The sequence below is a fragment of the Algoriphagus pacificus genome (genome assembly GCF_017254845.1).
Classification (GTDB): Bacteria; Bacteroidota; Bacteroidia; order Cytophagales; family Cyclobacteriaceae; genus Algoriphagus; species Algoriphagus pacificus.
Window position 1 is genome coordinate 402,866 of record NZ_JAFKCU010000003.1, and the last position, 57,671, is coordinate 460,536.

Consider the following 57,671-nt stretch of genomic DNA (forward strand, 5'->3'; position numbering starts at 1 on the left):
AAAGCAAAATCAAAATGATTGAACCTGCTGCTCCATAAGTTGATCCTGGGTTAGTAGCGCCGAAGTAAAGTCCAAGTAAAAACTTACCAAATACAAATAGCAAGGCCGTTAAGAAAGCTCCAATCCAAACTGTTTTCCATCTGATTTTGGCATCTGGAAGATATCTGAAAATCAGACCAAAAAGGAGTGTAATGACTGAAAGAGACAATACCCAATCCATTAAAAAGGCCAGATAAAGAAAAACATCCGGGAGCTTTTGGGTGATGTATTCACTTAGAATAGAAAGTGTTGCGGTCAATACAAAACTGACCAATAACAAGAAACCCAAGACAAGCACAAAACCAAAACTGATCAATCGGTCTTTGGCCAACTTATACCATGATATTTGCTCAGTTAGTTTTAATTCCCAAATCTGGTTTAAGGAAAGCTTTAGGTGATAAAAAACTCCCGTTGCACCAAATAGAAGGGTTCCCACGCCGATTATTGTTGCTATAGTGGACTTCCCGCTGAATTGGGTATTGCTTATCATGTCTTTGATAATAGAAGCCGTATCGGCTCCTAAAATCCCCTGAATTTGAGTTGAAAGTCTTCCTGCTACAATATCTACTCCCCAAATGGCTCCAACTGTGTTGACAACAATGACCAGTAGGGCAGGAAGGGATAGAACAGCATAATAAGCGACTACAGCACTAAGTCTTGCAGGATCTGAAGCATTCCAGCGCTTGAAAGCCAAAACTATCAAATTTGGAAGGTGCCGCAGCTTGAATTTGCTAGGAGAAATTAAATCTTCTTTCGGATGCTCTTCCATGATTAGTTACTTACTTCTTCCTGACTCGTCCATTTCAATCCCTGGAATTCTTCTCGCATGGCTACACCACCTTTGATTCCAAAGTCCAATGTTCTGATTGGGAATGGGATAGTGATTCCTTTTTCATCAAACGCCTTTTTCAAAGCTAAAATGGCCTCGTTCCTTGCTGGGATAAAGTTTATTTCATTTTGAGTGAATGAAACCCAAACGTTTAAAGTGAAATTGATTGAGCTATCTCCAAAGCCAGTCCAAAAAATACTTGGCTCCTCAGATTTCAATCGACTGGGTAAATCCTGCATCGCTGCAAGAGCCACTTTCTGTACTTCTTCCAAATTCTCACCATAGCTGACTCCACAATCTATTTGCACACGTCGCTTTCCTGCTTCGGTGAAATTGATAAAATATTCCTGAAAAAGCATTCGGTTAGGTACATGAACAATCGGACCGTTATATGTCTTGATTTTTGTAACTCTTAAGTTGACATCAATAACAGTTCCTTCATGACCATCTTTGGTTTGGATGATATCTCCAATTTTATAAGGTTGATTAAAGGTGATAAACACACCTGACATAAAGTTGGCGGCGGTATCCTGAAATGCAAAACCCAATGCCAAACCCATAATCCCCAGACCAGCTAGAATAGAAGAAACTGTTTTACTCAATTCGAGTGCTGATAAGGAAAGCATTACTCCCAATACTAAAATTCCTAAGAACAGAATTTGACTTAAAAATCTACTGATAGTAGGGTTGATGTTGATTCGATTGAGGTATTTGTGCGAGTATTTTTTGACGGCCTTGCCTAAAAATACGGTAGAGAACATAATGATGATTGCCAAAGCTAAGTTTGGCAAACTACTTACGGCTGCTTCTCCCCATGCCTGAAGTTTTTCTGTGATTTTATCAAAAATTTGCTCTGTGTCGTATCCTAGTATCTCTGCTAATCTCATATTTATTCTTTTTTTCTATGGATTAGAGGTGAAAGGATCATGCCATGGATCTTTCTGTTCTAAAGGAAAGTAGCTTTAATTTCTTAAGGCCAATAATATCAAAGGTCTATTTGTAAAAACCCTTGTAAAAACCAGAAATACAGGGTTTTATGAATTAAAAGTTAAATTAGCTATTTGGTAAAATATATAGGACTAAAACAATTAACAAAGGCTTTTTCTAAGGTTGTTTCTTGAAAATTACCCAGATTGGGGAAAAGCTTTCTTGTAAGATTATTATATAGCTGTTGGGTTTTCTTGGAGTTTTTCAAGGATTAAATTTGAATTGACTCCTAATTGCCGCATCACTTTTTGCACATCTTTTTGGGAAAGATTTGTCTCTTTTACTTTAGACTTTTCAAAAATTATCACATTCCCTTCCCAGGTATTTGGAGCTCCAGGAACAAATACCACAAATTCCCCCGTACTCAACTCATCTACTTTAAAAGCTAGCATCCAACCATCAATTGGAACCAAGACCACTGGAAAATTCTTTTCAGAATCCAAACCAGCCGAATTCTGAAGGGTATTTTTCATGAGTTGATAACCAGGAAAAAGTGTCAAAATATGATCTTCTATCCATAGCACCATTTTTTTTCCAACTCCCTGATTAGCGATGTATCCTGCCAAAAGGCAAAATAGAATCAGAAATAAGAGGGTTAGGAAATAAGGAGTTTCAAATATTCCTGAATCCAAACCCAATTTTTCTCCAAATGCAGCTGAAATAGGTTGCAGCAAATGCATGGCTTTTTCAAAAAATACAATCACAAGAATGATCGGAAAAAGGAAGAAAATTCCGCCTTTAATGGTTTGAGAAATAATCGCTAAAAGCTTTTTCATAGATAAATAAATAATAAAAAATTTAGGGCTTTTTAGGGATTAAAAAAATTTGGAGGGGTATAGAATAAAAAGGCCGACTGATGTCGGCCTCTCTTTATAAATTTCCTCTTAATTCCTGTTCGCGTTCAATTGCTTCGAAAAGTGCTTTGAAATTCCCTTTTCCAAAGGATTTAGCTCCTTTTCTTTGGATGATTTCAAAGAATAAAGTTGGCCTATCCTGAACAGGTTTAGTGAATATCTGAAGCAGATATCCTTCCTCATCTCTATCCACGAGGATGTTCAAATCCTTTAAAGGCTGTAAATCCTCATCTATTTTGCCTACACGGTCCAATAAATCATCATAATAGGATTGAGGAACTTCAAGAAACTCAACACCTCGGTTGCGGAGTTCAGAGACTGTATGTATGATATCATCCGTTGCGATCGCCATATGTTGCACTCCTGGACCCTTGTAGAAATCAAGATATTCTTCAATCTGTGATTTCTTTTTGCCTTCTGCAGGCTCATTGATCGGGAATTTGATATATCCATTGCCATTAGAAACGACTTTGGACATCAAGGCTGAATACTCCGTGGAAATATCCTTGTCATCAAATGTGATAAGCAATTTGAACCCCATCGCATCTTCATAAAAACTAACCCAGCGATTCATCTCACCTAGCTCCACATTGCCCACACAATGGTCGATGTATTTTAGTCCGATGGATTCTGATTTATACTTGCTGGTTCTCGGCACATAGCCTGGAAGGAAAACTCCATTGTAATTTTTTCTTTCAACAAAAGTATGGATGGTGTCTCCATAAGTTTTGATAGAGGCCATTTTTACCTCTCCAAACTGATCTGAAAGGGTTTTTGGCTCTGCTGCAGATTCAGCTCCTCTTGAGGTAGTTTCATAATAGGATTTATCTACATCATCCACCCAAAGGGCCAATACTTTGACGCCATCACCATGCTTCATCACGTGAGAAGTAATCGGGCTATCAGGAGAAAGGGCAGAAGTAAGAACTAGTCTGATTTTATCCTGTTTCAAAACATAGGAAGCCCTGTCTTTTAATCCCGTTTCAGGGCCAGCATAGGCAATCAGTTCAAATCCAAAGGCATATTGATAAAAAAGTGAAGACTGTTTGGCATTGCCAACATATAGCTCCACATAATCAGTCCCATTGATGGGTAGGAAATCTTCAGTCATGGTTTAGTTATTTTTGGGTTTTACTACTTCCCAAAGTTAAAAAATAAACCAAAGAATATTTGGTTTCACTCCATTTATTCCTGAGGATTTTTATTTCCCCAAAGCGATATCACTGCCATAATCAAAAATGCTAAAGCCCAAGAACCCAATCCGGTCCCTAAAGCCAGCATAAGCAACACTAGATAATAAAGTGGCCCTAATGCAAAACCAATCAAAAACTTAATCGTCGAGTCAAAAACTTTGTCCTTAATCTTCGGAGCTCTCCAAAGCCAAATCAAATACAAGGGGAAATGAAAGATTTTCATCAGCTTGTTTTTAAGACCTGAAAAGGAATCTATTGGGTTATCTACTGTTCCAGTCTGAAGATATTTTTCTACCGCTTCTTTGTCTGTTAGATCTACTCCATGATCTATTAAAGCCTTTAGATTCTCCTCATAATTTTCATTCGGAATCTCAACTACCAATTGATGGAGGGCTTTTTCAACTGCTTTTGTCAGCTTCCCAGACTGAGAGTTGGGCATATCCACTTCAATAGTTTTTCCAAAATTTATTTCAACTCTACTTCCTGATTTTCTATGGGAAGAATAGTTAATTCCTACGGGTAAAATAACAGGCTCTGTATGCGGGTATTTTTCTTTTAGCCCAAAAGCCATTCGGGTAAAACCTTTGCTCAAAGTCCTCAGGTTCCTCGCATTGCTATGACTGCCTTCCGCAAAAATGATAACAGTCCCATTCTTTTTTAGAATTTCATAGGTCTTGTCAAAGATCTGCTGGTTTTGCTGTATCGTAGAAAAACCATCTCTCACACGATAGACAGGTAGCATTCTGATGAAATCCAACAATTTTGCTGCAATTGGATTTTTAAAAACCGATGCCCGGGTCAAGAAAAATGGGTTCAATCGGGTATGAGTAGCCAATAAAAGTGGATCAATCAATGCATTTTGATGATTAGCTACTAAGATGACTGGCCTGTTTGCAGGAATATTTGACTTTCCTTGGACTTTAATCTTTTTGAAATAGAGATGAAGGCAGGCTTTTACCATCAGGCGAAGCCAAAAATTTACGAAGTCTTTCATTCTTTATTTTTCCATAGCGAGGCAACTGTCATTCCTGAAACTAAATGCCATATTCCCCAAAAGGCTGTAATAATAGCCATACCGCCTAAACCATTAAAATAGGTAAAAATTAAAACCAGTCCCAGACCCGAATTTTGAATACCTGTCTCAATAGTCAATGTTTTCACATCAGCTAAGGGAAGGCGAAATACTTTTCCAGTGATAAATCCAGCCCCCAAAGCAATAAAATTGTGAGCTAAAACCCATAAAAATATGATAGAAATATATTCTAAAAACAGGTCGAAATTCCCTAAAAAGGCCACCACGATAAATGCTCCAAAGATCAATAAGCTTAGAGGTTTTAAGATTTTGGAAGCTTTTATGGCAAATTCAGGAGCTTTTTGATGAGTCAGAATACCAAAGATCAAAGGGATTCCTAAGATCATTGAAACAGTGATAAAGGCATCTGTATAATCCAATTCAATTTCTTTCAACAATACCGAAGTGGGTCCATAAAGACTTGCCCAAATCGCGAAATTCAATGGTGTAGTGATTATTGAAACCAAACTGGAAAAGCCTGTGAGACTGACAGATAAAGCTGTATTTCCTTTCGCAAGATTACTTAAGAAATTAGAAACATTCCCACCTGGACAAGCTGCTACCAAGAACATTCCCAATGCCACACTAGGAGGAGGATTTATAAATAAAACCAATACCCAGGTTAAAAAAGGTAATAGGATAAACTGGGAGAAAACACCTAAAAAGAACCCTTTAGGATTTTTGGCCAGATACTTAAAATCCTCAAATCTTAGATCTAATGCCACTCCATACATGATCAGCGCTAAGGCTAAATTTAAAAGCAATAAATCTTCAGGAGAGAAATTCAGGTGGATTGAATCCAGGTCGGTGGTTGGGTTCATTGTATCGAAAATCTACCGAATTACTGAAAAATCAAAGTCTATTTTTTTTAAAAAGGTCTTTTTTCAATTATCAGGGGATAAAATCAATAGCTTGAATTAAATCCGAAAACGTTTCCGCATCTTTTGATACAGTATAAATAATTCATATTGAATGCTATGTGGAGAATCTTTAGATTGAAAAAGATCATAGGATGAATGCTTAATTTTCTTTTTTTGATTGAAATAAAAATTGACTTTAACCCAAAAACCCTAATCAAATGACCAAAAGGCGGGAGTTTATAAAGAAATCCGTGCTGGGAACAGCGGGTATTGCAATGGCTGGAATGAGTATGTCAGCCAAGTCATATGCTTCCATCATAGGAGCAAATGAACGAATAAATGTAGCTGTAATCGGTATTCGAGGTCAGGGAAGTAATCACATAGATCAATGGTGTGCGCTCAAAGACAATAGGAATGTCAGGCTAAAAACCCTTTGCGATGTCGATGAGCAATATTATCCCGAAAAATCAAAAATTGTAATTGAAAAAACCGGAGTCACTCCCTTGACAGAATGGGATATGAGAAAGGTTTTTGATGATCAGGAAATAGATGCTGTCTCCTTTGCAGTTCCTAACCATTGGCATGCATTAGGCACAATTTGGGCCTGTCAAGCAGGAAAGCATGTTTATGTGGAAAAGCCGGCTAGCCATAATGTTTTCGAAGGAAGAAAAATGGTTGAGGCTGCCAGAAAATACAATAGAAGGGTTCAGGTTGGTTTTCAAAACCGTTCTATAGCCAATGTCATGGAAGCTATTGCTTTTCTACATCAAGGAGGAATTGGTGATGTTTACATGGCCAGAGGACTTTGCTACAAACCAAGAAATTCGTTTGGAATAGCTCCTGATGGCACGGCACCAGCTTCTTTGCATTATGATCAATGGCTAGGCCCTGCAGCATACCAACCTTACAATGAAAAGAAAGTACACTATAACTGGCACTGGCATTGGGCTACTGGCAATGGTGATACGGGAAACCAAGGCCCACACCAATTTGATATTGCTAGATGGGGTCTCAATAAGAATGAACACCCTGTGACGGTTTATTCATCCGGTGGAATTTATGGGATTTCCCCAACTGAATGTTCACAAGAAACTCCAAACACCCAGACTTCAATTTTTAAATATGCCGATGGCAAAACGCTGGAATTTGAAACCAGAGGCAGATATACCAATGGAGAATCAAGTCTTGGCGTAGAAATAGGAAATATATTTTATGGAACAGAGGGATATTTGGAATTGAACGGGAGCACTTGGAGAGCCTATAAACAAAATGAAAAAGAGCCTTTTGCAATGAGCAAAAAAAGAGAAGAGGCAGCTCCGAGTAATCAGGTTTTAGCAGCGCCAGGTGGGGCAGAGCATTATGCGAATTTCCTTGATGCAATTCGTTCAGAAAACAATGAAACCTTACATTGTGATATTGAAGAGGGTTTTAAATCATCGGTACTTCCTCTTATTGCCAATGTTTCTTACCTAACTCAAAGACAGCTTCATTTCGATGGCAAGACTGAGAAATTTGTCAAAGACAAAGCCGCAGATAAATTATTAACCAGAGATTATAGAGCAGGATTTGTAGTCCCTAATCAAGTCTAAAAACTTTTTATTCCAATAAAACTATGTTTGAATCAAATTCAAGAAGGGAATTCCTTCTGAAAAGTTTAACCGCAGGTCTGGCTTTATCAGCTGGAAATTTACCCTTCAGCGCTTTTGCCAATTCCCAAGCTTCGGGAATGAAGTTTGGCTTGGTGACTTACCAATGGGGACGAGACTGGGATTTGCCAACTCTGATAAGTAATTGCGAAGAAGCTGGCGTGCTAGGTGTAGAGCTTAGAACCCAGCATGCTCATGGAGTGGAAACCAGTCTTTCAGCTCAGGAAAGAGAAGCTGTTAAAAAGAGATTTGCGGATAGCCCTGTTACTTGTTTGGGGTATGGAAGTAATTTCGAGTATCATAGTCCAGATCTTAAAGTGCTTCAAGAGAATATTAATCAGACCAAAGAATACATCAAATTATGCAATGACATCGGGGCTACAGGGATCAAAGTGAAGCCTAATACTCTGCCAGCTGATGTTCCCAAAGAAAAGACAATTGCCCAAATAGCAGCTTCTTTCAATGAAGTCGGAAAATTTGCAGGAGATTATGGTCAATTGGTTCGAGTTGAGGTGCATGGTCATTTGACCCAAGAGCTACCAAATATGAAAGCAATATTTGATCAGGTAACAGATCCCAATGTTAAAATCTGCTGGAATTGTAATCAGGAAGATTTGTTGCCTCCTGGACTGGAAGCCAATTTCAATTCTGTAAAAAAATGGTTTGGAGATACGGTGCATGTGCGTGAATTCAACGAGGGAGACTATCCTTATCCCGAACTGTTTAAACTCTTTGCTGGGATGAATTATGAGGGCTGGATTTTAATGGAAGCCAGAACAGAGCCTGCTGACAGAGTTGCAGCTTTAAAGGAGCAATTGGCTTTGTTTAATTCTTTGAAAGCCAATGCACTTGGTATTGTTTAATTCATTTAAATTCTAATTGATTTTATTTCTAAAAGCTATGCAATTCTATAAAACAAAGAAGTTGTTAATGGGTCTAACTGCTGCCGCAATTATGGCAGCCTGTAGCTCTGGATCAACTGATACTACCGAAACTTCAGAAGAAATGGAGACAAGCTCCCCGAAAGTAGAACTTATTCAAAACGAAGCAGAAAAGAAGGTAGACGTGATGGTGGATGGGAAACTCTTTACCTCGTTTATTTATCCGGATACATTGGATAAGCCTGTACTTTTCCCAATCAATACTGCAGCCGGAACAACCATTACAAGAGGCTGGCCTTTGGCACCAAGACCGGGAGAGCGTTTTGATCATCCACATCATATCGGCTTATGGTTCAATTACGGCGATGTAAATGGACTTGATTTTTGGAATAATTCCTATGCGATCCCTGCGGAGAAAAAACCGGATTATGGACATATTGTATTGAAAGAAATCAAGGATATTTCTTCTGGTTTGGAAGGAAAAATGACAGTTGTGCAAGAATGGAAAAATGAAGCCGGTGAAACATTATTAGAAGAGGAAACAACTTTTGTTTTCAAAGCAGATGGGATGGATCGTTCAATTGAAAGAACTGCAACTTTGACCGCAGTGAATGGACCTGTTTCTTTCACAGACAATAAAGAAGGAATGCTGGCGCTACGTGTAGCGAGGGAATTGGAGCATCCGTCCACGAAGCCTGAATTATTTACAGATGCATCTGGAAAAATCACCGATGTGCCTACCATGAACAATGAAGGAATTACAGGAATGTATACCAGCAGCAATGGTAAGAAAGGCGATGATGTCTGGGGAACAAGAGGGGACTGGGTAGAGCTTGCCGGAAAAATCGGTGAGGAGCCAATTTCCGTGATAATATATGATAATCCTCAAAATGTAGGCTATCCAACCTATTGGCATGCAAGAGGCTACGGACTATTTGCAGCAAATCCACTTGGCCAAAAAGCCATGAGCGAGGGAAAAGAAGAATTGAATTATAAGTTGGATGGAGGAGAATCTATGACTTTCAAATTTAAAGTTGACGTCTTATCAGGTAAGACTCCAAGTCCTGAGGAAATCAATCAAATGTATAATTCCTGGAAATCCAATTAAGTTTTTATTTCAGGTTAATCAGAGAAGCACAGCCATCAGGTTTGTGCTTCTTTTTTTAGGGTCAAATAGCTTTTCAGAAAAGGTTTTTCAGTTCTAGACTAAGAATTAATTAATTCGGAGAAAGTATTGTCTTTGAGGATATTCATGATTTATTTTTTAAATTTTAGGAACTGTTCTTCAATATTTAAATTACTTTATTCAGCACCGCCCAAATAGCCAAAGTCATTTTTAATTATTGAATTTGACAAAGCCCTTTTCCGATTTAAACTCAACCTATGTCTATTAAAGTTGCTGTAAGGCATTTTACCCGATACGATTACGATCGTCATATTTCTTTGAGTCCTCAAGTGATCCGCTTGAGACCTGCACCCCATTCCAGAACCTTCATTAAGGGTTATTCACTCAATGTAAAGCCAGAAAACCATTTCATCAATTGGCAGCAAGATCCCTTTGGAAACTACCTCGCAAGGATAGTTTTTCCTGAAAAGGTTAAGTTCTTTGAAATCGATGTGGAAGTCATTGCGGATATGGTGGTGATAAATCCATTTGATTTTTTTGTTGAAGACTATGCACATGAATTTCCCTTTCAATACGAGGAAAGCCTGAATGCCCAGTTGGTTCCTTATCTGGAGAAAAAAGAAAACGGGCCCTTGTTGATGAAATTGGTAGGTAAGGTGAAAGCTTTGTTACAGAAAAATATGATTACTGTGGATTACCTGGTTGCAATCAATCAATTAATCCATCAGGAATTGAAATATCATGTCCGTATGGAGCCGGGGGTGCAATCCTGTGAGGAGACGCTGACTTTGGGTTCTGGATCTTGTAGGGATTTTGCTTGGTTGATGGTCGTTGTCTTACGCTACTTGGGTTTGGCTTCGCGCTTTGCTTCGGGTTATTTGATTCAGCTTAAATCAGATGAGAAGTCTTTGGATGGTCCGTCAGGTCCTGAAGAGGATTTTACGGATTTGCATGCTTGGACTGAGGTGTTTGTACCTGGTGCAGGCTGGATTGGGTTGGATTCTACCTCTGGCTTATTCGCAGGAGAAGGTCATATTCCATTGGCTTGTACTCCAAGTCCTCAGGATGCTGCCCCAATATCAGGGATGGCTGAACCAGCCGAAACCACTTTTCACTTCGTCAATGAGGTAACAAGAATCGAGGAAACTCCACGGGTAACCAAACCTTATTCTGATGAAACCTGGGAAAAAATAAAGAAAGTAGGGGATATCGTAGACCTTGATCTAGAAGCGAATGATGTCAGGCTGACGATGGGAGGTGAGCCAACTTTTGTGTCAGTTGACAATCAAGATGCTCCGGAATGGAATACTGCTGCAGACGGAGAACACAAACGAAGTTTATCCAATATTTTATTTCATAAGCTCAAAGGACAATTTGGAAAGGGTGCCCTCATGCAATATGGGCAAGGAAAATGGTATCCTGGTGAACCTTTGCCTAGATGGAAATTAGCCTGTTTCTGGAGGAAAGATGGGCAGGCAATCTGGCATGATGATTCTTTGATGGCAGATTTATCAAAAGATTACAAACTCAATAGCCGACATGCCAAGAGCTTCATGAACAACTTGGTTCAGCAATTGAATGTAGACAAGCAAAATATTTCTCCGCTTTATGAAGATCCATTTTATTTCATTTGGCAAGAGGGAAAAGTTCCAGTCAATATCAACCCAAAGAAATTTAATCTAAAATCCTCTTTGGAAAGACAAAAGCTTGCAGAACTGCTTAACAAAGGCTTGGGGAAACCTGTTGGCTTTTCTGTCCCTTTGGAATGGGAGTTTAAAGAAGAAAGATGGCAGAGTTGCAAATGGAAATTCAGAAGAGATGATTTATATCTAGTTCCAGGAAATTCTCCGGCAGGCTTGAGATTGCCTTTGGACTCTATAGAGCAACCAGCAACCAAAGATGAAATTGTCCTACCAGAAAGAGATTTATTTGAGCCAGTCAAAAAGCTCCCTAAATCATCCAAAAGGTTTAAGGGTAAAAAGCCTCCAATCAATTCCAAAAGGATCTTTAAAACAACTTTGGTAGTAGAAGTTAGAGAAGGTAAATTATTTATTTTCTTCCCTCCAACGACTCATTTAGACCATTACCTGGATTTGGTAAGTGCAGTAGAGAGAACTGCCAAAAAATTAAAGATTCCAATTCTGATCGAAGGATATGATCCTCCTTCTGATATTAGAATAGAGAAAATGATGATTACTCCTGATCCCGGAGTGATTGAAGTAAATATTCAGCCAGCCAAAACCTGGAAGGAAATCCTGAACAATTATGGCATTCTCTATGAAAAAGCCAGGGAATCCCGGTTGATAAGTGAAAAGTTTAACGTTGATGGAAAACATACCGGAACAGGTGGTGGAAACCACATCACTTTAGGCGGAACGACACCTGAAAACAGCCCTTTACTGAGAAGACCTGACGTACTTCGCAGTTTTATTACTTATTGGCAGCATCATCCGGCTTTATCCTATCTCTTTTCCACTCAATTCATAGGTCCAACTAGTCAGGCACCAAGAGTCGATGAAGGAAGAGATGACATGTTATATGAACTGGAATTGGCTTTCCAACAGGTTCCTGATGGTCAGGAAAACGAAATCCCTTATTGGATGGTAGATCGGATTTTCAGAAATCTCTTGGTAGATATCACTGGAAATACCCACAGGGCAGAGTTCTGTATTGATAAGTTGTATTCCCCGGATTCTAGCAGCGGAAGATTAGGGATTTTGGAATTTAGAGGCTTTGATATGCCTCCCCATTACCGCATGAGCATGGTTCAACTTTTACTGATCCGAGCGCTGATGAGTTGGTTTTGGAAGGAACCATACAATCATAAACTAGTGCGTTGGGGTACTTCCTTGCATGATAAATTCCTTCTTCCGCATTATTGTCAGAAAGACATGGCTGAAGTAGTCGAAGATTTGAAAAGGGCGGGTTATGATTTTGATGTGTCTTGGTTTGATCCGTTTTTCAGCTTTAGATTTCCTTTTATCGGTGAATTACATGCAGAAGAAATCCATATTCAACTGAATATGGCCATAGAACCTTGGCATGTTTTGGGAGAGGAGATTTCTAGTTCGGGTACAGCGCGATATGTTGATTCGTCTTTAGAGAGATTGCAGGTAAAGATTTCAGGATTGACTGACTCTAGGTATTATTTGCTTTGCAATGGCTTTAAAATCCCCTTGAAAAATACTGGGGTGCAAGGAGAATACGTAGCCGGAATCAGATATAGAGCTTGGCAACCCTTTTCTGCCTTACATCCAACCATAGGAATTGATACTCCATTGATAATAGATCTCTACGATTCTTGGACCAAAAAATCAGTTGCCGCTTGCCAATATCATGTAGTCCATCCTGGTGGAAGAAGCTACGATACTTTCCCAATCAATAGTAATGAAGCGGAAGCACGAAGAATTTCCAGGTTTTTTGACTTTGGGCATACAATTACCGCTGAGAAACCTGTTAATTTGACGGTGAAAGATGAATTGAACACTGGTAGGTATATCACCAAGGTAGACAGTCAGGCTTATTACGATGTGGAAACAGAAATCGTCAGCCCTGAATTCCCTTACACCATGGATCTTCGTCGCTACAAGAAAAGGTGAGAGTTAATAAAGGAAATTGAAATTACTTCAATTAGGAGAAATGATTGAATCATATCTTATAGAAAAGATGTTCAATAATGCGCCATTTCTTGATGAAATGGCCACCGATCAAGGAAAAATACATTCCCATTGGGAGCGAATAGCTAAATATTACGAACAGATTGGATCGGAGAAAATGCGGCAGTTCCAGGAGGAAGTCAGCCGTCAGCTTCGTGAAAATGGGGTTACATATAATGTCTATGGGGATCCAGACGGGATGAACCGTCCCTGGATCTTGGATCCTGTTCCCATGGTTTTCAATTCGGAAGAATGGGAGGGCATCGAGAAAGGTTTGATTCAAAGAACTGAATTACTTAACCTGATCCTAAATGATCTCTATGGACCTCAAAAACTTATCAAAGATGGGCTTTTGCCTTTTGAGCTGATTTACAACCATAGAGGCTTTCTGAGACAAGTTCAGGACATCAAATTGGATGGTGACCAGCAATTGATCCAATATTCATCTGATTTGGCTAGAGGCCCAAATGGTAAAATGTGGGTTCTTCATGACCGAACAGATGCTCCTTCTGGGGCAGGATATACCTTTGAAAATCGTGCTGCAATGACTCGTGTTTTTCCAGAACTAATCCGGGAAAATCATGTCAGAAAAATCACCTCATACTATCAGACTTTTAAAAACACCTTATCTCACCTTACAAATAATAAGGAAAATCCCCGTGTAGTATTGCTTTCTCCAGGTCCAACCAACGAGACCTTTTTTGAGCATGCTTACATTTCTTCGTTTATGGGCTTTACGCTTGCCTTTGGAGAAGATCTCACAGTTAGTGGTGGCTATGTTTGGCTTAAAACTATAAAGGGACTTGAAAAGGTAGATGTAATTATCCGCCGTGTAGATGATGTGTTTTGTGATCCTTTGGAATTCAAAAATGACTCCCACTTAGGCGTAGTCGGTCTGATGGAAGCTGTTAGACAAAAGAAAGTTTTAGTGATCAATCCATTGGGATGCAGAGTTCTTGAAAATCCAGGCATTATGGCATTCCTTCCAAAAATCTCAAAAGAATTACTTGGACAGGATTTGATTTTGCCTTCTGTTGCGACTTGGTGGTGCGGACAGCCTAAGGAATTGAAGTATGTTTTCGATCATATTGATTCACTAGTGATTCGAAATATCTATAGAGGAACGAACCATAAATCTGTTTTTGGAGGTGATCTTACTAAAGAACAGTTGAGTACTCTAAAAAAAGAAATTGAAAGAAATCCATACATGTATGTGGGCCAGGAGATGGTGGATTTTTCAACTTCTCCTTCATGGATCAACAATAAACTTGAGGCAAGAAATGCTGTTTTCAGAAGTTATGTAGTTGCCGACTCTGAGAATAAAAGCTATAAAGTGATGTCAGGTGGGCTTTCTAGAAGTTCTCCGGAAAAAGGGGCTTTCTTGGTTTCCAATCAAACCGGTGGCATAAGTAAGGACACTTGGGTACTTGGAAAGTCTAAAGATGTGGTTACGACTTTGACCAAGCCGATTAAAGCACAACCTCTGATCCGAAATGTTTTGCCAAGTAGGACAGGGGAGCGCCTTTTCTGGTTGGGAAGGTATTTGGAGAGATCAGCTTATGCTGTACGACTAATGCGTATGACATTGCTTTCTTACAATGAAGCCGATGAGGATATTCATATTCATGAAACTCCGGTTTTAAGCTCTTTACTGAGAACACTTACTATAATGACCGGAACAGTTCCGGGATTTTTGGAAAAAGCCCATTTGATGAACCCCGAGCCAGAATTATTGGATTTGGTTCATAATGTAGACAAACCAGGAAGCATCGCTTATTCCATCCAATCATTTTTGACAAATGCATACGCTGTCCGAGACCGTTTGAGTTTAGATACTTGGAGGATTTTGGATAGTATATCAGAAGAATTGGCAAAAATGCGTCAGTCTGAAAATTCATTGACTAAAGCCTACCAAAGTCTTGACAACATGGTGGTCAAATTGATGGCATTCTACGGTTTGAACATTGATAATATGACCCGGGAGCCAACTTGGCACCTTTTGAATATTGGTCGATTCATTGAATCAGCCGCAAATAACTGTACCATTCTACGCGGAATGCTCAGCAAATCCTTTGATGTTGAATCCAATAAAGAATTGATGGAGGATACCTTGAGATGTAATGAAAGCTTGGTAACCTACAGATACCGTTACAGATCCAATCTGGAGATGCATGGGGTGCTGAGCTTGCTAATTTTGCATGAGGACAACCCGAGATCTTTGATTTTCCAATTGCTTGAAATCGACTCTCATCTTAAAGCGCTTCCTAACCATGAAGACCATGAGATGTTTGGTTTCGAAAGGAAAAAGCTTTTGGAAGCAATTACTAAAATCAGACTTTGTGATGTCGATTTCTTATCTACTTCCAATCCGACAACGCATGAATTTGATCATTTGACGTCAATGCTGGATCAAATTATTGAATTGCTTCATGACACTTCTGATTTGATCTATGAAAAATATTTCAGTCATACCGGCTCAGGATACAGTATGATTCAAACCTCTGTCATCCCTGAAATATGAAATATCAAGTTATCCATATCACAGATTATATCTACGAGTTTCCTGCGACACTCTGCCATAATCTGATGTTTCAGATTCCTCAGGATACTGATTTTCAGAAAGTAGAAAAATATGTCTGCGAAATCAGTCCTAAGCCAAGTTCCGAGATGGAAAGAATGGATTTTTTTGGAAACAAATACCTGTATTTTTCAGTAGAGCGCTCCCATAAAAAACTGACAGTTACTTCTCAAAGTATTCTGGATTTACAGCAGCCTGCATGGATTGCTATCCATCCTAAGGAAACCATGCCTTGGGAGAAAGTAGTTGATTGGCTACATACCGTAGAGGCTACCAATGATATCCGTCAATATTATCTGGAATCCAATCATGTGCAATTTATTGATGGAGTTAAGGATTACGCTTTAAAATCCTTTACACCAGGTAGACCTATTATGGAAGCTATGCTGGATTTGAATAAAAGGATATTTGATGATTTTGCTTTTACTCCAGGATTTACGGATATCAGTACTCCTCTTCAAAAAGTCTTTGAACATAAAAAAGGAGTTTGTCAGGATTTTGCTCACTTTTCCCTGGCATGTCTTCGCGTGTTAGGATTGGCAGCAAGGTATGTTAGCGGTTATATAGAAACCATTCCACCTCCCGGAAAACCTAAATTGATTGGATCAGATGCTTCACATGCTTGGATTGCAGTTTATATTCCTGAGCATGGATGGGTTGAATTTGATTCAACAAATAATCTCTTGGTAAATGATAAACACATCCGAGTAGCCGTAGGAAGAGATTTTGCAGATGTAACTCCTTTAAAAGGCATTGTTTACAGTGGAAGCGAACAAGAAATGAAAGTCAGCGTGGATGTGACCAATTTGGAGGAAAGCGAAGCCATTTAATCGTGGATCAGAATGGAATAGGATTTCTTTTCCGTTTGGTTTGCTTGTAATACCCGAATGCCTTCCTTGCTTTTGAAGTCATGCTGACTGTCTGAGCTATCCGCGATTCCCAACCATGGTTCCAAGCATACGAAAGGAGCTCCAGGTTTCGCCCAGATTCCCAAATAGTCAAAATCCTGAAAATCCAAGGAAAGAACAGGACCATTTTCTTGATGGTTTAAACTCACAGTTCTGGATTTTAGGTGCTTGAATATCAGAGCATCCTGATCAAATAAATGCTTATTCAAAGGCAGTTTATTACTATTTGCTAGGATACTTTTTTGTTGATTACTGACTAATCCATTTTCGTCTAAAAGCCAAGTTCCATCTGTTTCCTCTTCTGGAAAGGACAAATAATAATCTTCATACTTCTCGTCTGGATTCAGAGGACAGCGAAAAGCTGGATGTCCACCCAGAGAATAATACATCGGCTCTTTGCCCAAGTTGCTGGTAATATGTTCTACGGTGATTTTATTTCCCTCCAGCCTATATATCACATCAAATTGAAACAGGTAAGGATATTTTTCCAAAGTTTCAGGATCATATGAAAAACGGAAATGAAGGCTATTTTCAGTGGATTGAATAAGTTTAATCTTATCCGAATTCCTAACCAATCCATGTTTTGGAATAAAGTATTTTTTGCCTTCTATCTCTGTGTAATTGTCCTTTAACAAACCTATGATAGGAAAAAGAACAGGAGCATGACTCCCCCAAATAGCGGGATCAGCTTGCCACATATATTCTTGACCTGTTTGTAAAGAGGTAATCGAGCAAAGTTCAATTCCTATTGAGGTGACTTTTATTTTATGAGAGGCTGATTGTAGGGAATATTCCATACTAGAAAATAGCATTGGTTTTTGAAATAGTTTATTCCCCAAATATACTATTGCTCTTCTTTAAAATACCCTTGGCACAGCATATGTCCTTTCTAAACTAAAAAGTAGATAAATCCTCCATTTTGGGTTGAAATAGGCTTTTTTGCAAAGCATGTTTTCAAAATAAAGAGAGATTTTTCAACAAACTGGGGGTTAAAGCAACAAACCAAAGGCTTTTCATTTAAGCTGGAAAAAATTGGATTTAAAGTTTTATGTTTTTAGATTTTACTAAATATCAAAGTTTTATAGTGTTAGCAATACTTTGTTGTTGCTATTCCTGTATCCCAGTTGAAGAAATTCTTCCCGATAAAAATGACAATGGGATCTTTTCATGTAACCTAAATGGGGAGCTTTTTGAAGCCGAAGGTGGCAAAGGAATTTTATCAAATGAATTGATAATTGCCGATTTAGAAGAATCAGAAGATTCCTTTTTGCTCACAGTTTTCGGGGTTAATATCGTCGAAGATGGTGCTGGCCTAGCTGTTGGTTTCAAAATTGGTGGAAAGCAATTAAATGAGCTCAAACCGGGAGAATTAGGAGCATGGACTTTGATAGAAGGAGAAGAAGATGTTTTTCAAGGCACCATGGGTGGCGTAGAGAAGAGAAGTAGTATCAACTCGGATGATTACGAGTTTCGGGCCAGTTCAAATAATTCTGGCAACATTAAATTGACCCTGACCGAAGTGGATCTGGAGAATCAGACCATTTCTGGAGTTTTTGAATTTACTGCAATGGATGATGAAAGTGGAGAGAAGTTTACAGTAACAGATGGTGAATTCAGTCAAGTAAAGTGGAATCTCAAATGAGTTTCCCAATCTAATTAGAACCCTTAAAATCAACTATAACCAATTAAAATCAAATGATGATGAAACAATCAAATTTTAAAATGATGTTACTGGCAGCTGCAGCATCTTCTGTATTCTTTGCCTGCGAAGAGAAGGAAGAAAGCCCCCAGTTCAAGCAAAGTGAAATCAGTGTATATGCCACTGCGGATTTTAGCTTCAATCAAGATGACCCTAATGCCAGAACAAGTGATTTGGTTTTCGGAACTTTCTCTGTAACTGATGTGAAACTTTCGATAGACAATGTCAAATTAATCCTACGTGGAGAAGATGAGGTAAAAGGAAAGCCTAGCATTGTACAGATCAGAGATAAAAACCCACAGATTTTGACTTTGGTAGAAGACAGTCAGCCAATGATGTCTCCAATAGGCACAGTGATGGCATATGATGGGATTTATGGAAAGTTAAACTTTGATCTTATTCAGGCTGAAAATGTACCTGAAGACGATGAAATGTATGGTCTTTCAATGATTGCAAAAGTAATGTGGTCTGATATTCCAGCGATTTTCTACTTGGACTTGGAAGACGAAGTGAACTTGATGTTTAACAAAGGATTGGAAGTAGAAGGTGCTCAAGATTTGATCTTGACCATGTATTTCGACAAGTTTTTGGAAGGCCTTGATTATACCATGGTGAAAGACGGTAATGCTGATGGTACCATTGAGGTTGGTCCAAATGATATCGATGGCAACGGAGAGCTTTACGAAGCCATTTCTGACAATATTGCAGCCTCTTTAGACTTCAGAAACGGAAGCTTTAAAGAAAAAGAATAAGAATAATTTATTTCAATATTAAAGCATCAGGAAGAAAGGTTTTGACCTAATTCCTGATGCTTTTTTTATGGAAGTTTTGTAAAGTCTATCACAGGAGGAGAGCTTATTGGCTTTCTATCATGCATACTTTTAAGAGGAATGGCTTCATCGAAGAAACCTCCATTTTGAAGGTAAAAGACTCCATCTTCAGATCCACCTGCAAAGTCTAATCTATAACTACGGTTTGCAATGTCATCTCCAGTAAACCGCGCCTCCGTTAATTCTACCCAAGTTCCTTCGCTGGTTCTAGCCCATTGATTTTTATAGAAGGCTTTTCGCGTGATATTTCCGTATTCAGGATTGAAGTTTTCCAAAAAAGAATGAGGCCTTTTGTACCAAGTATCGGTTTTAGGTCTCAAAAAACTTGCAATCAATATCCATTCTCCAATTTCTGGATCTAAAAAATATGCTGTGTAAATAGTATTCCCGTTTCTGTCTGGTTCTACCGAATTTAAAAAACGATAAGTTTGACCGGCTTTCCAGGGGTATTTTAAATAGCTCTGACCTCCAGAACCTTCATTTCCAAACTCTCCGGTGTAAACATCATTCCCTATTTTTAGAAGTTTGATTTTCTCTTCCTCAGGAATTTCTCCAGGATTATCTGTTTTAAATGGACTCCAAACAGAAAACAGTATCCTTCTCTCTGATTCAGAATTCACCTGGATCCCAAAATATCCTTCTCCAAAACCATTGGCCATAAAATAAGAACCTATTGGATCAAGGCCTACCGGCACTGTAACTTCATTGTAAAACCATTTGAAATCCTGTTGATCAGGCAGGGTATAAGTCAAATGAACAGAAGGCCCTCTTCGTCCCCAATAGAAGCGATTGCTTTCATTGTCTTTGACAAAATCGAGGGATAAATCACCATCATAAGTGATGAGTAATTCTCTGATTTTGGCAAAATCCTGTCCGGACTTTTGGATTCCTTTCAGTTTGATCTCGTTATATCCAGGTTTTAAGTTAAAAATACCAATCTCCACAACTCCAGATTGATTGGGTTCTACGTCTACGATAACCGTTTCATTTGTGGAAATTGAAATTTGGGAAGCTTGTGTTTGTTCAGAAAGTACCAAAGAGAGGCTTACTTCTTTTTGGGATGAAGACTTGAAGTAGATACTATATTCGGTATCAGAATTTGTCCAGGAAATGATTCCATCCTGCGTTATTTTTTCTTTTGTATTTCCCGCTGTTTGGTAAGCATTTCCTCCAAGGGGAATAGAGATCGTGTTTTCAAATTTCTTTCTTGATTCCTCATTTTCTTCCTTGCGGACAATTGAAAAGGAACCAAATAAAAATAAAATTAGTAAGAGATAAGTTTTCATCGGGTCTTCAAATCTTTTCCAAAGATAGGGAGAGGATTTAAAGTGGATTATAGCTGTAGCTTAAAAACTCCACCCAATCCCAACATATATAGTTTCAGGTATTGCCAATCCTGCCCGAAACAAAAAGTGTCTCTCAGGTCTTTGAAGCCTATATCCAAAAGTTGCTGCAATCGGAGGGGATTCTGCTCCATCTTCATTAAATCCAAAATTAGGCCCTGCACTTACTTCCAAATGACTTGCTTTCTTTCCGGTAAGGAATCCATACTGAGCATAGTAATAACTTCCAGAACCTCCCCAAACTCCATAAGCGCCAAGTCCTACTTTGACGAATGTGGCAGTGATACCCTTATCAAAATGCTGGGTAATCATCCTTTCATAATTTGAAGTTGCTGATGCATATAGCCCTGCAAACCCAAGACTACCATAAAGCGCATTTTTCTTAAATTGAGTAGGATTCTGATCTGGAGCATTTTGAGCTTGAAGGCTAGAAACCATGAGAATCACTGCAAAGATTGTCAAGGAATACTTTTGGATATTTTTCATTTAGGATCTAAGGTGAAGATGCTTTCAAGGTTGAACAGCATTGATGAAAAAATACAAATAAATATCTGTTTATAAGTCTAGAAAACTATTTGCTGATAAACAATTTTTTAAGCCAGCCAACTTGTTTTCAGTCTTGAAAAAACTAATTAAATAATCCCAATATCGATTGAAAGATTCCTTCTTCTCTTGAACTTTTAAAGTAAAAATCTACCTCCTTCATAATTTGATGCAGAATCTTTCCAGTTTTAGGTTAATTTAAATCCCAACCCAAAATAAGCTATTTCCCAAAGCCTATTTACCACTGACCAAGCCTCAACCAATGAAGAGAATTTACGCACTTGTTTTTCTTTGCCTATCCATTTTTTCTTTCAATTCCTGTAAAACAAATGAGCAGGGATTTACCAAAAAGGATATAAAAAGCAGCCAGAAGTTAATCGGGTTAGAATTTGAAGAGCCTGAAATCGAAACCATGTATAGCTATTTGGGAAGAAATAAGTCAGGTTATGATAGTTTGAGGAAGGTGGAAACTCCTTTTGAGGTATTTCCTTCGATGATGTTTGACCCGCATCCTGTTGGTTTTGTTTTCCCTGAGAAGCAATCTGATCCTATTTTTATTATTCCTGAGGATTTGGAACTTCCAGAAAACCTCAATGAACTTGCCTTTTATCCTATTCCTAAATTGGCCTCTTTTATCAAGCATAAAAAGATAAGTTCGGAAGAGCTGACCAAGTTTTTTATTGAAAGAATAAAAAAATATGACGGGGAACTTGAAGCTGTAATCACTTTGACTGAGGATTTAGCTTTGAAACAGGCAAAGAAAGCTGATCAGGAAATTGCAGCGGGTAATTACAAAGGAATCCTTCACGGTATTCCTTATGGTGTCAAAGATTTGATGGCGGTAGAGGGCTATCCAACGACCTGGGGAGCGGAACCCTATAAGGATCAAGTCATAAACAGTACAGCAACCGTAGTAAAAAAATTAACTGAACAAGGCGCTGTTTTGGTTGCTAAACTGGTTTCTGGATCTTTGGCTAGAGGAGATGTGTGGTTTGGTGGAAAAACCAAAAACCCTTGGGATTTGAGCCAAGGTGCTAGCGGATCCTCCGCTGGTTCCGGTTCGGCTACTTCAGCAGGTTTGGTTCCCTTTGCTTTGGGTACTGAAACCTTAGGATCGATTACCTCACCAGCATCCAGAAACGGAGTGGCAGGACTCAGACCTACCTACGGAAGGGTAAGCAGAACAGGCGTAATGAGCCTAAGTTGGTCCATGGACAAAATTGGTCCTCTTTGCCGAACAGCCGAAGATTGTGAGATAGTATTCAATGCCATTTATGGCAACGATCCATTAGATCCAAGTACCAATGAGGTTCCATTTAATCAGGTTTCAAAAAAGCCAAGTGAATTAAGGGTGGCATATTTGAAAAAAGACATTGCTAAAGACACCACAGAAATAGGGGACATGGTTCGTGCTTCTTTGGAAGTATTTAAGGAAATGGGTATTGAGCCGGATTCTTTGGAACTGCCAGAAAATTATCCCTATGCAGTTTTTGATATTATTCTGAGAGCGGAAGCCGGAGCCTTTTTTGATGAATTGGTTAGATCTGGGGAAGTAGATCGAATGGTAGAGCAGGATGGAGGCTCTAGGGCTAATTCCCTTCGTCAATCTCGATTTATCCCAGCGGTGGAATATTTACAAGCGAACAGACAGCGGAGAATGTTGATAGAGGAAGTCAATAAATTATTCAAAAATTATGATGTGATTATCGCTCCAAATTTAAGAAGCAGACAGCTACTCATCACCAATCTGACTGGTCATCCGGTTATTTCAATTCCCAATGGTTTTGACAAAAAGGGAAGGCCAAGCGGTCTAACTTTGATCGGAAACCTTTATGATGAAGGAAGTATTTTGGCTTTGGCCAAAGCATATCAGGAAGCTACTGATTTTGAAGAGAAACACCCGCCTAAGTTCATTGAGTAAGCATCAGTACTCATGAACTTTTCAACTATCACAGATGCTGATTTTGACTCCTTCTATCCAGTCAAACTTCAAAGGCTTTCTGCTACTCATTGGACCCCAGTAGCTGTCGCAAAAAAAGCGCTAAGTTTCCTCAATGAAGATGGTAAGAATACCATTTTGGATTTAGGCTCTGGTGCCGGAAAATTCTGTCTCTTGGCTGCATCTTGGTCCAATGCTGAAATCACGGGAATTGAACAAAGAGCCCAACTGGTGCAACAGGCGAGAAAAATAGCTTCTCAGTTACAATTACAGAATTTACAATTCCTTCAGGGAGATTTGATTCACTTGGATTTTAAGGACTTTGATTCCTTTTATTTCTTCAACTCATTTGAAGAATTGATCAATCCCAAAGACAAGATGGATAAAGAGGAAGAGCTGGATATCGAAGCACATCAAAACAGAATTGAGGAGATCAGGAAAAAGTTTGAGCAGTTGAAGAAAGGAACCAGAATCGCCACTTACTGTGGGGAATGCCATGAAATTCCAGAAAGCTATTTGCTCATCAAATCTGAGAACAAAGGCAAATTGAAGTTTTGGGAAAAGAGAGGATAAATTCTATTTTGACAATTAACCTCAAATTTTTTAAGTGGAATCAAACTGTTTTTTAATCAAGGCTGTTGAAATAATTCGAGCATTTTAACTTTTAACCAATCTGAAAATGAAATATAATTATGTAGGAAACACAGGTTTACTGGTTTCTGAACTTTGTTTTGGTACCATGACTTTTGGAGGGCAAAATGGTGGGATTTGGGAACAAATTGGAAAACTTCAGCAGAAAGAAGCAAACGAGATGTTAGCGGCTGTAGTGGAGTCAGGCATTAATTTTATAGACACCGCCAATGTTTATTCCTTTGGTCAATCAGAGCAGCTTTTGGGTCAGGGATTAAAAGATCTGAATATCAATCGAGATGAAATAATCATCGCTACCAAAGTTCTGGCTAGGATGAATGAGAAGCCAAATAGCACTGGGCTTTCCAGGTATCATATTTTTAATTCGGTAGAAGCTAGCTTGAAGCGATTGCAATTAGACTATGTGGATATATTATATGTGCATGGTGTAGATCCTGCCACTTCCCTAGAGGAAATCGTGCGTTCTCTAAACGACATCGTAGAATCCGGTAAGGTTCGGTACATTTCAATTTGCAATTGGCCTGCTTGGATGGTTGCCCAAGCCCAGACAATCGCACATTACAAGGGCTATCATAAATTCATCGGGCTACAATATTATTACGCTGCTGTAAGCAGAGATATTGAACATGAATTGGTACCAATGGCAAGGAATAACGATTTGGCAATATTTCCTTGGAGTCCGCTTGCCGGAGGCTTTTTGACCGGAAAATTCACTAGAGATGGAGCAGATTCAGCTTCTAGAAGGGCAAATTTTGATTTCCCTCCAATTGACAAAGAACGGGCTTATGAATTAGTCGAAGTGATGGGAGGCATTGCGCAAGCGCATGATGCAAGTATCGCTCAGGTTGCTTTGGCATGGGTAAGACAACAGCCAGGAATTACAAGCACCATTATCGGAGCCAAAACTCTGGATCAACTTCATGCAAATATTCAATCTACCGAACTTCAATTAACTGCTGAAGATTTGAATCAAATTGACAAAGTAAGTCCCCTTCCCAAACAATATCCGGGATGGATGGTAGAAAGACAAGCTGCTTACAGAAAGTAATTAAATACAGAGTTTTCAAAAGCGTTCCAGTAATTGGGACGCTTTTTCTTTGCTTATGGAAATGAATCCTTTTGTTTTTCAATTGTGACTTAATTCACAGACATTCCATGATTACTTCCAGAGATTTGAATAAAAAAATGGAAGAAAATAGCTCTTGTGGAATTGAAGATCCATCGAAATCTTGTTGTAATTGCTCTCCAAAAGAAGCAAAAGGAGAAGAGTTAAAATCACATTGGGATACAGCCTATCAAAAAAAGCCAGAAAATCAATTGGGTTGGTTTGAGCAGGATTTTGCACCCACATTAAGACTTTTGGATCAATGTGAATTTCATCCCAATGATTCTATTCTCTTGGTTGGCTCTGGGGTTAGTCGCTTACCGGATTTATTACTTAAAAAAGGGCTTTCAGAAATCTATGTGACGGATATCAGCGAGATTGCAATCAATGAGGTAAAAGCCAGACTTGGGAATCAAATTCAATATAAACTAGGAGATATCTTGGATGAAAAGATGTTGGAAGAAATTCCTTCAGTTCAAGTTTGGTTTGATCGAGCCGTTTTACATTTTTTTACTGATGAAAAAGATCGAGAGGTTTATTTCCGTCAACTCAAGCAAAAGGTCAAGTCAGGTGGCTATGTGATCCTTGCTGAATTTCATTTAGATGGAGCAAAAAAATGTTCTGGCTTACCGGTTTTTGGATATACAGAAGCCTTATATCAAGAGCAATTAGGCGATGAATTTAAATTACTGGATTCCTTCGATTTTGACTATATCATGCCATCTGGTGAGAAGAGGCCTTATGTTTACGCTCTTTACCAGCGAAAAAATAGTGGATCTTCAGATTCAACTTTAGATATCCTATAAGCAAAAAGCCAAGTTTTCAAAACTTGGCTTTTGTGTAATCTTTGGTTTATAAGGATTTATAAAAAACATATTTATTGGCAGGAAGGGGTGCTATGGCTGCTTTTAATTCATCCGAAAGACTCCCATAGATTTCTCCTGAGAAGTCTGAAATGCTAGTTAATTCTCCTAGTAAACCTCCTACATTTCCCATATGTGCCAATACAGCATTCGAATCCGAATAGGTTTCTAAAACATTGCAAACAGTACCTTCAGGATTGAAATACCACTCATATCTCTCAGCACCGGTCTCATTGGCCTTGACCTTTTCAATACATTGGGGAATTAGGTTTTTGAATGCCTCTTCTTTTCCTGGGTGAATTTCGAACTTGGCTATTAAATGTATCTTATTCATGACTTGATGGTTTGGTATACTGTAAGTTAGCTAAAATTGAGGAATTGTTTTTTTACCAGCGGGTACACCTCAGGCTCAGCCTTGGCTAATAATCTTATACTCCATTTGAGTTTATAGTACTCAAGGAAGCTCAATTCTATGTGCTTTGAAATCTACTTTATGAGCTTTTGTTATTTTAGAAAAGACAGACAAGCGCAAAGGAGTATTAGAAATGATCTGAGATTTATCTACTGAATGCGGGAGTTTAAAGATTAAGCTGGTAAAAGTAATTACCTCTTAAGCTATTTTAATTGATCAAAATTTGGGAAATTATTCATGAAATTAAGCTGATTTTGAAATGAAGAGCACCTTTTCGATATGCATCCTTGCAATCTTTTTTCTTGCCTGCAGTCCTAATAAAAATGAATCCGAAAATCCTGCTACAGTCTATTATGGAGGAGACATTTTAACTATGGTAGGTGATAAACCCGCTTATGTTGAAGCTTTGGTGGTCAGAGATGGCCTAATTCAATTTGCTGGAAATGCGGATGAAGCCATTAAAGAAGCAGGTTCTGGACATCAAATGATTGATTTGGGAGGAAAGACTCTATTGCCTGGATTCATCGATGGACATGCTCACTTTGCAAACTTTTCAGCTCAAGCCATAGGTGCTATTTTACTTCCTTCACCAGATGCTTCTGTTGACAAAATGGAAGATCTGATCGCGACATTAAAAGCTTGGAATACTCCAGAGAATAGAGCTTTGACGGGTTGGATATTTGGAACTGGCTTTGATGATTCTGTTTTGGAAGAGAAGCGTTTCCCAACCAAACATGATTTGGATCAAGTGAGCACTGAATTTCCTATCATGATTATGCATATATCAGGACATTTTGCAGTGGTCAATTCTATAGGGCTTGAAATTTTGGGAATTACAGCAGAAACCCCAAACCCCGAAGGAGGGATCATCCGAAGGGAGCCTAACTCCAATGAGCCAAATGGGGTACTAGAAGAATTAGCAGCCATCCCTCATATGCTAAAAGCAATGAGTCCAAAGTCAGAGGAAGCAAATCAATTGTTTTTTGATGCCGGGCAGGAAATGGCTCTTTCCTATGGATATACCACAGCTCAAGAAGGTAGAGCCATGCAAAATCATGAGCTGCTCGCTGGAATGGCAGACAAGGGCAAATTGAAGTTGGATGTGGTCAGCTACATAGATTATCTATTTGTGGATCAATACATGCCTACTAAATGGAATAACACCGCATATTCAAATCATTACAGAATAGGTGGTATGAAGGTAACGTTGGATGGATCTCCTCAGGGTAGAACAGCTTGGAGAACCCAGCCTTATTTGATCCCACCTGGTGGTGCTGCCAAAGATTATGCGGGCTATCCAGCCCTTCCCAGTGATTCAGCTTTGACAGAAATATATAGAAAAGCCTTTGTAAACAATTGGCAAACTTTGACCCATACCAATGGAGATGCCGCTGTGGATCAAATGATCCGAACCCTAAAACCTTTATTTGAGGAATATGGGAATGAAGACCGCAGGTTTGTAATGATCCATGGTCAATATGTGCGATTTGATCAATTGGATGAATTGGCTCAAATGAAAATCATAGCTTCTCTTTTCCCTCTCCATACTTTCTATTGGGGTGATTGGCACAAGCAGATTATTGGAGATTCTCTGGGAAACACCATCAGTCCAACCCGGACAGCACTTGAAAAAGGTTTAAATATTACGATTCATTCAGATGCTCCTGTAGCATTGCCAAATTTAATGCGAGTAGTTTGGACAGCTGCAAGTAGAGTTTCCAGATCAGGTCAAATCATTGGCGAAGAGGAAAAGTTGACTCCCTATGAGGCCTTACAGGCGATTACATCTTGGAGTGCTTACCAGCATTTTGAGGAAAAAAGCAAAGGGACTTTGGAAATGGGGAAGTTGGCAGACTTGGTGATTTTGGATAAAAACCCTCTAAAAGTGGACGTGGATGAAATCAAAGATATCCATGTGATGGAAACGATCAAAGAAGGAACAACTGTCTTCAAGAGAACAGTAGAATAGTTTGTTTTTGGACTTTGATATTCCTTATTAATTATTTTTTGACTTTGCTTCAATATCGCGCAAAACTGTTCTGATCCGAACGGTCCTAATCAACTTAAATAGCTTAAAACAGCAGATTTAGCCCTTTTCCACTTTGGCATCATTATTAATCCTACATTTAGATATAATTATTTTATATGAAAGATTTTCAACTAGGAGAGTTCGAGGAAATCGTCATGTTGACGGTAGGAATTTTAAATAATGCGGCCTACAGCGTGGCTATCAAAGATGAGATTGAATCACGTCTGAAGCGAACTGTAAGTATGGGAGCATTACATACAGCCCTTAATAGGATGGAGGACAAGGGCTATCTCAAATCATTTTCCGGTGAATCCACTGAAGAAAGGGCAGGAAGACCTAGGCGTTATTTCGAAATCACAGCATTGGGTAAAAAGGCAATCACACATGCAAAAGAAACCCGTGATGAACTCTGGAATGCTATTCCAAAAACTATTTGGCAGGCAAACCTTGGAGGAATCTAAAAAATGAAAAGTTCACAACCATCTCCTCCAAGACTTTTCCTCAGTTTCTTCCGCTGGTTTTGTCATCCAAGGATGCTGGATTACATCGAGGGGGACTTACTGGAAGTCTATGACAGGAACCTTAAAATTCTAGGAAAACGCAAGGCTGATTGGAGATTTATCAAGGATGTTCTATTGCTTTTCCGACCTGGAATTATCCGCCCTAGAAAACCATATGAAAGTTTAAATACTTACGGCATGTATAAAAGTTATTTTAAAATAGGTTGGAGAACGCTTCTCCGAAACAAGGAATATTCATTGATCAATACAGCAGGGCTAGCACTCAGCATAACCTGTTGCTTTCTAATTTTCGCATTGGTGAGCTACCATGGCAATTTTGATAATTTCCATCCGAATGGAGAGAGAATTTACCGAATTGTCACCGAACAGCATCGAGAAACAATATCCTATACCAACAGTGTGCCTTCACCATTAGGAAATGTTTTTAGAGAAGAGCACACCTTTGGAGAAAAAGTTGCCAGAATGTACCACGAAACTGATGTGCTGATTTCGGTGGAGAAAAATGGGGAGAAAAATCTTTACAAAGAGCCAAAAGGTTTTGCATTTACGGAGTCATCCTTTTTCGATATTTTTAATTTCCCTTTAGTAAAAGGAAACAAAGAAACAGCCCTTACCGAGCCAAATACCGCTATCATCACTGAGAGTTTGGCAAAAAAGTATTTTGGTGACGAAGACCCCATCGGGCAAGAGATTTCTTATAACAATACCATTCCCTTTAAAATCACCGGAGTCTTGAAAGACTTACCGATCAATACAGATATCAAACCTGAAATATTCGTTTCCTATTCCACTTTCAAAGATTTTAACCCATGGATGGCCAGTGATAATGCTTGGGGAGGAATTACGGGTGGTATGTATTGCTTTACATTGCTTCGGCCTGGTGTCAATCCAATAGAAGTAGAAGAAGCATTGGCTCCCTATGTCAAGAAATACAGACCGGAAAGCAAAAATGTACATCACTATAAATTGCAGCCATTAGAAGAAATTCACTTTGATGAACGATACGGAGGAGAAATTTCCAAAGCTGACATTTGGACGCTTTCTGCGATTGGTTTCTTTCTTTTGATTACAGCTTGTGTCAATTTCATCAATTTGGCAACAGCTCAAGCACTAAAACGATCCAAAGAGGTAGGAGTGAGGAAGGTTTTGGGAAGCTATAGATCCCAGCTTTTCTGGCAGTTTATATTTGAAACCGGAATCATCACTTGTATCAGTGTGGCCATAGCATTTTTGGCAGCTTACCTCTTAGTTCCCTTGGTCAATTCATTCTATCAAACCCAAATCCCTGTGAATTTGTGGCTGGACAAAAATGTGCTACTCTTTGGTTTTGGTTTAACAGTAATCATTACGCTTCTAGCAGGATTTTATCCAGCCATGATATTGACAGGATTCAAGCCTGTAATGGCTCTTAAAGGTAAAATTACTCAACTGCAATTGGGAGGTTTTAATACCCGACGCTCATTGATCATAACCCAGTTTGCCATCTCCCAGGTCTTGATTATTGGAATGATCGTAGTCATGCAGCAGATGCGATTTGCAAGGCAGGCGGATCTAGGTTTTCAAAAGGAGTCAATCGTCATGGTTTACCTGGGCGGTGATTCCCTCAATCAGCAAAAAACTCTAAAAACTGAATTGATGCGACTTCCTGGAGTAGAAACTATCTCCATGTGCTATACTGCTCCTGCATCTTCAAGTAATTGGGGTAATTCTATTCGCTTTGAAAATGATGCAGAAGAGGTGAATTTCCGAACTAATATGAAATTGGCTGACGCGGATTATCTAGAGACATTTGATCTGGAATTGATTGCTGGAAGAAATATTTTTCCATCGGATACAGTCAGGGAAATGGTAGTCAATGAAGCCTTATTACAAAAACTAGGCTTTTTAGACTATGAAGATGCTTTGGGGAAAATGGTTTATGCTAATGGTGGAAATATGACTGGTCCTATTGTAGGAGTAGTGAAAAACTTCCACGATCAATCCTTCCATAATGAAATTTCTGCAGCATTAATTACTTCCGCGAGCCATATGTATTCCAGTTATGCGATCAAACTAAACGGAACAGCTGCTTTAGCCACAATCAAGGATATTGAGCAAATGTGGAATGAGCATAATCCGGATCAATTGTTCGAATACTTCTTTTTGGATGAGGAGATCGCTGGTTTTTACGAGGCAGAAGACCGCATGCTAAAAGGAATCCAAGTGTTTTCTTTCCTGGCAATTTTTATCGGATGCTTGGGACTTTACGGATTGGTTTCTTTTATGGTCAATCAAAAAACAAAGGAAATAGGCATCAGAAAAGTATTGGGAGGAGGGACTTCTCAGATCATCTGGATATTTGGAAAGGAATTCATGCGTTTGGTAGGGATTGCATTCCTGATTGCCGCACCAATCGGTTGGTATATTATGCGAAATTGGCTTCAGGATTTTGAATATAAGATCAATCTAGACCCATCGATCTTTATAATCACTATAGGAAGTTCATTGATTATCGTGGCGGTCTCGGTAGGTTATCAGGTTTTGAAAGCAGCTTACTTGAATCCAGTTATCAGTTTGAAATCTGAATGATTCTTTTGATCCAGAAACCTATAGAATGGAAATAAATCAACCAGGATTCCTAATGATTAGAACCACAGATATGTGGTTCTAATCAGAAATTATACCTCGCAGAAAGCAACACGATTCTAGTTTCCAGCTTGGAGTAATAATCCTGAATGAAGGTATTGGTAATGGAATTTCCTGCATACCTTCTTGTATCAAAAACATCTCTTACAGCCAAGGTCACACTTCCTTTGTTCTTCAAAAAGGACTTTTGAATGCTGGTATCTACATAATAAACTGATAAACTCTTCCCTTGGGCTTGAATTTCCGGAGATTCATAATTTGCTGCGATCTGGAAATTGATGTCCCAAGGCAACTTAAAGTCCTGATTTAATTTAGCATTCCAAGTGAATCCATCGTTGGTGAATTCCTCGCTGATATTCGAAGCATCAACTTTGATTCTGGTGAAAGTCAAACCTCCATTTAAGGAATACCAGTCTGCGATTTCTGCAGTACCGATGAATTCCACTCCGGCCAACTGGGCAAAGTTCAAATTATCCGGTTGGGAATAGGAGATGCCATCTTCTACAATCGTGATAAAGTCAATTTGATTATTGATTCTTCTGTAGAAGAGATTGGTGGTCAAACTCACTTTTTCAAAATTTGCCAAATGTCCCAATTCGAATGAATTGATCATTTCAGGAATCAGATTGGGATTTCCTCTTCTTACATTTAAGCTATCTGTGATATTAGGAAAGGGATTCAATCTCCAAGCTCTAGGACGGTCAATTCTTCGACTATAAGTCAACTTGATTCCATGTATAGCATTGATGTTATAAAGGCCCTGAAGGCTTGGAAATAGGTTGAAATACTGCTGCTGGTTTTCCTCCTCCGTGTTATACAGATAGGTATCCACTTTAGTGAATTCTCCACGTAATCCAAGTCCATATTCCAACTTCGATTTACTGCCCGAAAAGATCGCATAACCAGCATGAACCTGGTCTTGGTATAGAAATCTATTGCTGACACTTGGATCTTCTACAAAACTCTGGGAAGTCTCATCAAATCGCTGATAAAGAAAATCATTATCAAACTCTCTGATATTTGATTTCAGGCCAGCTTCAAACTTGCCTTTCTCTAGTGGTTGGATATAATCCGCCTGAAACACAGTGATGTTTCTTACTTCGTCAGTGAATGCTCTTTGTCTTCCTGTCAGATTCTCAGCAAGTGGCTCAAGCGTGTTATTGAAGATTTCAATATTCTGGGTTTTGAATTGATTTCTATAGGAATTACTGGCAGTAGCCCGGAATAAATGACCCTTCGTTTTAAAATTATGCTCGAAGATCAAGGCATTATCAAAGCCATCGTCTGATTCTCCTTCATTGTTTCTTCTTACATACTGAAAATCCTCTCCATTGCGATTCTGCTCCGCAAATAGCGTGTTGATGTTCAAGGTCTCGTTTGCTTGAAAAACACCTTCATAACTCAGCGTATTATTTCCGAAATAGTAATCTCCACCAAAATTCAGGTTGTTTCCGATGTCCGAATCAGTACTGAAGGTGTTTTGCTCCAGTTTTTCATTGTCTTCCAAAATTGTTCGGGTAGACTGGCGTTCGCCTACTTGCTTCCAATTTCTATAATTGTATCCCGCGTAAAAGTTGAACTTGAGATTTCTATGATTGATTCTTCCACCTAGGTTGGTTCGGTTTCTCGTGCCATAAGTAGCCTCCAAACCTCCATGGGTTCCTAGCTCAATTCCTTTCTTTAACACAATATCGATTACACCGCCCTCAGCTTCTGCATCATATCGTGCATTGGGATTATTGATAATTTTTATCTCTTCCACAATGGAAGCAGGTAATTGATCGAGATTCTGTGTCAGAGATGAATTTCGGCCATTGATCAGAATATTGGTATTCGAACTCCCTCTTAAAGAAACACCACCATCTTCACTAACAGATACAGAAGGCGTGTTTCGCAGGATATCCAGAAGTGTTCCTCCAGCATTTGCCAGATTGTTTTCCGGAGTAATTATCAAACCTTCAAGCGTGGATCTTACAGGGAGTTTAGAGGTTTCAATGACCACTTCATCCAAGTTTTGGCTTTCGCTTTCAAAGCTCAAATCACCCAGGTCCATACTGCCATTGACTTGAATATCATCTATTACCAAATCCTTATATCCGATGAAAAAAGCTTTCAACAGGTACTTTCCTGAAGCAATCGAAAGCGTAAACTCACCGGATTCGTTGGTATCAGAGAATATGATAGGACTACTGTCTTCCTCAGAGGCAAACAATGCTACTTGTGCAAACCCAACTGGTTCTTGTGTTTTGGAATCCAAGAGTCTTCCGGAAACTTCACTTGTTTGTGCCAAAGCCGTCAATGGAAAAGCCATCAAAACAAGGAAAGTAAAAGTGAGTGCTCTCCAAACTGCACTGAAAGGGAGGGTAGAAATCTTCTTCACAGGGCTGTAAAAATAAAGGTTAACATACTGATTTAGTTGTTATTACTTGATAACTAAGTACTAGTGGAGATGTTTACCTCTTTTTGACCAATGGACTTTATTCCGTAAATATGGTAGCAAGGAAATTCTTGTTCCTTATCTTGATTTCTAATTCATAAATCCAAAATCCCTGTGCGACAGAATCTTTACTATTTGATTTTGCTTTGTTTGTTTCAGTTTGCTTGCAAAGAACCCATCGCAAAAGAGGACTTTGACTTGTATTCCCAGCCTAAAACCATCTTAGCCACTGATGGAGCAGCGGAGTTTTTCTATTGGGAGTTTGAGGACAGTGAAAGTATCTGGGAAGCCAACACGAAAGAACTGGGAGGGATTGTAAGTTTTCAGGATACCTTAAAGCTTTTGCTTGGCCCAGATCGCTATGCTCAAGTAGTCCAGAAAGAAGCAACTCAAAGCTATCATCCAGACAGCCTGTTGAATATCAGTAATGGGGATAAGAAAAATGCCATGCTTACGCATACCGGCACAGTAGGGGAGATCAGACCTATCAATGCCCTGGAAGCTCAGATCTTGAATTATCAGCTGCTTAAATACAATTACATAGGTCACCCTACAGAATTCCATGGCTTTATTGCCTTCCATGCGGAGCAAAAGAAATATCGAGTTTATTTTGCTGCAAGTGATCAGCCTTGGCCACCCAAACCCAATCCATTGATCAAACAATTGGAGGAGGACATAAAAAACGGGTGGAAACTACGCTATCATTTACACAATCACTATGAACCGCCAAGCAATGATTACTTGGGCATTTTGGCACCCAGCATGTCTGATGCGCAATATTTTAAAATGCTTGCGGAGAACTACCAAGTAGAGCAGGCTAAGATCACCAATGGCATCCATACAGTCGTGATAGATGCTGCTGATTTCCCTGCTTTTGAAGCTTATGAATAGCAGAAGAATGCCAAGTTCTCAGTCTTAAGGCAGACCTAAAGAAGCCTAACTATTTTTATGGGCACGATTATTATCGTATTTTAAGGAAACATAAGTTTCACAAACCCAATAAGATAACCATGGATAAATTAGAGAAATTGGACATGATGGATAAAATCCTGCGTGAATTCGAGGATTTGAAGAATAGTCAGACTTCCGTATTGAAGAAGATTTCCAAGATCGAGGCAGACAACATCAATTTGGGAGTTGGGCTTTTAGAGAAAAAGCTCCCCGATATGTGGCAAAATGTAAACAACAACCTGACTTTGGTAACTGAGCTCGAAGAAGAGTTTCAGGAATTCAGGGAACAGTTTTATTCCAAAAACAACCTGAAAGCACTTCAGGAAGAAAGGTCTTAAATTTAATTCCTATAAACGAGGGAGTATTCGCTTAGCTGTGGATACTCCCTTTTTTTATTACTTCCGTATCTAAACTGTTGCTATTGCTTGGATTTCCGCGTTTAGGTAATGACTTTTAATTTCAGCTTTATCCGATATGTCTAAATATTTCTCTCTTTCCATATCAGTGTTTCTAATCCTTTTCAGCAGTTTTTCCTGCTTGGATGAGGATGAAATTTCCTTTTTTATTGAAGGTGATTATTCTGGGACTTTCGAAAGAAACGGTGAGCAGGGTAAAGTAGAAATTACTTTTTCTAATGGGACATTTGAAGGAACAAGTGAAAAGGTCAAATTCCCAGCACTATGTAACGGAACTTATACCTTGACTCCAAAAGAGATTACTTTTCAGAATGAATGCCCTTGGACCGCGGAGTTTGATTGGACTTTGATCCTAAATGGCAAATGGGAATATCAGCAAAATGCCAATGAATTGGTATTAGAGAATGAGTTGGGGGATCGTTACGAACTTTCAAAAAAATAAAGGAGCATCTAGCCTTTGAGTGTGTGTTTTTCTTGAGAATGAACTTTTCCAATTAGGCATTTAAAGAAGATTAACCAAAACTCACCTAAGAATTCCTGTGAAGCTCCGATATTTTACTAATTTAATAGTGTAGTTTTCCTTTGCAGCATCTTTTTGCAGAGGAGATTGCAGTAAGTTTTTATTCCTTTTCTTTTATCGATCTACCTCATTTCGCCATGCTTCCAAAGCTTTCAGATTCCTATTCTTCAAGTCCTCAAAAAGGTTTTTCAATTCCTGATTCTTCATTTCCTAATCAACCAGATACAAAGAGAAAATACTGGCTAATCCTTGTCATTCCGGTTTTGATTTCCCTGCTTTTTTCCTGTAGTGAGTCTAGCAATGTATCGGAAACTGAAGTCGAAGCTTACCAACTAGATACTGTCAAAATTGACTCAAAAGACAGAAACCTAGACATACGAATGAATCTGATGTTTTCAGGAGTTGATCCTAATAGGAAGTTTCTGCTAAATTTCAACCAATTCGATATGTCCATTGATGAAATAGATCTGGAAGCTGAAACCTTTGCCAAATCCTATCCTTTGGAAGCAGAAGGACCCAATGGAGTAGGGCCTATGGTAGTCGGAGTTCAGGTTTTGAATGACAGCCTATTTTTCACCAAATCCTTTGTCATCTCTTCCATTCTCAATAAACAAGGGCAGGTCAAAGAGCGAATCGCTTGGGAGGAAGCCAAGGATGCCGAAGGCAACAACTTGCCGCAATATCCAAGAAGGTATGAATGGGTTTCAGAATCTGATCCTGATAAGATCGCTGCTTTGAGCTATGATATTCAAAACAAAAAAGTCTACCTAGATATTCTGAACAGATCCACTGGTACTGTCAAACGAGTCGATGCAGATCCTGAAAACACTTATAATAAGTACCTTCTACTCTCTGATGATCAGATAAATTTCAGAGATCCTGCCATTAAACTTAGTGGCAATGGAGATCATTTTTTGGTTTCTCATGAGTATTCCAATGAAATCCTGGTTGTAGATCTGAATGGAGATGTGAAGCAATTGGCACAACCTGAATCACAACTTATCCCAGCAAAGGCAGAAGTACCCGGAGAGCCTCTCTATAAAACCAGTGAACAGTCGCGAGATGCATATATGAATCTTGTGGGACAGGTACGTTACGAGCCTGTGGTGTGGGATGGACAGACAGAGCGATACTACCGATTAGCTGCCCAGAAAGTCTTTGAGGAAATAAAAGAGGAGGGTTCAGAAGAAATCCAAACCATCACCAAAACGAAAGTATTTGTTACTGTATTAGATGCCAATTTCAAACTGCTTTCAGTAATCCCTGTAAAGGAATTGTCAAAAGAAGAAGTGAAATACTTCGCAAAGGATGGCAAACTTTGGGTTGCACAGAATCTGGACGATGAACTGAGTTTTATTGTTATTTCTATTCCCAAGTAAAAATGGTGGCAATTGATGAGTTCCAAATCCAAATTATGGTCTTTTTCTAATTCAATAGAAATGTGGCTTTAGCCCATTTTATTAGAAGATTATTAAATAGATCGGGCTTTAGCCAAAATATGAAATGAGTTCGGCTAAAGCCGGGAAAGGTCTATCTGAATTAATTATCCACTTTCTAAAGAGGGTGGCAATTGATGCGGTCCGATTACAAATTTTCAATTTCAAATCATGAATTTCCTATTCTAAATCACAACTGTTTTTAGCCTATAGCAGCGATAGACTTGCTGCGCCCAAATTCTGATTCATATAATTTGAGACTGATGATGGGTTTGGCACTGACTCTTATACTCGTAGTACAACCATTTTTTGCCAATAAATGAATCAGGGTTTTTTCATAATGATCCGTATTTGCACTCCATAAATCCTCTTCCTCTTTATTTATTTCCATAAAATCAAAATTATCAATCAAGCGGAACTTGATCAATCGGTTTACCCATTCAAAATCCTTTGTTTGAATATTGCCCAAAATAACTTTGATACCCATGGATTTAGCCCAAATCGCACCAAACACCAAAGGGTCAGAAAAAAGATTATTCGGGCTATGGTAAAAAGCACTTCTCCTTAATTCTATTGTATCAAAAAAGCTGTTCTTACCCATCGTAAAGTGCTCAATCATTTCAAAAAAACTATAGTAGCAAGAGGACTTTTTCCCTGGGTTTTCAAAATCAGCCTCAAAAGTCAGGATAAGATCAAACTGCTTTCCCAGAAAAGGGATTAACCAGTCATACCAAGCTTTACCTTCAGCATCATGGAAATTTTTGCAGTTGATTCCGACTCGGATTCGACGGATTTCCTGGGATTTCAAACTGGCTGCTTTTTCGATGACTTTGTCTTTTTGATGGATAGGAAGCCATAGGACTCCTTCGGAAGGAGAATTTCTCTTGAGAGAATCGGTAGAATTTATAGAACGACTAATCATAATGGGAAGAATTTGGATCAATGAACTAGAAAGCCCTTATACAAATGAGCAGCCATGATTCTTTTCCTGCTTATCTAGTTGAAAAAGAGTCAATTAAACTTTGTTGAATAAAATCAGGATCCGAAAAAATGTAACAATCGCCCCAAAATGAGTAATTATAACCTAATCGCTTAATAGTTTAAAATGCGGAAAGCAATTTATAATATCAATGAGTTCGGCTAAAGCCTGGAAAGGTCTATCGGATTTAAGTATCCACCATCTAAAGATGGTGGCAATTGATTAGTTCCAAATCCAAATTGTGTTCTTTTTCTAATTCAATTGAAATGTGGCTTTAGCCCATTTTTTTAGAAGATCATTATTTAGATCAGGCTTTAGCCTAAATATGAAATGAGTTCGGCTGATTTCGGGAATGCTTTATTAGATTTACGTATCCACTATCTAAAAATGGCGGCAATTGATGCTGTCTGATTTCCAATTTCTATATATCAAATCATGAATAGGAATGGCGCTTTAGCCCATTCCGATAGATAGATCATCAAATAGATCAGGCTTTAGCCAAAATATGAATTGAGTTTGGCTGATGTCGGGGATGCTTTATTGGATTTAAGTATCCACTATCTAAAAACGGCGGCAATTGATGCAGTCTGATTTCCAAATTCTATATATCAAATCTTGAATAGGAATGACGCTTTAGCCCATTCCGATAGATAGATAGATTATTAAATAGATCAGGCTTTAGCCAAAATATGGAATGAGTTCGGCTGATGTCGGAAAGGCTTTATTGGTTTAAAGTATCCACTATCTAAAAACGGCGGCAATTGATGCAGTCTGATTTCCAATTTTTCTATAACAAATCTTGAATAGGAATGGCGCTTTAGCCCATTCCTATAAATAGATTATTATTTAGATCAGGCTTTGGACCAAGGAGGCTATTTAGTTAAATGATTTTAAATGGGATTGTAGGTGTTATCGAATTCTCTAGTTTAGAGACGATTCCCGATTTTTATCATTCTTTTTAAAAGCATATGCGAGTTCCAAAATTCCGCCTTCTTCTCTTTTTATTTGGGGCTCTCCCAATCCTATGCTTTTCCCAAAACAAGTTCAATCTAAACTTTGATGAGTTGGACTCAATGAATCAGACCATGCCTAAAGGGTGGTATAAATATGGTGGTTTCGAGATCATAAAAGGGGAGAAAGATAGCATGGGGAATAATGTTGGGAAAGTTGTCTCGGATGATAATGGGAAGTTCGGGTTCATTATGAATAGGTTTCCAGCCAATTATAATGGCGATACCATTGAATTGTCAGGTAGGGTGAAATATGAAAAAGTAAAAGACTATGTTGGTTTGATTATGTGGATTGATGGCGAAAAAAGAGGCCATCATTTAGTTTTTGAAAGTATGCAAAACCGTCATATTAGAGGAAGTAGTGATTGGACGGAATATTCAATAAAAGTACCCTATCCACCCAATTCAAAATATATCTATATAGGTGGGATTTTGGGTAAGGGAGGAACGGCTTGGTTTGATGATTTTAGAGTAACAATTGATGGCAAAGACATTCAGACATTAGAAGAGACCAAAAGACTAACTTTAAAAGACTTTACACCCGAAGCACTGACTTCAGCATTATCAAAATCCTCTGTCCCCATGGACCTCAGCAACCAGGATACCTGGAACAAAAGTTTGGATCAATTGATAGATGAAGTAGGAGACAAAAAGATTGTGGCAATTGGAGAAAGTACCCATGGCACCTCTGAGTTTTACCAAGTCCGGGAAATGATCACAAAAAGATTGGTCGAAGAGAAAGGCTTCAACTTGGTGGTTTTGGAAAGCCCATACGATGATATAGAATTATTAAATCAGAGTTTGGATAGCAAGCCATTAGATAGTTTGATGCGAAAGCACCTATTTTCTATTTATCAGACTGAGGAGATGAGATCCTTCCTTCAATGGTATAAGGAAAAACGATCTGATTATTCTGTGGAATTTAAGGGAAACGATGATTCATATTGGGCATTTATTGATTTATTAAAAAGCCAGATTTATCCAATCAATGACCCACAATTAAATCAGCTTTTGGATAGGCTCGATGAGTCAATTGAAAACAGGTTATCTGATAACCTTAAGAACAGAATCAAGGAAGGAAAAAAAGTTTACGATAATATTCTGGCTATTGAAAATCATTTGAAATCAACAGGAAAACTGACTGGTGTTTTGGAAGAAATGATACTCAATGGAAAAACCTCCTATATCAATTATGTTTTACTTGATAATGAGCAACCAATACGGACCAGGGATGAGGTAATGGCAGAGAGAATTTCCTATTTAGCCAAACAAAGTGATCGTAAAATCATCGTTTGGGCTCACAATGCACATATCTCAAATGAAGTAATAGTAGATGCGGAAATCGGATTGATGGGCTATTATCTGGATAAAGAATTTAAGGATGATTACTATGCTGTGGGACTCATGACACTCAATGGAACTTATTCCTACATGGACGAGAAGTTCATAAATGGTGACCACAACTACAATGAAGAACTCAAAGCTGAAACTTTGCAATCAAGTGAAGAGGAACTCTGGGAAACTAAGCTTGCCAAACTGGGAAAAGCAGCTATTATCAATACTGAAATGCTTAGCAAGGAGCTGAATTCCGATGCAGTCATTGGACCAACCAAGTTAATCGGCTATGGAAAAGAAGACAGTATGGATATTTATTACATACCTCTTACAAAGCATTACGATTGTCTGATTTTTATAGAGAATACCAATGCCACTAGGCCTATTTTTAATTAGATTTTGGATATTTACCTAAGCCGCATTCTTTTATCAAAAGCTAATTGCGAACAGATCCAAAGAAATCTGCTTTTACCAATTCAATGGAATATTCAGAAACAACCAGACTTTCCCGCCTAACCGCAATTTTAACCCAATTACAGACCAAACGATTGATCACTGCCAAAGATCTGGCGGATAAGTTTGAAGTAAGCAAACGGACCATTTACAGGGATATTAAGGCATTGGAGCAATCCGGAGTTCCTGTCATCACAGAGGAAGGGAAGGGTTATACTCTGATGGAAGGGTATAGGATTCCTCCTGTTATGTTCACCGAAAAACAAGCCAATGCACTGATTTTAGCTGAGCAACTGGTTCTGAAAAACAAAGACGCCTCCTTTGTCAAAGATTATTCCGAGGCTATTGATAAAATCAAATCCATTCTTAGATACACGGTCCAAGACAAAGCCAATTTACTGGCTGAAAGAACTCGATACGATGAAGCAATCCACCAAGAAAGGAACAGCAACAATCTGTCTGACTTACAATTTGCCCTAACCAATTACATACTGGTTAGCATTCAATACCTCAACAAGGAAGGCTCCTTCTCAGAGAGAATCATTGAACCCTTTGCACTTTTGAGTGCCGAAAACTGGTATTTGATAGCTTACTGCCGATTACGAAAAGAATTTCGATTTTTCCGCTTGGACAGAATTCAAAAAATCGAGCTTAAAGCTGAAAACTTTGAACCCCATAAAATGACTTTGCAGGAATATTTTGACAAATTCCAATAAGCCTTCCTGACCCTTGACAATAGGCTGTCACAGCCATCCTTTACGTTTGCGTCATACTCTTAATTTTAAAAAAATGACGAACGTAATTCATTCAGGATTCAATCCAGTTGATTTTCCAAACCCTACCATGATTTCAGTAAATGGGATAAACCTTGAAGTATTTGAAGCAGGTTCAGAGAATGCCGGAAATCCGATAATCCTCTGTCATGGTTTTCCGGAACATGCTTTTTCATGGCGCTTCCAAATTCCTGCGCTGGTCCAAGCGGGATACCATGTTATCGTTCCCAATCAGCGAGGCTATGGCAATTCTTCCAGCCCATCTGATGTAACCAAATATGATATTCAGCACCTGACGGGCGACTTGGTAGCGCTGCTCGATCATTATGGATATCAAGAAGCAATCTTTATAGGCCATGATTGGGGAGCTAATGTGGTTTGGAATCTTGCCCTATTACATCCAAAACGGGTCTCTAAGGTCATCAATCTGGCTTTGCCTTACCAAGATCGGGGAAATAGACCCTGGATCGAGATGATGGAGGAATTTTTTGGTCCCGATTTCTATTTTGTTCATTTCAACAAGCAACCTGGGGTAGCGGATGCTATCTTGGAAGATAACACAAGCCAATTTCTGCGAAATATCTTCCGCAAAAACGTACCGCCTACACCTCCTGAGCCAGGAATGATCATGATTAACTTGGCTAAAGCAGATAAACCCATGGGGGAAGCTTTGATGAGCGAGGAAGAACTGGCTGTTTACAGCACTGCTTTCGAATCATCAGGTTTTACAGGAAGTATCAACTGGTATAGAAACCTGGATCGAAACTGGCATTTGATGGCTGAGGTAAAGCCAAGGATCGAACAACCAACTTTGATGATTTATGGAGATCGGGATATGATTCCAAAATCTCCTAGCTTAAAGGAATTCGCACCCAATTTAGATGTGCTTAGCTTGGATTGTGGGCATTGCATCCAGCAAGAACTTCCAGAAGAAACGAATCAGGCAATTTTAAACTGGCTGGAAAAACAATCCTAAACTGATTAAAAAAAAATAGAGAAAGCTTCTGAATTAAGATTCTTCGATAGGAGCAGTTTGGGTTTTTACTCAAGCTGCTTTTTCATTTATTTATAAAACCCTCAGCACTTATTTCCCCATAAACAGGTAATTGTATTTATCCCTGTAATCCAAAGGCGAAATGCCGGTGATTTTTCTGAAGATGTCTCTAAATGCTTTTGCATCACTATAGCCGACATCATACATGACTTCATTCACATTCAGTCTAGTATTCTCAAATGACTTTTTTGCCACTTCCACTTTAATCCGCTGCAAATATTCCAAAGGAGTAAAATTAGTAGCCTTTTTAAAGCGCCTATCAAAATTTCTTCTACCAACATTCAAGGATTTCGCCAGCTCCTCAACTGAGAGTTGCTTTTGATAATTCTCTTCCAAATAAGCCTGTGCTTTTAAAATGGCCTCATCTTCATGTTTTTTATGACCATTAAAAATGGAAAATTCAGATTGCAGGTTTCTAGCCACATCTATCTGAAACACTTTGGAACAAAAAATCGCTGTTTCCCTATCATAGAACTTTTCAACCAAATAAATCATCAGGTTGAGAAAGGAATACGCACCTCCATTTGTATAGATACCTCCTTCATCCGTAATCAATTGGTCGGGTTCAAGTTTTACATCAGGAAACATGCGTTGGAAATTCTCAGAAGCAGCCCAATGGGTTGAGCATCTTTTACCTTTTAGCACACCGCTGGCAGCCAGCAAAAAAGCCCCCGTACAAATGCTTGCAATCTCTGTACCTGATTTATAGTGATCACGAAGCCAATTTATCATGACTTCATTCCCCTTAATGGCCTCCTCATATTGATGGTTTAATGAAGGGATAATAATCAAATCAGTCTTTTGAATTTCGCGAATATCCTTTTGTGGATTTACGCTGAATAATCCCTCATAAAAATCAACTTGGCTATTGGTCCCGGCCAGCTCAATATGAAATACCTGACGCTTGGTCTTTTCTAAAAAATAGCTGTTTGCCCGATTAAAAATCTTGAATGGACCAACGATACTACTCAGGTTATTTTGCCCATTTGGCACCAAAATAGTCAAGTGCTTCATTTTTTTTTCTTGTAAAGCTAAAGATTAACCTTGTCCAAATCAACCCGTAGGATTGGCTAAATCACCCCATTTATTTTGTGTTCCAGTCAATAAATTTGTTGAAATAAACTTTTAAAAGGATCAGAATGGACACAAAAACAATTCAACAGGAAGCTCAGCAAAAGGGTAATTTGGAAGATTTCACATACAGTTTTCAATCCCCAAAGTCCTCCAAAGAAATTTATGAGATGCTTTTGCAACTCGATAAATGGTGGTCGGGATTGTATGAAGAAACCATAACTGGACAGAGCAAAAAGCTAGGTGACGAGTTTGATTTCCAAGCTGGAGGCGGAATGCACTATACCAAACAAAAATTGGTAGAGCTTACTCCATCTAAAAAAGTGACCTGGGAAGTAACTGATTGCAATCTGCAATTTGTCAAAAAACAAGATGAATGGGTGGGAACACAAATTAGTTTCGAAATAGAGGACCTGGGAACTAATCGGAGGATCACCTTTAGGCATCTTGGGTTGACACCAAAATTTGAATGCTATGGAAACTGTGCAGGTGCCTGGACAGAATATATGAATGAACTAGAAAGAAAATTAAGCTAAACATGGAAAAGACAGATTTTACAACCAGCATTGAGGTAGATAATAGTCCAAAAGAAGTTTATGAAGCCATCAACAATGTTTGTGATTGGTGGTCAGAACAAATTGAAGGTCCGACAGATCAGTTGAATAAAGAATGGTTTTATCATTACAAGGATATTCACCTTTGTAAAATGAAAGTTATAGCCCTTGAACCTGGAAAAAGAGTGGTTTGGGAAGTCATGGAGAACAGCTTCAACTTTATAAAAGACCCAGCCGAGTGGGTTGGAAATCGTCTGATTTTTGAGATTCAAAAGCAGGGAAATAAGACCAAGCTTACGTTTACCCAAGAAGGCCTGACTTCATTTTATGAATGCTATGATATTTGCCAAGAAGCTTGGACCAATTACATCCAAAATAGCCTTTACAAATTAATCACAATAGGCAAGGGGGAACCGAATCCAAAAGAAGAGGAAGATGGATACAATAAAGAACTTGCCGATAAGTGGAAATTGGGTTAAAACTCGAATTGTGTTTTAATTAACCGCAAAGCCGCAAAGGTTTAATAGAACCTTTTAACAAAATCAGCTATATAGTATTACCCGGTCGATTGCAGTAATTGATTTATAGACCATGGGGCCTTCCATTCCTTTTTCGTATTGAAAATGATCTCATCCAAAGGTCGGGATCGAGACCTTTCGAATAGTAAAAAACTAGGGCAGATGTCGTATGTTCCAAAGTTTAGTTAGAAGATAATTTTGAAGAGAATTTAAACCTGGTCAATCAGGAAGACTCAAAAAATTATTTCTATGAAACGACATCTTTTAGTAAGCTCTATTTTGGCAATGCTTTTTCTCGGTTCCTGTGAAGACGATCCAGGTTCTCAGCAGCCAATAAATAAATTTCAAACAGACCTAAAGGGAGAAATAAACAGCAATTCTTTAGATCTCACAGCCAACTCAATTGTTCCGGTCTTTTTTCAGGATGAGAATGAAAGCACTGGCGCATTGGAAGTAACTGCCCAATTGCCCAACAGTGAAAAACTGACCTTTTTTATTGACGAATTAAAACCAGGAACGGTCAACCTTACTCAGGTCTTTCCAGCTGTGATGGGATTTTCCTCTGATGGGCTCAGATTGGAGGCAAATGAATCCAATGGGCCTGATAACAAAAGAATGACAGCAAGCCTGCCAAGTTTTGTCAAGTATCTCAGTGGTGAAAACACATATTTTGCGATCTCAGGTACGCTGGAAATTAAAGTAGATGGAGCCAATCTCACGGTGATTTGGGACTTGATTTTTAAAGATAAAGAGGGAAATAATTTCACCTCCAAGGGTACATTTAAAGTAGCCGATTATAAGAAAAACACTAAGCCAAGATCACAGATCAATAATCCTACTTCTACCTTGTCAATTGTAAGCATTACTCCGGATTATGGCAGTGCCGGTACTGAGTTGACTATGAAAGGGACAGGTTTCAGCGCATTGAAGGCTGAGAATAAGCTGATGCTAAACGATCTAGCGATTGAAGCAATTTCAGCTACGGCCACGGAGATTAAGATCAGCATTCCTGAGGCAGGGGAGCATGGCAAATATTCATTGACGGTTTTAGGTGCAACAGCAGAAAGCGGGATGTTCTATTACGCTCCTGTTATCACTTCAATAAATAAGGAATCAGCCAAAGTGGGTGAAGAGCTACTGATTACTGGACTTCATTTTGATACAGATAAGAGCTTATTGGAAGTGAAAATCGGAGATAAGCAAATGGAAATAATAGCTGCTTCTTTAACTTCATTGACCGTAAAAATTCCAGAAGGTGCAAAGACAGGAAAGATCAATGTTGCTAGAATTGGTAAAGCGCCTGTACAAGGATCTGAATTACAGATTGTGGAAAAACAAGCAACTCAAGGACTTCCTGTGGATCAGATATTTGAGGTAGTCAGTGGCAATCTTAGCTTCGAGGAAGTCTTGAGCAATGCCAACGAATATGGGGCAATTTGGAATATTCAAATCGATGCAGAAAAAAACGTGATGTATGCAGTCACCGCGAGTGCGCTTTTGTCCATAGATCTTTCTACAAATGCCGTTACCAACCTTGCAGGGCAGGAAAGTGCTATATATAAGAATGATTTGAACCTATATAATCTATTGACTTTGCCAATGGCATTATATCCAAAAGGGGAAGTTTTGTACGGATTGAAGAACCATACCTTTATGATAAGTGAGGTTAAGAATGGCTTCAGATTTAATGTCTCTACCAAAACTCCAGAGATGCTTGGCGATCACAAAATCAACAACGGAGCAGATCCATATGGAATGTTTGTGGGTGACAATAACAGAATTTATATGCCTGAGTTTATTTCTCCGGGTCCTGGTTATGCTTTGGTTAGCTATAATCTTGATTTCACTGACCGAAAAATCCTTCATGAGGATGCTGGGAATTTTACCTTTATGTTGGGTATGGAAGGGAGTAAATTCCGATATGTTTCCAAAAGGACGATCAACGATGCAAAGTATATCGAAGGAAATGGAGACAATATCAGTGACTTTATCAGTTGGAAAGATCAATTGAAGCCAATCGAATTTGATACCTACACGAGGTTAATCGGGATGGATTATCGAAACTCCAATTTCTATGTATTGGCCGCAACTGCTAAAGATGGAGCAAATGTGGGTTCCACCAGCTATCCAAAACTCCACTATAATCTAGGCAAGCAGACAAATGGAAGCGGAAATTTTCAAAAGATGGGGGAGTTTTCCATTAAGCAGACCTTTGAATTTAATGGAACAACTTATTATGTGAGGTCACAGGAGAGTGCTTACAAGAGTTTTGTAGCGGATAAAAATGGAGATGTTTATGTATTGCTCCAAACTCCTTTCCATCCAAGCACTGGCGAAGAACTTGCGCCTGGAGCAGGAGGGATCTATAAAATCAAATTCTGATCGATAAAATAAAAGCTTAGAAAGGCTGTCTAACCTAGTAGGACAGCCTTTTATTTAATCTATCTATTTTTTAAAGGGATGTTTTTAGGGCTTTTCAATCACTAATTGTTAATAAATAGCAAGTGCTTTAGAGATTTAAGATAAATTATTCTCCCATCAAAATTTCGAGTTGATTCCACTCGCTGGAGGATTACTCCTAGCGGTTGGGCAGGGGAATACGATTTATTGAATTGAATATTCTTTAACCGCAAAGCCGCAAAGATCGCAAAGGCTTTACGGAGAATCTTATTAAAAGCCCAGCTCAAGGGGAGTGAAAGCTTGGTTTTAGAAGCCAAGAACTAAACTCCCTGACTCTCTTAAAAAAATAATACTAATCCCTTGGTTTTCAGAAAATAAAACCTAAATTACTTTTAGTTAATTTTTACTTTTCACTTAAATATTTTTCAACATGGCGATAGAAAACCGTATCTCCATTGAGATCCCCGACGCGGATCTCTCCGCAGCTTTAGATCATATCAATGCTGCTCGAGCTATTTTAGCTCCATTTTTAATTGCTTTGACACCGGATGATAGAAGGACTATCCCGAAGATGTCAGATGGTACCAGGCCTTTTGTAGAAAAGGTCATGGATTATGTGGTTTCCGAACCTCAGTTTTTGCCTCCTTTTCTTCCTGTAGCCGAAATGCAAAAGGACTGGAAAGCTGTCAATGGCTTGGAACCTCTGCTGAAAGCTGCAAATCTCTTGTGTGACAATCTCAGTGATACCGTGATGCTGGCGGGATCAGAAACTCTGGAAGGAGGCCTGGGTTATTACAACACGACGAAGTATGCCGCTAGATTAAATGCTCCCAATGCCAAGGGGATTTATGAAGACCTCAAGAAAAGGTTTAATAAAAAGCCAAGTGCCAGTAAAACGGAGTAAAAAGAAAAGTTGCTTAGTATATGATTTATAAATACTTAACGCGAAACAGCGAGCCAGGTCCTTCCGGCTCGCTGTTATTTTTTTATAGGGATCAGTCACCCAGTTCGGAGCTGCAAGCTCGGAGCATAAAGGCGCAAGCATGAAGCAAAAAGGTCCAATGCTGCAGCAAAAAGGTGGAAACGTGAACCTAAAAGGTGCAAGCAAGCAGTAAAAAGGTGCATGCTCGGACAAAAAAGGTGGACGCTTGGAGCAAAAAGCCTCAAGCGTGGAGCAAATAGGTGCATGCATGCAGCAAAAAGGTCCAAGAACGGAGCAAAAAGGTGCAAGCGAGGAGCAATGAAGTGGGAGGGGGTACTTCCGAAGTGGGGAGGGGTACTTCGGAGGTACCCCTATTCATTTGCTAAGTAAGCTGCCGGAGCTTTATATTTTAGTAATTTAAAGCCCCGTGAAATCAAAACCTTACATAAGACCCAAAGTTGCGGTTCCTAAGTTTTCTGAGATTTTTTTTATTGATTACTAACCTGTTAGGTTTATGGTAAAAAAAGGTATTGCATATATTTATTTTTCTTCACTTTTTCGTAAAACTAAAAGATATGGCAAAATTTTTAACAGGAGAGGATTTAGAAAATGCTATTTGTGAAGTAATTCACTCCGCTAAGGAATCCTTAATAATCGTTTCCCCTTACATTAAACTGGATGAATATTTCAAAAATGTTTTTTTAAGCAAAATGAAGGACCACAAACTTCACTTGCTATTAATTTTTGGAAAAAATGAAAACGAATATGGGAAAAGCCTATCTATAAATGATTTTGAGTTTTTTAAAGCTTTTCCAAATGTTACTATAATTTTTTCTAAAAACTTACACGGTAAATATTATGGAAACGAAAAAATGGGGATTCTTACATCTATAAATTTATATGATTATTCATTTAAGAATAATGTTGAATTTGGAGTTTACTCGGAGATCTCCATTTTGGATAGATTCAAACCAAGCTATGATAATGATGTGTTTAATTATTGCTATACTCTAGCAGAGAATAATCCATCCATTTATATAAAAAGACCAATAGTGGAAAAGAAGCTTCTTGGTCTTGCCGCAAATTATCATGGATCAGAAGTCCTTTTGGATTGTACAGTAGAATTAATAAATAATAGAAAATTTAAAGATCAATTTATTCAAAATTATCCATCATTTTTAGAATATAATGATCACATAAATAATCCTATAAAAACAAGAAAGGAGTTTGAAAAAGAAAATAAAAAATTAGTAGAAAATCCGATTTTATTGAATCGCAATTTTAATGATTTTGAGGAGTTTGGTTTTTGTATTCGAACTGGAGAAAAAATACCTTTCAATCCTGAAAAACCCTTTTCTTATTCTGCTTATTTGAGTTGGGCATATTACGAAAACATAGATTTTGAAGAGAATTATTGCCATTTTTCAGGTGAACCTTCAAATGGAAAAACTTCTATGGCGAAACCAATTTTAAGGAAAAATTGGATCAAAGCTCAAAAATTTATTAATAGAATTTATTAAACAATTTTGAAATTAATTATTTAGAATTTACTGCTAATTCTGCTAAACTAGCAGTAAATGGAATTGCTGATGCATTGCCATTTAGATACTTATTTAACTTTTTAAATTCCCAAACCTTTCCTTTTAATTCTAATTCCTTTACAGGTTTTAAATTTAATACCAAATAATAATCGTGATTTGGATTTGGGTATTTTGCTTTTTTTCCATCTAATTGTTTCTTTGAATATATTCTAGGGCCTCCTTTTTTAATTTCCCATAGACGACTGGAGTTTTTATCACCTTTAGTGTGAAGAAGTAAATATTTAGCGCTAACCGTTTCTAAATCTAGATTTAAAGAACCATTTCCGGTACCAGTTCTAAAATTGTATTTCTTTTCTTTTATTATCCAATTTAGATGCTCTTCAGATTTGTAATAACCAATTAGCACATAAGTCTCATCGGGAATCATATGTCTATTAGCTCCAAAAGCTTCGGGTAATAAATCATCCACTCTGCCTTCCTTTAAGGGAGGATTTTGATAAACCTGAAATGATTTCAAAGCCATTTTCTCACGTTGTGTTGCACGATCTATAAAATGATTTATCACCTCAAGAATAAAGCCTTTAAGATCTTCTGTTCCATCTTCACTCTTAGATGGCCTCACCGGAAATGCTCCTAATCCCGGAATTATTTCATGGAACCCAGCTCGACTTATTTTTTCAGTCCCCGGATAAAGTACATAAGCACCAGCAGACCTTCTAATTGCATCTTTGTAGGCATGCATCTTTAATAGATCCGCATTTTTATAATTTCCTTTTCGGTTCGCTGTTTTCTCTTCATTTAAATCAGCTTCATTATCCTGATCAGTAAACTCAATGATATTATCCACCTTGTATTTTGCATCAAAATGAATATGAACAATCAATTCTTCTTTCTCTGCTTGGGTTTCATCGATTCCAAATGGCCAAATGGACAAGGTATAATCTGGTCTTAGTGTTGTGGTCCAACTACCAGATGATGGGTAATCATTTTTTCCTCGGAATGATCGGTTATAATTGAACTGAATATTGAATTTTCTTGAATTCGAATTATAAACTCCTTTTAAAGGTGTGAATTTCCCTTGCCTCAATTTTAGATTTAAACCATTATCAGTTAATACGATTAGATTATGGATATCTTCTGGTTCAATGGCAAACAAGGATTGTAGAAGCTCTAATAATTTGAAGAATAACCAGTATTCATATAGCGTTGCAATATCCTTCTTTCCACCATCATAAATATCCTCTCCACCTTCCCAGATAAGTTTTGCGGCAAGGTCAAAGATCAACCAAACCCGTAGTACTTCTCGATAGCCTTCTTTTCTCTGCAGTCCTGGGCTGTTTAATTTAAGAGTAATGGGTTTTGAAATTTCAATAAACAAAGAGTGTTGCAAATAGGATTCTAGCTGCTGAATTAATTGAAATGATTCCTTTTCAAGCTGATTACCGTCCTTTAGTTTTTGGGCTTTAGCATTAATCTCTACGCTCAATTTTAAAAAAGTCTCTAATGCATGTTTTATAAATCTGTTCTCGGGAGTGTCTACTGAATCAGTTTTACGCGCACTTTTAATCTTCACAGGTACTGATTTTAGCCCATATTGCCTAAACGAATGATTTAAAGGTAAAGCAGTTCTGTTATTCCCTTTGACCAGTTCTTGAATTGAGGCTCTACTAAATCGTTTAATTTTTCGGATATCAGTGGGTTCCTCTTCCTCACACCATGTGGTCACAGGATTTGTAACTATTCGATGCACAGCTTCTGTAAAGTCACTTGATCCAATAATCGAATTAATAAATACAAATCTCTGATATAGAACCTCAGGACTAGTGTTTTTTGTATAGTCTGGTTCAAATTTTTGAAATATTGGAGAGTTGATTTGTAATAAAAGGTCTGTTGTCTGTTCAGTGATGAACTCTAACATATCTCGATAATCATCCCGGTAGTTAGATTTTCTTGATCTTACTTCAAGTTCTAAGGTATGAACTTTTTTACCACTGGTTTTTTCAACTATTGGAATCTTTAATGTTCCTACATAGATATTAGGCACAATTGTTCCTAAATGAATCGATTTTCTATGTGATTGAATAATGTTGCCAGAAATCTGACCCAAATAATAATTTATGTCATTCAATTCATAATCATAAAAACACCCTTCTAATAGTTGATACCTAGCTTCATTATTTAAGTTTGAATCAATTTCTTGGTCAAATAGAGTTCCTACTTGGCGTTCATAGATTTCTAAGACAAGCCCCTCATTAATCTGAGAAAGATCAATCGCTATTTTGGGAAATGCTGACATGATTTAAGCTTCTGCAAAACTCGCGAAACCATTCTCTATGGCACTTCGGTACATTCTGGCAATTTTTTCTAAGGATAGCGGATATTTCACCTGATCAGAATTAAAATCAAAATCCTCTTTATTTAAGATCTCACTTTCAATTTTGAAATCACCGACTAAGCAAAGTGGTGCTAATTTCACAAGCACCTTATTCAACTTATTTCTTGAACCGTGAAGCTTAGGAAGCAATTTCTGAATAATTGCAATATCTAGTTTCTCATCCAAAGTAAGAGTCGGATCTATAACGGAAAGGTTTTTAATCAACCTTAGAATTTCTGTTGCACTTCTATAGCCAAATTCAGCTCCTGCCTTTTTTAATTCTACAAAAAACTTTCCTAGTTCAGGATATATTTTTTCAGTGTCTTCATTTAAAGTAGAATTATCTTTAGATAATTGAACAAAACTCTTTGCCATCCCTGCTCCTTTAGAAATTAGTGCCTCTATGTAGACTTCACCGATGTTTTTTAAAAAGTGTTTCATTTCATCAAGACCAATTCGGAATTCTATTGTGTTTCCTCGATCCAGAACCTTTGGGCTAAACATATGAGTAGTTTCATCAATATTTACAGTACCAATTATGAAAAGGTTTTTTGGCAATTTGATACTCGATGGAACTTCGTTTATGGGATTAGATTCTTTGTGCAAAAGTATTTCCTCATTCGATTCCATAGCACTAAGGAAATCAGCAAAATACCTTTCTACATGGCTTAGATTCATTTCATCTAAGATCAGAAAATAGGGAAGCTCTGGATTATTTGATGCAGAAATAAGCAAATCCAAAACACCATTATCAGGCCTTACATATTTTTCTTCATTTAAAGCATTTGGATAACCTAATAATGGTTCTCGATTAGTCCAATCAGCTCCAACTGGGACAACCTTATATTGATGCTCAGATTGACAAATCCATTTAACAAAAGCTTGAACTAATTTTGTTTTTCCCGAACCAGAAAGGCCTGTTAGAATCAAGAATGGTTTAGCCATTAAAGAGCCAACGAATCTAGTTAACAGTTCTTTTTCAAAAATTAAATTTGCTTCCTTTAGGCTAGAATGAAATGAATTTGTATTTAGCTCCTCTTGCGGTATTTCGTTTTTTGTTTCAAAATTGACTTTCAATCCTTTTATTAGGCGAAAGAGTTTTTCTGGACAAGGAGTCAAATATGCTCCTTGTCTCAAGGCTAGATTTGAGGTGTAAAAAACCTCTGATTCATTAGATATTTCTTGTAAAATATTTGCATTTTCCTCGTTAAGAACACGGCTTCGATGAATTTGATTTTCAAAATACCTGAACTCTTTTAATGGAATCAAGTATGCCGGACCATCCCAATTAGTCCCTTGAATTCCTTCAGCTTCAATAAAGCTTGAACCTGCAACACTTTGACCAATAAAAGCCTTATTATCAACTAAATGGAGTATGATATCTCCTTCCTTAACTAGCCTCATATTTTTATAAATGTCGGCTCCTCGTTGATCTTTGGTTGGTGACCATAAAGCTTTACCAAGTGATCGGTCCCCTTTTGTCCGGTCAGGACGACCATGTACAATCGTTTTTTCAATCCAAATATTCATGGCTTCTGGCTTAAAATGTTTTTTTTGTATTAAAAAATCATTCTTTTTAAGAATATTAAATGGGATATCAACATTATTTCCAAAGTCTTCTAATGTCAAATCTTTCCCACCCTTTAATTGATTCGCAATCGAAAGAACTAAAATTGGGGGGTAATTCTTCCCTTCATAAATCAAATCATAAGTAGATGAATGTCTTCCCTTTTTAAGTGAGGGATTTTTGTTTATTTTTTTTATGGCATTAATTAATTCTGCTCTAGAAAAAGAATATTCCATAATATTTTATAAAAGTTTTTAAAAATTGGATTACCCCATACCATCTATCTTAAATCCATTGGCTATCCTTGAAAAACTCTTGCTTCAATCAAGGAAATGCCATAGAAAAGATCTTTACTGACTAGTGTATCTTTATGTTGACAGATGATAAAATTTATCTCTCTTTTTCTAATAGCTTAAAGATATATGGAAAGCTAAAAACTTAAGGTCCATTTATCAGAAAAACTAAAATTTAGTTTTTAAATCAAACTCCATTACCTGGATTGATCTTAATCCAACTTTCCCCGCTCCAAAACCTCCAATATCTACTAATTTGGAAATTTGAGGTTCATTCTTTCTAATCAGCTAAGCAGGTATGTTTTTGAAAATGATGCATTTAAATACGCTTAGAGGGTGAAGATTCTCTTATTTTTTTCTTTCTTGTAAGTAGCATTTTGCCAAGGGAAGTCTAGCATTTTTTTGTTCCAAGGACTGAATCCTGATTTTGTACCGATTAAGAATTTATCAGCCAGTACCAAACAATAAACCGTGGAATGCACCCACCACTCAAAGAAACGGGGCAAAACCTAAATTTTTTAATCATAAAACAACTAACAATAACCATGGAAAAATCTAAGATCATTACAGTATTTGGTGCCACAGGAGCACAGGGCGGAGGGCTTGCAAGAGCAATTTTATCCGATTCAAACTCAGAATTTAAAGTTAGGGCAGTTACCAGAAATGCCGATTCTGAAAAAGCAAAAGCTTTGGCACAATTAGGTGCCGAAATAGTAGAAGCAGATATTGATGATGCTGGGAGCATTAAAAAGGCGGTTGAGGGAGCTTATGGAGCCTTCTTTGTTACTTTTTTCTGGGAACATTTTTCAGCCGAAAAGGAATATCAAGAAGTAGCTGATTTCGCCAAAGCGGCCAAGGAAGCTAATTTGAAGCATGTCATTTGGTCAACTCTGGAAGATACCAGAAACTGGGTGCCTTTGGATGATGACAGAATGCCTACGCTGCAAGGCAAATACAAAGTGCCACATTTTGATGGAAAAGGTGCTGCGGATAAACTCCTGGTAGATGCCGGCTTGCCCGTTACATTATTAAGAACATCTTTCTTCTGGGATAATTTTATCCATTTCGGGATGGGCCCGCAAAAAGGTGAGGATGGAAACTATTACATCGCTTTCCCATTGGATGACAAAAAGCTATGCGGTATGGGTGCTGAAGATATTGGCAAATGTGCCTATGGTATTTTCAAAAATGGCAATGGATCTGTTGGCGAAATAATCGGTATTGTAGGGGAGAAGTTAAGTGGCGGTGAGATGGCTGCAAAACTTTCAAAAGCTTTAAATATCAATGTGATTTATAATAATGTAAGTCCAGATACCTATCGCAGCTTTGGCTTCCCAGGAGCAGATGATTTGGGCAATATGTTCCAGTTTAAAAGAGATTTTAATGAGGATTTTAATGCGGTTCGTAGCGAAGAAGTGTCTAAGGAGCTGAATCCGGAATTGCAAAACTTCGACGAATGGCTTGCTGTAAATGCTTCAAGTATTCCGATTGATTAATTGTTTGATAAAATTAAAGGCTGGCAAGGCTATACCTATACTTCATAGTTAGGGTGGTTCTTGCCAGTCCTTTAATCCCGAAGGGATTTCATGTTTATAGGAAATAGTGCGGGAAATGGGATCCGACCCTGATGGGGTCGCATATTCCAGAATTGACATTAGCTATAAACATTGGACCCATTCTGGTTCATGGGAGATGTTTGATTGTTATGTTTCTTGGATCAATTCTGGTCCATTAAATCCTTTTGATTATTATAAATATTGGATCCTATCTGGTTGAATTGATGAATTTCCTTTTTAGTCTTTTAATCCCGAAGGGATTACATGTTTATAGGAAATAGGGTGAGAAATGGGATCCGACCCCATCGGGGTCACATTTTTTAGGATTGACAATAACTATAAACATTGGACCCATTCTGGGTCAAATAAATACACGTTCCTTTTTGAAATAAATAGTTTTCACATTCATGATTATTTGTGAGAATGATTTTGGAAGGCCCAAAAATCCCGAAGGGATTTCATGTTTATAGGAAATAGGGTGGGGAATAGGATTCGACCCCAACGGGGTCGCACTTACTAGAATTGACATTAGCTATAAACATTGGACCCATTCTGGGTCATGGGAGATGTTTGATTGTTATGTTTCTTGGATCAATTCTAGTCCATAGCATCCTTTTGATTTTTATAAAGATTGGATCCTATCAGGGTGGAATTGATGGTTTTTCATTTTGGTTTTTGTTTCCTTTTAATCCCGAAGGGATTTCATGTTTATAGAAAATAAGGCTCTAAATAGTATTCGACCCCAGCGGGGTCGCACCTCCTAGAATTGACATTAGCTATAAACATTGGACCCATTCTGGGTCTTTTTGGTCGAAACTATTTTATTGATTCAATGCGATAATTATCACACCTATTCTGAACATTATTCGATCCACTCAAACAAATATTCCTCCTTGTGATCGATTTGGAAATAGGATAAAAATTCTTTGTACTCCTCTCGAAATGATTTTTTTCGATGATGTTCCTTCTGCTTTTGGATATATGCAATCACATTATTCAACGATGATTGGGAATAGGAAAATGCACCATACCCTTCTTGCCATTGAAATTTGATTTTATTTGGAACTTTACCATTTACCCAATCATTGGTGGATTTTTTAATTTCTCTTACCAAATCCGATAAACAACAATTAGGCTTCATGCCTATTAGAAAATGGATGTGATCAGGCATTCCATTTATGGCGAGCATTTTCTGACCTTTATTAGAAACTATTCCAGTGATGTATCGATACAATTCCTCCTCTAAACTTTCAGAAATTAGAGAATTTCGCCCTTTAACTGCGAATACAATCTGAATATATATTTGTGAAAAAGTACCAGCCATATTTCTAAAAAATCTAAAGTTCGAAAAAATCAAAAATTCCTTATTTACAATATCCTTTTACATTTAAGCCAACTCCCTTAAATCCACTGGAACCACTCTTGAAACTCCTGCTTCAATCATCGTAATACCATAGATAATATCTGTGCTGGCCATGGTTCGCTTATTATGGGTGACAATAATAAACTGGGACTCTCCGCTAAAGCGCTGGATAATCTGGTTGAACTTATCAATATTGGCATCATCCAGCGGCGCATCCACCTCATCAAAAATACAGAAAGGCGCAGGCTTCAGCAGGTAGATCGAAAAGAGTAGGGAAGTGGCTGTCAAGGTCTTTTCCCCTCCGGAAAGCTGATTGATAGTCAATGGTCGCTTGCCCTTTGGCTTAGCCATAATCTCGATAGCAGATTCCAGCGGATTATCAGGATCCACCAAGGTTAGATCGCAATCATCCTGCTCGGTAAAGAGGGAACGGAAGACCTTGATAAAGTTCTCCTTGATCTTTGCAAAAGCTTCCAAGAAGGTTTCTTTGGCCACCTGATCGATTTCTTTGATCGTACTCAGCAAGGATTCCTTGGCTTTGATCAAATCGTCTTTTTGTGTGGTGATAAAATCATAGCGAACCTTGATCTCATCATAAGCCTCCATTGCCATCGGGTTGATCGGCCCGATTTTCTCCAATTTATCTTTTTGCTTGCGCACCAGCTCCCGTAAATCATCCTCTTTGAAGTCCTGAAACTCCTCATCCAGATTTGGATTTTCCTCCATCAACTGATCCAGATCCAGTTCGAATTCCACCGAGAGACGTTCCTTCATCCCGGTCATTTTCAACTTGGTCTCATTGATGCTGTTTTGCAGTTCATGCAAGAGTTCATCATGCATTTCCTTGCTCTTCTGCAGGCTGCGGATCTTTTGATCTGTTTCATCGATCAATCCACGGGATGAATAATATTCTTTCTCCGCTTCCTGAACGCCCTTTTCTATGCCTTCCTTCTCTGCAT

The 57,671-nt window shown here is 38.3% G+C and carries 45 protein-coding genes (2 of these 45 running past the window's edge); 28 read left to right on the forward strand and 17 right to left on the reverse strand.

Annotation, left to right across the window (positions count from 1 at the left end; translation table 11 throughout):
- The 6 genes from J0A69_RS14280 to J0A69_RS14305 form a co-directional block, all read right to left on the reverse strand.
- A protein-coding gene (locus tag J0A69_RS14280) for a YihY/virulence factor BrkB family protein (protein ID WP_206587286.1) crosses the window boundary here: on the reverse strand, positions 1 to 808 show its 5' portion. The gene continues 173 nt to the left of window position 1, outside the view; only the first 808 of its 981 coding nucleotides appear in the window; it begins with the start codon at positions 806 to 808; its stop codon lies off the left edge, out of view.
- A 2-nt stretch (positions 809 to 810) separates the two neighbouring features.
- The gene (locus J0A69_RS14285) at positions 811 to 1,755 is read right to left on the reverse strand and encodes a mechanosensitive ion channel family protein (protein WP_206587287.1); all 945 of its coding nucleotides are present in this window, start codon (positions 1,753 to 1,755) and stop codon (positions 811 to 813) included.
- A 273-nt stretch (positions 1,756 to 2,028) separates the two neighbouring features.
- The gene (locus tag J0A69_RS14290; RefSeq protein ID WP_206587288.1) at positions 2,029 to 2,631 is read right to left on the reverse strand and encodes a DUF502 domain-containing protein; all 603 of its coding nucleotides are present in this window, start codon (positions 2,629 to 2,631) and stop codon (positions 2,029 to 2,031) included.
- A gap of 94 nt (positions 2,632 to 2,725) precedes the next feature.
- Positions 2,726 to 3,820, reverse strand: a complete 1,095-nt coding sequence (gene hppD, locus J0A69_RS14295) for a 4-hydroxyphenylpyruvate dioxygenase (RefSeq protein WP_206587289.1) — start codon at positions 3,818 to 3,820, stop codon at positions 2,726 to 2,728.
- A gap of 74 nt (positions 3,821 to 3,894) precedes the next feature.
- Positions 3,895 to 4,896, reverse strand: coding sequence for a 1-acyl-sn-glycerol-3-phosphate acyltransferase (locus tag J0A69_RS14300; protein ID WP_206587290.1), 1,002 nt, complete (start codon positions 4,894 to 4,896; stop codon positions 3,895 to 3,897).
- Positions 4,893 to 5,795 (reverse strand): bile acid:sodium symporter family protein, encoded by a 903-nt coding sequence (locus J0A69_RS14305; RefSeq protein ID WP_206587291.1) that lies wholly within the window; start codon positions 5,793 to 5,795, stop codon positions 4,893 to 4,895. The genes J0A69_RS14300 and J0A69_RS14305 overlap by 4 nt, the downstream gene beginning before the upstream one ends.
- Before the next feature lie 257 nt (positions 5,796 to 6,052).
- Between J0A69_RS14305 and J0A69_RS14310 the strand changes: the two genes are divergently transcribed.
- The 6 genes from J0A69_RS14310 (at position 6,053) to J0A69_RS14335 (ending at position 16,551) form a co-directional block, all read left to right on the forward strand.
- Positions 6,053 to 7,423, forward strand: a complete 1,371-nt coding sequence (locus tag J0A69_RS14310; RefSeq protein WP_206587292.1) for a Gfo/Idh/MocA family protein — start codon at positions 6,053 to 6,055, stop codon at positions 7,421 to 7,423.
- Positions 7,424 to 7,446: 23 nt separating this feature from the next.
- Positions 7,447 to 8,343, forward strand: a complete 897-nt coding sequence (locus J0A69_RS14315; RefSeq protein WP_206587293.1) for a sugar phosphate isomerase/epimerase family protein — start codon at positions 7,447 to 7,449, stop codon at positions 8,341 to 8,343.
- Positions 8,344 to 8,380: 37 nt separating this feature from the next.
- Entirely contained in the window at positions 8,381 to 9,469 is a 1,089-nt protein-coding gene (locus J0A69_RS14320; protein ID WP_206587294.1) for a DUF6807 domain-containing protein, read from the forward strand.
- 275 nt (positions 9,470 to 9,744) lie between these two features.
- The gene (locus tag J0A69_RS14325; protein WP_206587295.1) at positions 9,745 to 13,086 is read left to right on the forward strand and encodes a transglutaminase family protein; all 3,342 of its coding nucleotides are present in this window, start codon (positions 9,745 to 9,747) and stop codon (positions 13,084 to 13,086) included.
- A gap of 40 nt (positions 13,087 to 13,126) precedes the next feature.
- Positions 13,127 to 15,664 (forward strand): circularly permuted type 2 ATP-grasp protein, encoded by a 2,538-nt coding sequence (locus J0A69_RS14330; RefSeq protein ID WP_206587296.1) that lies wholly within the window; start codon positions 13,127 to 13,129, stop codon positions 15,662 to 15,664.
- Complete coding sequence (locus J0A69_RS14335) at positions 15,661 to 16,551, forward strand: transglutaminase family protein (protein WP_206587297.1); 891 nt, start codon at positions 15,661 to 15,663, stop codon at positions 16,549 to 16,551. Before J0A69_RS14330 ends, J0A69_RS14335 begins: the two co-directional genes overlap by 4 nt.
- Here J0A69_RS14335 and J0A69_RS14340 read toward each other — a convergent pair.
- Positions 16,548 to 17,441 (reverse strand): aldose 1-epimerase family protein, encoded by an 894-nt coding sequence (locus J0A69_RS14340; RefSeq protein WP_236032879.1) that lies wholly within the window; start codon positions 17,439 to 17,441, stop codon positions 16,548 to 16,550. The genes J0A69_RS14335 and J0A69_RS14340 overlap by 4 nt on opposite strands.
- Positions 17,442 to 17,677: 236 nt before the next feature.
- Here J0A69_RS14340 and J0A69_RS14345 point away from each other — a divergent pair, with 236 nt between their 5' ends.
- Both J0A69_RS14345 and J0A69_RS14350 read left to right on the forward strand, forming a co-directional pair.
- Positions 17,678 to 18,271, forward strand: coding sequence for a DUF6252 family protein (locus J0A69_RS14345; protein ID WP_206587298.1), 594 nt, complete (start codon positions 17,678 to 17,680; stop codon positions 18,269 to 18,271).
- 59 nt (positions 18,272 to 18,330) lie between these two features.
- On the forward strand, positions 18,331 to 19,080 hold the full coding sequence (locus J0A69_RS14350; protein ID WP_206587299.1) for a hypothetical protein: 750 nt from the start codon (positions 18,331 to 18,333) through the stop codon (positions 19,078 to 19,080).
- Positions 19,081 to 19,145: 65 nt separating this feature from the next.
- Here the strand turns inward: J0A69_RS14350 and J0A69_RS14355 are convergent, their stop codons facing one another.
- Both J0A69_RS14355 and J0A69_RS14360 read right to left on the reverse strand, forming a co-directional pair.
- Positions 19,146 to 20,444: a DUF3472 domain-containing protein gene (locus J0A69_RS14355; protein ID WP_206587300.1), complete on the reverse strand. Its 1,299-nt coding sequence runs from the start codon at positions 20,442 to 20,444 to the stop codon at positions 19,146 to 19,148.
- Positions 20,445 to 20,504: 60 nt separating this feature from the next.
- The gene (locus J0A69_RS14360; RefSeq protein WP_206587301.1) at positions 20,505 to 20,987 is read right to left on the reverse strand and encodes a hypothetical protein; all 483 of its coding nucleotides are present in this window, start codon (positions 20,985 to 20,987) and stop codon (positions 20,505 to 20,507) included.
- Positions 20,988 to 21,306: 319 nt separating this feature from the next.
- Between J0A69_RS14360 and J0A69_RS14365 the strand changes: the two genes are divergently transcribed.
- The 4 genes from J0A69_RS14365 to J0A69_RS14380 all read left to right on the forward strand — a co-directional run bounded on the left by J0A69_RS14365 (position 21,307) and on the right by J0A69_RS14380 (position 25,545).
- The gene (locus J0A69_RS14365) at positions 21,307 to 22,965 is read left to right on the forward strand and encodes an amidase (protein WP_206587302.1); all 1,659 of its coding nucleotides are present in this window, start codon (positions 21,307 to 21,309) and stop codon (positions 22,963 to 22,965) included.
- 12 nt (positions 22,966 to 22,977) lie between these two features.
- Complete coding sequence (locus tag J0A69_RS14370) at positions 22,978 to 23,556, forward strand: class I SAM-dependent methyltransferase (RefSeq protein ID WP_206587303.1); 579 nt, start codon at positions 22,978 to 22,980, stop codon at positions 23,554 to 23,556.
- A 106-nt stretch (positions 23,557 to 23,662) separates the two neighbouring features.
- Entirely contained in the window at positions 23,663 to 24,682 is a 1,020-nt protein-coding gene (locus J0A69_RS14375; RefSeq protein ID WP_206587304.1) for an aldo/keto reductase, read from the forward strand.
- A gap of 107 nt (positions 24,683 to 24,789) precedes the next feature.
- Positions 24,790 to 25,545: a methyltransferase domain-containing protein gene (locus J0A69_RS14380; protein ID WP_206587305.1), complete on the forward strand. Its 756-nt coding sequence runs from the start codon at positions 24,790 to 24,792 to the stop codon at positions 25,543 to 25,545.
- A 46-nt stretch (positions 25,546 to 25,591) separates the two neighbouring features.
- Here the strand turns inward: J0A69_RS14380 and J0A69_RS14385 are convergent, their stop codons facing one another.
- A complete protein-coding gene (locus tag J0A69_RS14385) occupies positions 25,592 to 25,936 on the reverse strand; it encodes a putative quinol monooxygenase (protein WP_206587306.1) in 345 nt (114 codons plus the stop codon).
- Positions 25,937 to 26,273: 337 nt separating this feature from the next.
- On the opposite strand from J0A69_RS14385, the gene J0A69_RS14390 reads away from it, so the two are divergent.
- The 3 genes from J0A69_RS14390 (at position 26,274) to J0A69_RS14400 (ending at position 31,132) form a co-directional block, all read left to right on the forward strand.
- Complete coding sequence (locus J0A69_RS14390; protein WP_206587307.1) at positions 26,274 to 27,983, forward strand: amidohydrolase; 1,710 nt, start codon at positions 26,274 to 26,276, stop codon at positions 27,981 to 27,983.
- Between the two features lie 176 nt (positions 27,984 to 28,159).
- On the forward strand, positions 28,160 to 28,504 hold the full coding sequence (locus J0A69_RS14395; protein WP_206587308.1) for a PadR family transcriptional regulator: 345 nt from the start codon (positions 28,160 to 28,162) through the stop codon (positions 28,502 to 28,504).
- Positions 28,505 to 28,507: 3 nt separating this feature from the next.
- A complete protein-coding gene (locus tag J0A69_RS14400) occupies positions 28,508 to 31,132 on the forward strand; it encodes an ABC transporter permease (protein WP_206587309.1) in 2,625 nt (874 codons plus the stop codon).
- An 82-nt stretch (positions 31,133 to 31,214) separates the two neighbouring features.
- On the opposite strand, the gene J0A69_RS14405 is transcribed toward J0A69_RS14400, so the two are convergent.
- Complete coding sequence (locus tag J0A69_RS14405) at positions 31,215 to 33,569, reverse strand: outer membrane beta-barrel family protein (protein WP_317194872.1); 2,355 nt, start codon at positions 33,567 to 33,569, stop codon at positions 31,215 to 31,217.
- Positions 33,570 to 33,740: 171 nt separating this feature from the next.
- On the opposite strand from J0A69_RS14405, the gene J0A69_RS14410 reads away from it, so the two are divergent.
- From J0A69_RS14410 to J0A69_RS14425, 4 genes are all read left to right on the forward strand, one after another.
- Positions 33,741 to 34,517 (forward strand): hypothetical protein, encoded by a 777-nt coding sequence (locus J0A69_RS14410; RefSeq protein ID WP_206587310.1) that lies wholly within the window; start codon positions 33,741 to 33,743, stop codon positions 34,515 to 34,517.
- A 119-nt stretch (positions 34,518 to 34,636) separates the two neighbouring features.
- A complete protein-coding gene (locus J0A69_RS14415; RefSeq protein ID WP_206587311.1) occupies positions 34,637 to 34,915 on the forward strand; it encodes a hypothetical protein in 279 nt (92 codons plus the stop codon).
- Positions 34,916 to 35,051: 136 nt separating this feature from the next.
- Positions 35,052 to 35,435: a hypothetical protein gene (locus J0A69_RS14420; RefSeq protein ID WP_206587312.1), complete on the forward strand. Its 384-nt coding sequence runs from the start codon at positions 35,052 to 35,054 to the stop codon at positions 35,433 to 35,435.
- Between the two features lie 140 nt (positions 35,436 to 35,575).
- Positions 35,576 to 36,892, forward strand: coding sequence for a DUF4221 family protein (locus J0A69_RS14425; RefSeq protein ID WP_206587313.1), 1,317 nt, complete (start codon positions 35,576 to 35,578; stop codon positions 36,890 to 36,892).
- A gap of 259 nt (positions 36,893 to 37,151) precedes the next feature.
- Here the strand turns inward: J0A69_RS14425 and J0A69_RS14430 are convergent, their stop codons facing one another.
- Positions 37,152 to 37,871: a hypothetical protein gene (locus J0A69_RS14430; RefSeq protein ID WP_206587314.1), complete on the reverse strand. Its 720-nt coding sequence runs from the start codon at positions 37,869 to 37,871 to the stop codon at positions 37,152 to 37,154.
- A gap of 1,130 nt (positions 37,872 to 39,001) precedes the next feature.
- On the opposite strand from J0A69_RS14430, the gene J0A69_RS14435 reads away from it, so the two are divergent.
- The 3 genes from J0A69_RS14435 (at position 39,002) to J0A69_RS14445 (ending at position 42,475) form a co-directional block, all read left to right on the forward strand.
- Positions 39,002 to 40,669 carry an erythromycin esterase family protein gene (locus J0A69_RS14435; protein WP_206587315.1) on the forward strand — a complete coding sequence of 556 codons (1,668 nt, stop codon included), beginning with the start codon at positions 39,002 to 39,004 and terminating at the stop codon, positions 40,667 to 40,669.
- An 83-nt stretch (positions 40,670 to 40,752) separates the two neighbouring features.
- A complete protein-coding gene (locus J0A69_RS14440) occupies positions 40,753 to 41,442 on the forward strand; it encodes a helix-turn-helix transcriptional regulator (protein ID WP_206587316.1) in 690 nt (229 codons plus the stop codon).
- A 73-nt stretch (positions 41,443 to 41,515) separates the two neighbouring features.
- Positions 41,516 to 42,475 carry an alpha/beta fold hydrolase gene (locus J0A69_RS14445; RefSeq protein ID WP_206587317.1) on the forward strand — a complete coding sequence of 320 codons (960 nt, stop codon included), beginning with the start codon at positions 41,516 to 41,518 and terminating at the stop codon, positions 42,473 to 42,475.
- Positions 42,476 to 42,583: 108 nt separating this feature from the next.
- On the opposite strand, the gene J0A69_RS14450 is transcribed toward J0A69_RS14445, so the two are convergent.
- Positions 42,584 to 43,567 carry a GlxA family transcriptional regulator gene (locus tag J0A69_RS14450; RefSeq protein ID WP_206587318.1) on the reverse strand — a complete coding sequence of 328 codons (984 nt, stop codon included), beginning with the start codon at positions 43,565 to 43,567 and terminating at the stop codon, positions 42,584 to 42,586.
- Between the two features lie 125 nt (positions 43,568 to 43,692).
- Here J0A69_RS14450 and J0A69_RS14455 point away from each other — a divergent pair, with 125 nt between their 5' ends.
- The 5 genes from J0A69_RS14455 (at position 43,693) to J0A69_RS14475 (ending at position 49,538) form a co-directional block, all read left to right on the forward strand.
- The gene (locus J0A69_RS14455) at positions 43,693 to 44,160 is read left to right on the forward strand and encodes an SRPBCC family protein (RefSeq protein ID WP_206587319.1); all 468 of its coding nucleotides are present in this window, start codon (positions 43,693 to 43,695) and stop codon (positions 44,158 to 44,160) included.
- Between the two features lie 2 nt (positions 44,161 to 44,162).
- The gene (locus J0A69_RS14460; RefSeq protein ID WP_206587320.1) at positions 44,163 to 44,657 is read left to right on the forward strand and encodes an SRPBCC family protein; all 495 of its coding nucleotides are present in this window, start codon (positions 44,163 to 44,165) and stop codon (positions 44,655 to 44,657) included.
- Positions 44,658 to 44,945: 288 nt separating this feature from the next.
- Positions 44,946 to 47,078: an IPT/TIG domain-containing protein gene (locus J0A69_RS14465; protein WP_206587321.1), complete on the forward strand. Its 2,133-nt coding sequence runs from the start codon at positions 44,946 to 44,948 to the stop codon at positions 47,076 to 47,078.
- A 448-nt stretch (positions 47,079 to 47,526) separates the two neighbouring features.
- A complete protein-coding gene (locus J0A69_RS14470; protein ID WP_236032881.1) occupies positions 47,527 to 48,000 on the forward strand; it encodes a hypothetical protein in 474 nt (157 codons plus the stop codon).
- Positions 48,001 to 48,593: 593 nt separating this feature from the next.
- Entirely contained in the window at positions 48,594 to 49,538 is a 945-nt protein-coding gene (locus J0A69_RS14475; protein ID WP_206587322.1) for a phospholipase D-like domain-containing protein, read from the forward strand.
- A 16-nt stretch (positions 49,539 to 49,554) separates the two neighbouring features.
- Here the strand turns inward: J0A69_RS14475 and J0A69_RS14480 are convergent, their stop codons facing one another.
- Together J0A69_RS14480 and J0A69_RS14485 are read right to left on the reverse strand one after the other, a co-directional pair.
- Entirely contained in the window at positions 49,555 to 51,855 is a 2,301-nt protein-coding gene (locus tag J0A69_RS14480; protein ID WP_206587323.1) for a DUF2357 domain-containing protein, read from the reverse strand.
- 3 nt (positions 51,856 to 51,858) lie between these two features.
- On the reverse strand, positions 51,859 to 53,736 hold the full coding sequence (locus J0A69_RS14485; protein ID WP_206587324.1) for an McrB family protein: 1,878 nt from the start codon (positions 53,734 to 53,736) through the stop codon (positions 51,859 to 51,861).
- 602 nt (positions 53,737 to 54,338) lie between these two features.
- Between J0A69_RS14485 and J0A69_RS14490 the strand changes: the two genes are divergently transcribed.
- Positions 54,339 to 55,289, forward strand: a complete 951-nt coding sequence (locus J0A69_RS14490) for an NmrA/HSCARG family protein (protein WP_206587325.1) — start codon at positions 54,339 to 54,341, stop codon at positions 55,287 to 55,289.
- 922 nt (positions 55,290 to 56,211) lie between these two features.
- On the opposite strand, the gene tnpA is transcribed toward J0A69_RS14490, so the two are convergent.
- Together tnpA and smc are read right to left on the reverse strand one after the other, a co-directional pair.
- Positions 56,212 to 56,673 carry an IS200/IS605 family transposase gene (tnpA, locus tag J0A69_RS14495; RefSeq protein ID WP_206587326.1) on the reverse strand — a complete coding sequence of 154 codons (462 nt, stop codon included), beginning with the start codon at positions 56,671 to 56,673 and terminating at the stop codon, positions 56,212 to 56,214.
- A gap of 63 nt (positions 56,674 to 56,736) precedes the next feature.
- A protein-coding gene (gene smc / locus J0A69_RS14500; protein ID WP_206587327.1) for a chromosome segregation protein SMC crosses the window boundary here: on the reverse strand, positions 56,737 to 57,671 show its 3' portion. It continues 2,605 nt past the right edge of the window; 935 of the gene's 3,540 nt are visible here — the last part of the coding sequence; its start codon lies beyond the right edge, outside the window; it ends in the stop codon at positions 56,737 to 56,739.

Excerpts from the sequence above, each read along its gene's own strand:
- J0A69_RS14460 (WP_206587320.1), top strand. The coding sequence starts at position 44,163 with ATGGAAAAGACAGATTTTACAACCAGCATTGAGGTAGATAATAGTCCA.
- J0A69_RS14470 (WP_236032881.1), top strand. The coding sequence starts at position 47,527 with ATGGCGATAGAAAACCGTATCTCCATTGAGATCCCCGACGCGGATCTC.
- hppD (WP_206587289.1), bottom strand. The coding sequence starts at position 3,820 with ATGACTGAAGATTTCCTACCCATCAATGGGACTGATTATGTGGAGCTA.
- J0A69_RS14485 (WP_206587324.1), bottom strand. The coding sequence starts at position 53,736 with ATGGAATATTCTTTTTCTAGAGCAGAATTAATTAATGCCATAAAAAAA.
- J0A69_RS14465 (WP_206587321.1), top strand. The coding sequence starts at position 44,946 with ATGAAACGACATCTTTTAGTAAGCTCTATTTTGGCAATGCTTTTTCTC.
- J0A69_RS14380 (WP_206587305.1), top strand. The coding sequence starts at position 24,790 with ATGATTACTTCCAGAGATTTGAATAAAAAAATGGAAGAAAATAGCTCT.
- J0A69_RS14365 (WP_206587302.1), top strand. The coding sequence starts at position 21,307 with ATGAAGAGAATTTACGCACTTGTTTTTCTTTGCCTATCCATTTTTTCT.
- J0A69_RS14480 (WP_206587323.1), bottom strand. The coding sequence starts at position 51,855 with ATGTCAGCATTTCCCAAAATAGCGATTGATCTTTCTCAGATTAATGAG.
- J0A69_RS14420 (WP_206587312.1), top strand. The coding sequence starts at position 35,052 with ATGTCTAAATATTTCTCTCTTTCCATATCAGTGTTTCTAATCCTTTTC.
- J0A69_RS14400 (WP_206587309.1), top strand. The coding sequence starts at position 28,508 with ATGAAAAGTTCACAACCATCTCCTCCAAGACTTTTCCTCAGTTTCTTC.
- J0A69_RS14455 (WP_206587319.1), top strand. The coding sequence starts at position 43,693 with ATGGACACAAAAACAATTCAACAGGAAGCTCAGCAAAAGGGTAATTTG.
- J0A69_RS14290 (WP_206587288.1), bottom strand. The coding sequence starts at position 2,631 with ATGAAAAAGCTTTTAGCGATTATTTCTCAAACCATTAAAGGCGGAATT.
- J0A69_RS14330 (WP_206587296.1), top strand. The coding sequence starts at position 13,127 with ATGATTGAATCATATCTTATAGAAAAGATGTTCAATAATGCGCCATTT.
- J0A69_RS14360 (WP_206587301.1), bottom strand. The coding sequence starts at position 20,987 with ATGAAAAATATCCAAAAGTATTCCTTGACAATCTTTGCAGTGATTCTC.
- J0A69_RS14390 (WP_206587307.1), top strand. The coding sequence starts at position 26,274 with ATGAAGAGCACCTTTTCGATATGCATCCTTGCAATCTTTTTTCTTGCC.
- J0A69_RS14325 (WP_206587295.1), top strand. The coding sequence starts at position 9,745 with ATGTCTATTAAAGTTGCTGTAAGGCATTTTACCCGATACGATTACGAT.
- J0A69_RS14350 (WP_206587299.1), top strand. The coding sequence starts at position 18,331 with ATGAAACAATCAAATTTTAAAATGATGTTACTGGCAGCTGCAGCATCT.
- J0A69_RS14340 (WP_236032879.1), bottom strand. The coding sequence starts at position 17,441 with ATGCTATTTTCTAGTATGGAATATTCCCTACAATCAGCCTCTCATAAA.
- tnpA (WP_206587326.1), bottom strand. The coding sequence starts at position 56,673 with ATGGCTGGTACTTTTTCACAAATATATATTCAGATTGTATTCGCAGTT.
- J0A69_RS14395 (WP_206587308.1), top strand. The coding sequence starts at position 28,160 with ATGAAAGATTTTCAACTAGGAGAGTTCGAGGAAATCGTCATGTTGACG.
- J0A69_RS14445 (WP_206587317.1), top strand. The coding sequence starts at position 41,516 with ATGACGAACGTAATTCATTCAGGATTCAATCCAGTTGATTTTCCAAAC.
- J0A69_RS14490 (WP_206587325.1), top strand. The coding sequence starts at position 54,339 with ATGGAAAAATCTAAGATCATTACAGTATTTGGTGCCACAGGAGCACAG.
- J0A69_RS14430 (WP_206587314.1), bottom strand. The coding sequence starts at position 37,871 with ATGATTAGTCGTTCTATAAATTCTACCGATTCTCTCAAGAGAAATTCT.
- J0A69_RS14385 (WP_206587306.1), bottom strand. The coding sequence starts at position 25,936 with ATGAATAAGATACATTTAATAGCCAAGTTCGAAATTCACCCAGGAAAA.
- J0A69_RS14435 (WP_206587315.1), top strand. The coding sequence starts at position 39,002 with ATGAATCAGACCATGCCTAAAGGGTGGTATAAATATGGTGGTTTCGAG.
- J0A69_RS14450 (WP_206587318.1), bottom strand. The coding sequence starts at position 43,567 with ATGAAGCACTTGACTATTTTGGTGCCAAATGGGCAAAATAACCTGAGT.
- J0A69_RS14310 (WP_206587292.1), top strand. The coding sequence starts at position 6,053 with ATGACCAAAAGGCGGGAGTTTATAAAGAAATCCGTGCTGGGAACAGCG.
- J0A69_RS14475 (WP_206587322.1), top strand. The coding sequence starts at position 48,594 with ATGGCAAAATTTTTAACAGGAGAGGATTTAGAAAATGCTATTTGTGAA.
- J0A69_RS14305 (WP_206587291.1), bottom strand. The coding sequence starts at position 5,795 with ATGAACCCAACCACCGACCTGGATTCAATCCACCTGAATTTCTCTCCT.
- J0A69_RS14315 (WP_206587293.1), top strand. The coding sequence starts at position 7,447 with ATGTTTGAATCAAATTCAAGAAGGGAATTCCTTCTGAAAAGTTTAACC.
- J0A69_RS14375 (WP_206587304.1), top strand. The coding sequence starts at position 23,663 with ATGAAATATAATTATGTAGGAAACACAGGTTTACTGGTTTCTGAACTT.
- J0A69_RS14320 (WP_206587294.1), top strand. The coding sequence starts at position 8,381 with ATGCAATTCTATAAAACAAAGAAGTTGTTAATGGGTCTAACTGCTGCC.
- J0A69_RS14300 (WP_206587290.1), bottom strand. The coding sequence starts at position 4,896 with ATGAAAGACTTCGTAAATTTTTGGCTTCGCCTGATGGTAAAAGCCTGC.
- J0A69_RS14355 (WP_206587300.1), bottom strand. The coding sequence starts at position 20,444 with ATGAAAACTTATCTCTTACTAATTTTATTTTTATTTGGTTCCTTTTCA.
- J0A69_RS14415 (WP_206587311.1), top strand. The coding sequence starts at position 34,637 with ATGGATAAATTAGAGAAATTGGACATGATGGATAAAATCCTGCGTGAA.
- J0A69_RS14440 (WP_206587316.1), top strand. The coding sequence starts at position 40,753 with ATGGAATATTCAGAAACAACCAGACTTTCCCGCCTAACCGCAATTTTA.
- J0A69_RS14370 (WP_206587303.1), top strand. The coding sequence starts at position 22,978 with ATGAACTTTTCAACTATCACAGATGCTGATTTTGACTCCTTCTATCCA.
- J0A69_RS14345 (WP_206587298.1), top strand. The coding sequence starts at position 17,678 with ATGTTTTTAGATTTTACTAAATATCAAAGTTTTATAGTGTTAGCAATA.
- J0A69_RS14285 (WP_206587287.1), bottom strand. The coding sequence starts at position 1,755 with ATGAGATTAGCAGAGATACTAGGATACGACACAGAGCAAATTTTTGAT.
- J0A69_RS14335 (WP_206587297.1), top strand. The coding sequence starts at position 15,661 with ATGAAATATCAAGTTATCCATATCACAGATTATATCTACGAGTTTCCT.